45 protein-coding genes and 11 pseudogenes (1 of these 56 running past the window's edge) are annotated in these 57,671 nt (G+C 47.6%); 16 read left to right on the forward strand and 40 right to left on the reverse strand.

Features of this window, described 5'->3' with window-relative positions; all coding sequences use genetic code 11:
• Positions 1 to 142: 142 nt before the first annotated feature.
• The 3 genes from ACFQ03_RS22970 to ACFQ03_RS22980 all read right to left on the reverse strand — a co-directional run bounded on the left by ACFQ03_RS22970 (position 143) and on the right by ACFQ03_RS22980 (position 2,146).
• The gene (locus ACFQ03_RS22970) at positions 143 to 787 is read right to left on the reverse strand and encodes a DUF2306 domain-containing protein (protein ID WP_036623456.1); all 645 of its coding nucleotides are present in this window, start codon (positions 785 to 787) and stop codon (positions 143 to 145) included.
• A 43-nt stretch (positions 788 to 830) separates the two neighbouring features.
• A complete protein-coding gene (locus ACFQ03_RS22975) occupies positions 831 to 1,862 on the reverse strand; it encodes a DJ-1/PfpI family protein (protein ID WP_036623458.1) in 1,032 nt (343 codons plus the stop codon).
• Between the two features lie 68 nt (positions 1,863 to 1,930).
• The gene (locus ACFQ03_RS22980; RefSeq protein ID WP_379291258.1) at positions 1,931 to 2,146 is read right to left on the reverse strand and encodes a hypothetical protein; all 216 of its coding nucleotides are present in this window, start codon (positions 2,144 to 2,146) and stop codon (positions 1,931 to 1,933) included.
• 211 nt (positions 2,147 to 2,357) lie between these two features.
• On the opposite strand from ACFQ03_RS22980, the gene ACFQ03_RS22985 reads away from it, so the two are divergent.
• The 4 genes from ACFQ03_RS22985 to ACFQ03_RS23000 all read left to right on the forward strand — a co-directional run bounded on the left by ACFQ03_RS22985 (position 2,358) and on the right by ACFQ03_RS23000 (position 6,632).
• Positions 2,358 to 3,044, forward strand: a complete 687-nt coding sequence (locus tag ACFQ03_RS22985; protein WP_036628261.1) for a response regulator transcription factor — start codon at positions 2,358 to 2,360, stop codon at positions 3,042 to 3,044.
• A gap of 1 nt (position 3,045) precedes the next feature.
• A complete protein-coding gene (locus ACFQ03_RS22990; RefSeq protein ID WP_036623462.1) occupies positions 3,046 to 4,380 on the forward strand; it encodes a sensor histidine kinase in 1,335 nt (444 codons plus the stop codon).
• A gap of 330 nt (positions 4,381 to 4,710) precedes the next feature.
• Entirely contained in the window at positions 4,711 to 5,523 is an 813-nt protein-coding gene (locus tag ACFQ03_RS22995) for a CPBP family intramembrane glutamic endopeptidase (protein ID WP_036623465.1), read from the forward strand.
• Between the two features lie 707 nt (positions 5,524 to 6,230).
• Complete coding sequence (locus ACFQ03_RS23000) at positions 6,231 to 6,632, forward strand: hypothetical protein (protein WP_036623467.1); 402 nt, start codon at positions 6,231 to 6,233, stop codon at positions 6,630 to 6,632.
• Positions 6,633 to 6,696: 64 nt separating this feature from the next.
• On the opposite strand, the gene ACFQ03_RS23005 is transcribed toward ACFQ03_RS23000, so the two are convergent.
• From ACFQ03_RS23005 to ACFQ03_RS23030, 6 genes and pseudogenes are all read right to left on the reverse strand, one after another.
• A complete protein-coding gene (locus ACFQ03_RS23005; protein ID WP_240534143.1) occupies positions 6,697 to 6,873 on the reverse strand; it encodes a WYL domain-containing protein in 177 nt (58 codons plus the stop codon).
• Positions 6,874 to 6,925: 52 nt separating this feature from the next.
• Complete coding sequence (gene map / locus ACFQ03_RS23010) at positions 6,926 to 7,672, reverse strand: type I methionyl aminopeptidase (RefSeq protein WP_036623469.1); 747 nt, start codon at positions 7,670 to 7,672, stop codon at positions 6,926 to 6,928.
• A 7-nt stretch (positions 7,673 to 7,679) separates the two neighbouring features.
• Positions 7,680 to 8,264, reverse strand: a complete 585-nt coding sequence (locus ACFQ03_RS23015) for a TetR/AcrR family transcriptional regulator (RefSeq protein ID WP_036623471.1) — start codon at positions 8,262 to 8,264, stop codon at positions 7,680 to 7,682.
• Positions 8,265 to 8,512: 248 nt separating this feature from the next.
• Positions 8,513 to 8,635: pseudogene (locus ACFQ03_RS23020) on the reverse strand (DJ-1/PfpI family protein); the annotation flags it as partial.
• A gap of 17 nt (positions 8,636 to 8,652) precedes the next feature.
• Positions 8,653 to 8,821, reverse strand: a pseudogene (locus ACFQ03_RS23025) (IS5/IS1182 family transposase); the annotation flags it as partial.
• A gap of 27 nt (positions 8,822 to 8,848) precedes the next feature.
• A pseudogene (locus ACFQ03_RS23030) lies at positions 8,849 to 9,279 on the reverse strand (transposase); the annotation flags it as partial.
• A 394-nt stretch (positions 9,280 to 9,673) separates the two neighbouring features.
• Between ACFQ03_RS23030 and ACFQ03_RS23035 the strand changes: the two are divergent.
• A pseudogene (locus ACFQ03_RS23035) lies at positions 9,674 to 11,031 on the forward strand (IS4 family transposase).
• Between the two features lie 459 nt (positions 11,032 to 11,490).
• On the opposite strand, the gene ACFQ03_RS23040 reads toward ACFQ03_RS23035, so the two are convergent.
• Entirely contained in the window at positions 11,491 to 13,671 is a 2,181-nt protein-coding gene (locus ACFQ03_RS23040) for a C40 family peptidase (RefSeq protein ID WP_213509926.1), read from the reverse strand.
• A gap of 25 nt (positions 13,672 to 13,696) precedes the next feature.
• Positions 13,697 to 14,011, reverse strand: a pseudogene (locus ACFQ03_RS23045) (DUF6075 family protein).
• 2 nt (positions 14,012 to 14,013) lie between these two features.
• Between ACFQ03_RS23045 and ACFQ03_RS23050 the strand changes: the two are divergent.
• A pseudogene (locus ACFQ03_RS23050) lies at positions 14,014 to 14,295 on the forward strand (IS3 family transposase); the annotation flags it as partial.
• Between the two features lie 269 nt (positions 14,296 to 14,564).
• On the opposite strand, the pseudogene ACFQ03_RS23055 reads toward ACFQ03_RS23050, so the two are convergent.
• From ACFQ03_RS23055 to ACFQ03_RS23110, 12 genes and pseudogenes are all read right to left on the reverse strand, one after another.
• Positions 14,565 to 14,922 (reverse strand): annotated as a pseudogene (locus tag ACFQ03_RS23055) (IS4 family transposase); the annotation flags it as partial.
• Positions 14,923 to 15,062: 140 nt separating this feature from the next.
• Entirely contained in the window at positions 15,063 to 16,355 is a 1,293-nt protein-coding gene (ltrA, locus tag ACFQ03_RS23060; RefSeq protein WP_379291319.1) for a group II intron reverse transcriptase/maturase, read from the reverse strand.
• A 48-nt stretch (positions 16,356 to 16,403) separates the two neighbouring features.
• A complete protein-coding gene (locus tag ACFQ03_RS23065) occupies positions 16,404 to 16,547 on the reverse strand; it encodes a hypothetical protein (protein WP_187386581.1) in 144 nt (47 codons plus the stop codon).
• 339 nt (positions 16,548 to 16,886) lie between these two features.
• Positions 16,887 to 17,875, reverse strand: a pseudogene (locus tag ACFQ03_RS23070) (IS4 family transposase); the annotation flags it as partial.
• Positions 17,876 to 18,112: 237 nt separating this feature from the next.
• Positions 18,113 to 19,399 (reverse strand): ABC transporter substrate-binding protein, encoded by a 1,287-nt coding sequence (locus ACFQ03_RS23075; protein ID WP_055109536.1) that lies wholly within the window; start codon positions 19,397 to 19,399, stop codon positions 18,113 to 18,115.
• A 28-nt stretch (positions 19,400 to 19,427) separates the two neighbouring features.
• Positions 19,428 to 20,582 carry an efflux RND transporter periplasmic adaptor subunit gene (locus ACFQ03_RS23080; RefSeq protein ID WP_055109539.1) on the reverse strand — a complete coding sequence of 385 codons (1,155 nt, stop codon included), beginning with the start codon at positions 20,580 to 20,582 and terminating at the stop codon, positions 19,428 to 19,430.
• A 48-nt stretch (positions 20,583 to 20,630) separates the two neighbouring features.
• Positions 20,631 to 21,443, reverse strand: coding sequence for a carbohydrate ABC transporter permease (locus ACFQ03_RS23085; RefSeq protein WP_083485226.1), 813 nt, complete (start codon positions 21,441 to 21,443; stop codon positions 20,631 to 20,633).
• Between the two features lie 78 nt (positions 21,444 to 21,521).
• A complete protein-coding gene (locus ACFQ03_RS23090; protein ID WP_187386582.1) occupies positions 21,522 to 22,427 on the reverse strand; it encodes a carbohydrate ABC transporter permease in 906 nt (301 codons plus the stop codon).
• Positions 22,428 to 22,693: 266 nt separating this feature from the next.
• Positions 22,694 to 23,803, reverse strand: a complete 1,110-nt coding sequence (locus ACFQ03_RS23095) for a sensor histidine kinase (RefSeq protein ID WP_213595464.1) — start codon at positions 23,801 to 23,803, stop codon at positions 22,694 to 22,696.
• Positions 23,796 to 24,491: a response regulator transcription factor gene (locus tag ACFQ03_RS23100; protein WP_213595462.1), complete on the reverse strand. Its 696-nt coding sequence runs from the start codon at positions 24,489 to 24,491 to the stop codon at positions 23,796 to 23,798. Before ACFQ03_RS23100 ends, ACFQ03_RS23095 begins: the two co-directional genes overlap by 8 nt.
• A 40-nt stretch (positions 24,492 to 24,531) precedes the next feature.
• On the reverse strand, positions 24,532 to 25,071 hold the full coding sequence (locus tag ACFQ03_RS23105) for a VanZ family protein (protein ID WP_213595460.1): 540 nt from the start codon (positions 25,069 to 25,071) through the stop codon (positions 24,532 to 24,534).
• 284 nt (positions 25,072 to 25,355) lie between these two features.
• Positions 25,356 to 26,258 (reverse strand): annotated as a pseudogene (locus ACFQ03_RS23110) (M15 family metallopeptidase); the annotation flags it as partial.
• 367 nt (positions 26,259 to 26,625) lie between these two features.
• Between ACFQ03_RS23110 and ACFQ03_RS23115 the strand changes: the two are divergent.
• Positions 26,626 to 28,252, forward strand: a pseudogene (locus tag ACFQ03_RS23115) (IS5 family transposase).
• Between the two features lie 309 nt (positions 28,253 to 28,561).
• Here the strand turns inward: ACFQ03_RS23115 and ACFQ03_RS23120 are convergent.
• Entirely contained in the window at positions 28,562 to 28,684 is a 123-nt protein-coding gene (locus tag ACFQ03_RS23120) for a DUF4367 domain-containing protein (protein ID WP_366925988.1), read from the reverse strand.
• Between the two features lie 367 nt (positions 28,685 to 29,051).
• Here ACFQ03_RS23120 and ACFQ03_RS23125 point away from each other — a divergent pair, with 367 nt between their 5' ends.
• Positions 29,052 to 29,912: an AraC family transcriptional regulator gene (locus tag ACFQ03_RS23125; RefSeq protein WP_055109548.1), complete on the forward strand. Its 861-nt coding sequence runs from the start codon at positions 29,052 to 29,054 to the stop codon at positions 29,910 to 29,912.
• A gap of 103 nt (positions 29,913 to 30,015) precedes the next feature.
• Complete coding sequence (locus ACFQ03_RS23130; RefSeq protein ID WP_055109550.1) at positions 30,016 to 30,417, forward strand: nuclear transport factor 2 family protein; 402 nt, start codon at positions 30,016 to 30,018, stop codon at positions 30,415 to 30,417.
• A gap of 220 nt (positions 30,418 to 30,637) precedes the next feature.
• On the opposite strand, the gene ACFQ03_RS23135 is transcribed toward ACFQ03_RS23130, so the two are convergent.
• Positions 30,638 to 31,231 carry a TetR/AcrR family transcriptional regulator gene (locus ACFQ03_RS23135; protein WP_379291267.1) on the reverse strand — a complete coding sequence of 198 codons (594 nt, stop codon included), beginning with the start codon at positions 31,229 to 31,231 and terminating at the stop codon, positions 30,638 to 30,640.
• A gap of 88 nt (positions 31,232 to 31,319) precedes the next feature.
• Here ACFQ03_RS23135 and ACFQ03_RS23140 point away from each other — a divergent pair, with 88 nt between their 5' ends.
• Both ACFQ03_RS23140 and ACFQ03_RS23145 read left to right on the forward strand, forming a co-directional pair.
• A complete protein-coding gene (locus ACFQ03_RS23140) occupies positions 31,320 to 32,030 on the forward strand; it encodes a GAP family protein (protein WP_330163269.1) in 711 nt (236 codons plus the stop codon).
• 31 nt (positions 32,031 to 32,061) lie between these two features.
• Positions 32,062 to 32,274: a hypothetical protein gene (locus tag ACFQ03_RS23145; protein ID WP_054819294.1), complete on the forward strand. Its 213-nt coding sequence runs from the start codon at positions 32,062 to 32,064 to the stop codon at positions 32,272 to 32,274.
• 106 nt (positions 32,275 to 32,380) lie between these two features.
• Here ACFQ03_RS23145 and ACFQ03_RS23150 read toward each other — a convergent pair whose 3' ends face one another.
• From ACFQ03_RS23150 to ACFQ03_RS23195, 10 genes are all read right to left on the reverse strand, one after another.
• Positions 32,381 to 33,295, reverse strand: coding sequence for an NAD(P)/FAD-dependent oxidoreductase (locus ACFQ03_RS23150; RefSeq protein ID WP_213595452.1), 915 nt, complete (start codon positions 33,293 to 33,295; stop codon positions 32,381 to 32,383).
• Positions 33,296 to 33,424: 129 nt separating this feature from the next.
• Positions 33,425 to 33,616 carry a metal ABC transporter permease gene (locus tag ACFQ03_RS23155; protein WP_306437000.1) on the reverse strand — a complete coding sequence of 64 codons (192 nt, stop codon included), beginning with the start codon at positions 33,614 to 33,616 and terminating at the stop codon, positions 33,425 to 33,427.
• 175 nt (positions 33,617 to 33,791) lie between these two features.
• On the reverse strand, positions 33,792 to 34,685 hold the full coding sequence (locus tag ACFQ03_RS23160; protein ID WP_379291271.1) for a class I SAM-dependent methyltransferase: 894 nt from the start codon (positions 34,683 to 34,685) through the stop codon (positions 33,792 to 33,794).
• Between the two features lie 59 nt (positions 34,686 to 34,744).
• Positions 34,745 to 38,443, reverse strand: coding sequence for a magnesium chelatase subunit H (bchH, locus tag ACFQ03_RS23165; protein WP_379291273.1), 3,699 nt, complete (start codon positions 38,441 to 38,443; stop codon positions 34,745 to 34,747).
• A 39-nt stretch (positions 38,444 to 38,482) separates the two neighbouring features.
• Positions 38,483 to 40,522 (reverse strand): VWA domain-containing protein, encoded by a 2,040-nt coding sequence (locus tag ACFQ03_RS23170; RefSeq protein ID WP_379291275.1) that lies wholly within the window; start codon positions 40,520 to 40,522, stop codon positions 38,483 to 38,485.
• Positions 40,458 to 41,396, reverse strand: a complete 939-nt coding sequence (locus ACFQ03_RS23175) for an ATP-binding protein (protein WP_213595444.1) — start codon at positions 41,394 to 41,396, stop codon at positions 40,458 to 40,460. The genes ACFQ03_RS23170 and ACFQ03_RS23175 overlap by 65 nt, the downstream gene beginning before the upstream one ends.
• Before the next feature lie 36 nt (positions 41,397 to 41,432).
• Positions 41,433 to 42,260: an ABC transporter ATP-binding protein gene (locus ACFQ03_RS23180; protein WP_213595442.1), complete on the reverse strand. Its 828-nt coding sequence runs from the start codon at positions 42,258 to 42,260 to the stop codon at positions 41,433 to 41,435.
• Positions 42,257 to 43,309, reverse strand: a complete 1,053-nt coding sequence (locus tag ACFQ03_RS23185) for a FecCD family ABC transporter permease (protein WP_379291278.1) — start codon at positions 43,307 to 43,309, stop codon at positions 42,257 to 42,259. The genes ACFQ03_RS23180 and ACFQ03_RS23185 overlap by 4 nt, the downstream gene beginning before the upstream one ends.
• Positions 43,248 to 44,366 carry an ABC transporter substrate-binding protein gene (locus tag ACFQ03_RS23190; protein WP_379291280.1) on the reverse strand — a complete coding sequence of 373 codons (1,119 nt, stop codon included), beginning with the start codon at positions 44,364 to 44,366 and terminating at the stop codon, positions 43,248 to 43,250. The genes ACFQ03_RS23185 and ACFQ03_RS23190 overlap by 62 nt, the downstream gene beginning before the upstream one ends.
• A 120-nt stretch (positions 44,367 to 44,486) precedes the next feature.
• A complete protein-coding gene (locus tag ACFQ03_RS23195; protein ID WP_074048690.1) occupies positions 44,487 to 44,939 on the reverse strand; it encodes a site-specific integrase in 453 nt (150 codons plus the stop codon).
• A 77-nt stretch (positions 44,940 to 45,016) separates the two neighbouring features.
• On the opposite strand from ACFQ03_RS23195, the gene ACFQ03_RS23200 reads away from it, so the two are divergent.
• A complete protein-coding gene (locus ACFQ03_RS23200; protein ID WP_055109574.1) occupies positions 45,017 to 45,382 on the forward strand; it encodes a helix-turn-helix domain-containing protein in 366 nt (121 codons plus the stop codon).
• Positions 45,383 to 45,514: 132 nt separating this feature from the next.
• Here ACFQ03_RS23200 and ACFQ03_RS23205 read toward each other — a convergent pair whose 3' ends face one another.
• The 5 genes and pseudogenes from ACFQ03_RS23205 to ACFQ03_RS23220 all read right to left on the reverse strand — a co-directional run bounded on the left by ACFQ03_RS23205 (position 45,515) and on the right by ACFQ03_RS23220 (position 52,153).
• On the reverse strand, positions 45,515 to 45,997 hold the full coding sequence (locus ACFQ03_RS23205; protein ID WP_095397593.1) for a hypothetical protein: 483 nt from the start codon (positions 45,995 to 45,997) through the stop codon (positions 45,515 to 45,517).
• A 131-nt stretch (positions 45,998 to 46,128) separates the two neighbouring features.
• Positions 46,129 to 47,067 (reverse strand): VanZ family protein, encoded by a 939-nt coding sequence (locus tag ACFQ03_RS23210; RefSeq protein WP_055109576.1) that lies wholly within the window; start codon positions 47,065 to 47,067, stop codon positions 46,129 to 46,131.
• Between the two features lie 534 nt (positions 47,068 to 47,601).
• Positions 47,602 to 47,890: pseudogene (locus tag ACFQ03_RS25915) on the reverse strand (transposase); the annotation flags it as partial.
• 314 nt (positions 47,891 to 48,204) lie between these two features.
• Positions 48,205 to 51,399 carry an FtsX-like permease family protein gene (locus tag ACFQ03_RS23215; protein ID WP_379291284.1) on the reverse strand — a complete coding sequence of 1,065 codons (3,195 nt, stop codon included), beginning with the start codon at positions 51,397 to 51,399 and terminating at the stop codon, positions 48,205 to 48,207.
• A complete protein-coding gene (locus ACFQ03_RS23220) occupies positions 51,386 to 52,153 on the reverse strand; it encodes an ABC transporter ATP-binding protein (RefSeq protein WP_007130972.1) in 768 nt (255 codons plus the stop codon). The genes ACFQ03_RS23215 and ACFQ03_RS23220 overlap by 14 nt, the downstream gene beginning before the upstream one ends.
• A 186-nt stretch (positions 52,154 to 52,339) precedes the next feature.
• Between ACFQ03_RS23220 and ACFQ03_RS23225 the strand changes: the two genes are divergently transcribed.
• The 4 genes from ACFQ03_RS23225 to ACFQ03_RS23240 form a co-directional block, all read left to right on the forward strand.
• Entirely contained in the window at positions 52,340 to 53,011 is a 672-nt protein-coding gene (locus tag ACFQ03_RS23225) for a response regulator transcription factor (protein WP_055110401.1), read from the forward strand.
• The gene (locus tag ACFQ03_RS23230) at positions 53,008 to 54,033 is read left to right on the forward strand and encodes a sensor histidine kinase (protein ID WP_213595435.1); all 1,026 of its coding nucleotides are present in this window, start codon (positions 53,008 to 53,010) and stop codon (positions 54,031 to 54,033) included. The genes ACFQ03_RS23225 and ACFQ03_RS23230 overlap by 4 nt, the downstream gene beginning before the upstream one ends.
• A 1,686-nt stretch (positions 54,034 to 55,719) precedes the next feature.
• The gene (locus ACFQ03_RS23235; RefSeq protein WP_379291287.1) at positions 55,720 to 57,306 is read left to right on the forward strand and encodes a restriction endonuclease subunit S; all 1,587 of its coding nucleotides are present in this window, start codon (positions 55,720 to 55,722) and stop codon (positions 57,304 to 57,306) included.
• A 16-nt stretch (positions 57,307 to 57,322) separates the two neighbouring features.
• A protein-coding gene (locus tag ACFQ03_RS23240; RefSeq protein WP_213595431.1) for a class I SAM-dependent DNA methyltransferase crosses the window boundary here: on the forward strand, positions 57,323 to 57,671 show its start. Its footprint extends 1,175 nt past the window's final position; 349 of the gene's 1,524 nt are visible here — the first part of the coding sequence; it begins with the start codon at positions 57,323 to 57,325; the stop codon falls past the right edge of the window.

The following is a 57,671-nucleotide window of genomic DNA, read 5'->3' on the forward strand; positions in this document are numbered from 1 at the left end:
TCCTGCAAAGTACCTCAAGGAAACAGAAAATAAGTATTGTATGTTAATTGGTCAGTCGTAGTTTTTTTTGAATTCGCACTTGCTGCAGAGGTAACTAGACATAGAACTAGTACAAACGACATGAGTACTCCTATAATTTTTTTCATCCTACCACTGCCTTTCTGGATCGATTGATATTTCTGATAATGATGTTAGGAATGATCAACAGCAGCACAATAGAGCCGTAAACCCCTATTGTATAGCTGGTAGCGTAGTTGAGACCAAATCCCTGATAAAAAAGGGAGGTGATGAGATGAATTGTCATGTTCGTAAAACAAAAGGCGTAACTTCGGATCATCCAGTTCCGGTGCCGAATGATGCGTTTCTTTTTGATTTGTACAAGCGCCGTAATGGTGATAAACAGCCATATTAGATTAAGAGCGTTGAACCCCATACTGCTTATTTTTCCTCCGGTAGCATAAGGAGCCATATATCCGGAAGTAATCACGACAAGAAGGACGGATACTAAATAAACGTAGCCGTTTATACGGTGGAACTTGCGGCTTTTTTCAAGGACGCGGTTGGAGAAGTTGAGCAACCCTGTCGCCATGGCGATGCAGGCAAACGCAACATGAACGTGCATAACGTTGATCCAGACCGGAAGATTAAGTTCGCGCTTCAGGCCGATTTTATGGCTTATAAACGCCTTTGCTTCGGGATCGATAATAAAATTGGCCACCAAAGCGTAAAGGATAAATAGAATACTGATGCAGGCCAATAAGCCGTATGATATTTTCCACTCCTTCATGCGATCCATCCCCTCATTTTAATTGCCAAATCGCATTTATGGGTTAGGTAACACGCTTGCCTGTTAATTTGGATGCAGGCAGTATGCCGGCCCTGGCGAATCCAATCATGTCATCTCCACGCACGGTAACTTCGAATTTTAGATTTAACCGCATAGGTTTCGTGACGCGCAGCGACCAGGTGAGCTTATTGTCCTGAAGTAAGGGATTTATAAACTCGACCGTCTCATCCCCTTGTGTAGCCTGGCCTTGGACCAACCCATTCCTTATGGAAATGGAGAGCTTGACCTCCAGTTTTCCAACAGGCGTAGCAATTGTTGTATCCCAATCCCCGTCGAAGTCAGATTCTCCGGGTAATTTTATATCCGGGGTATCATAAATCATCCCCATATTGTTCGTCGCGTTCGTTTCTTCGTCGGTCTCTGCCTTGTGAGAGCCAGGCGCCCTTCCTTCTTCCCGCCAGACCGTTCCTCTCCGTTCGTATTCGAACAGTTGCTCTACCGCGTGCGCGATGCGCGGTCCAAGCTCGCGTTCCACCAGATACAGCGCTACATCGAGTCCCGAAGTAACGCCGCCACCAGTGACCAGGTTGCCGCTATCCACTACGCGTGCAGGAACGGGAATGGCTCCGGTTGCTCCAAGTACATCCATGCCCAGATGATGCGTTACCGCTGGTCTGCCCTCCAAGAGCCCTCCCATGGCCAGTAACAGGGAACCGCCGCAAACCGTGGCAACGATGATGTCATTTTGCCCGAGTGCTTGCTCAATCATTTCAACCAATTCGGTATTCAGTGCCCGCGACAGAATGGCTGGGGGCGAATTCGGCCCATCTCCTTCGACGTCGCCCGACGCGCCAGGTACAAGAATGATGCCTGTTCGTTCCGGGTTCAGTCTGCCACTCGCTTCAATTTTTAACCCGTTGATGCCGCTGGTGACGGATCTCGGCCCTTCAGCGGTAACGAATTCTACGCTTAACGCGTGTTCAGCATACATTGCCGCGGCACAAAAAACTTCGTAAGGTGCAATGGCATCCAGAAGGTCAAAGCCATCAAAAAGCACGACTTGAACCGTTAACATCCATAAACCTCCTCATATTCAAAGTCAATAGATTGATCCTCGAACCTGCGGATCGTATCAGGGAAAAGTTATTTTGTCAGAAGATCCTTCAGCCTGTGATATTCCTTCTCGTCGATTTCACCACTCGCCATCCGACCTTTTAGAATCAATGCGATGTCACGGTCTTTTGGATTGGAATCTCTGTAGCGATGACAAATCAGATAAATTCGAATTGCGACAAAAGAAAAAAGCGTAAGACAAAATAGAGCACCGAATGGAAAAAATGAGAAACTTCCGTATTCCAAGTTTGTCAACCTCCTTCATCCGTTTTTGCGTAGAACGGGCCCTAACTCGCGATATTTGCTGTCCGACTCGGCAAGAAGTATCGTAACAAACGAGTATCTCAAATGAAGTTGTATAAAGGTCACAAAACAATAAACAAATCATCACAAATTAGGTGGTTCTGTTTGTTGCATGGGGTTAAATGATAAACTAGTTTTCAAAGGTGGGATATTCATGAGTGAAATCAGTACCATACTGGTTGTAGACGATGATCAAAGCATTGTTGAACTATTGAGCGACTTTTTAGAGTATGAAAATTATCGCGTTATAACCGCTTGCGATTCTGTTCAAGCTTGGACATTGTTTGAGCAGAATTCCATTCATTGTATTGTTCTTGACATCATGATGCCGGGTCAAAACGGGTTTGAGTTATGTCGCCGGATTCGGGAGAAGAGTAACGTTCCGATCCTTTTCTTGAGCGCACGCAGCGACGATGTGGACAAGATTCGCGGCCTGACGCTCGGCGGCGATGATTATATTGTCAAAACCGCTTCACCCGGTGAAATTGTAGCCAGGATAAAAGCTGTACTACGACGTTCTGTTTCCCAACTGCAAATGAGTGAGAGAATCTTGGATTTTGGCCGCATCAAGCTAAATCTATCCACAAGAGAAGTATTCGTGGATGGGAAGAGTGTAGTGCTCACCCCGAGGGAATATGAATTATTGCGATTATTTGCCGAACACCCCAGGCATGTTTTTTCATATGAACAGATACTTTCGAAATTTTGGAATGGGGTAGGTGACAGGCATACGATTCGGGTGCACATCGGTCGACTTCGCGAGAAAATTGAATCCGATCCGAACCATCCTCAATACCTAGTCAACGTATGGGGAATAGGGTATCGCTTCGAGGGAGGTTAAGATGAGAACACTTCGTATTCGTTCGTTTACTATACTGCTTTTCTTCTTCTTAATGTTAGTGCCGTGGATCTTTTATGTGACAACACACTTCATAGAGACAAAAACGCTCAGCTTCGCAAAAAACGGAGCTCAAGCCGAGATTCTGCAAGGACAATGGATCGAGAAGATCGTACAGCTGATCGAAACCAATTCGAACAAATGGAGGGATCCGAATTGGCAAAACCAATTGCATCATGAGTTGCAACAAGCGAAAATGGAAGCGGCTATTCTATCTGCATCAGATCAAGAAATTTACCGTTCTAATCCACAGAGCCATGGCATATTGCCTTCTACCGAACGGTTCTCCATTATAGAGGACGGGCATTTGCTCGGAAAGGTCATTATTTATCTTCCGAAGTCAAATGCGGCTAAGTTCATTTCGATATTTACCGGGCTATTGTTAGCTTTTTTTATTGTCGGTGTTGAAATGCGAAGGTTTCTTCTTAAGCCTCTCGAAAAGATGAGCTTTGCAGCCAGAAAAGTCGCTGCAGGAGATTGGGACGTAGAGTTGCCTGGATCCTATATCACCGAAATCTCTGAGGTACGCGATGCATTCGAAATGATGGTGAATGGAATGCAAAAAGCTTTTCAAAAACAAGCGGAATTGGAAGAAGAGCGCCGATTCGTCATTACAGCTGTCGCTCATGATTTGCGTACCCCATTGTTCGCTTTACGAGGTTACTTGGATGGTCTGGAACAAGGCATTGCCCAATCCCCGGATAAAATAACCAAATATTTGGCCGTTTGTAAGGAAAAATCGGCGCAATTGGACCGGTTGGTAGAGGACCTGTTCACATTTACAAAGATGGAGCATGTGCAGATGGATCTTCATCATCAGAAGATTGATATTAAATTCATCATCCTGAAATCGATTGACAGTTTAAGTCCGCTAGCTCGCCAAAAGAACCTCTCGATTTCGACCCATATTGAAGACGACTGCTTCATTAACGGTGATGTGCATTTATTGGAACGAGCGATGAACAATTTGTTGGATAATGCCGTCAGACACACACCCTCGTATGGTGAAATTGTTGTTCAATGTTATAAAGAAGGTAACAAAATAAAGTTTATGATCCGTGATACCGGCCCGGGCTTCTCCTCGGAAGAACTACATCGAGTTTTTGAACCTCTATATCGTGGTGAAGCATCTAGAAATCGTTCAACTGGAGGTAGCGGATTAGGGCTGACCATTTCACAACGAATTGTAAGGCTTCACGGAGGTGAGCTCTCCGCAGGCAACCATTCGGAAGGCGGAGCGCTGCTAACGGGTTGGATACCTGTAACTAACCCAGGCTAAAATCGAAGAACGAACGTTACTGGACAATTTTCCTGATCACAATAAGGAAACATCCCCTGAAGTTCTTTGCTTTGTGGGATAGCGCCAGCAGATAAAAGGCATACCTCAAATACCCTGATTGAAAAGCCATGATACCAAAAGAATTACAATTAGCCATGGAGCCTCCGTCTTGGACGCAGTTTCCGCTCATGTTATGATAACTTAATCAACACAAATCATTTCCGAAAGGTTGAGATTTTCCTGCCATCGGTAACGACCATTGCAATGAAGCTCTTGGGAAAAGATCCTGAGAGCTTTTCATTGTAGATGAACAGAAAAGGAGAAATAAACATGATTCGGAAATCAGCATTGATTGTGTATCTGATCATTTCTTTCGGTTGGACATGGGGGTGTTGGATTTCAGCTTATCGGTGGAGCAGATCGACAGACCATTTTTTACGAACGGATATGACGATTTTTCATCTTGCCGGAAATTTTTCCATTGTTCAACTGTTATTCGCACTAGGCGTGTTCGGTCCTTTGCTCGGATTCCTTGCGGTCCGTACCCGAGAGGGAGTTATACTGTTCAGACGTCCGGGTCGAGCTGATATCCGTTTCGCATTATCTATTCCGATCGTGATCGCAATTCCGATGTTCGTACTCAGCATCCTGCTCAGCAGTTTGGCGGATGCAACATGGCAAGCGGTTGCGTTATCCGTAATCGGATATTTCATTTCAAATGTGCTGACAAGCGGAACCGAGGAGTTTGGTTGGCGCGGATATCTGTATCCTTATTTGAAGACAAGGGAACAAGATTTCTGGCACGCTGCATGGAAGGGGGGCTTCATCTGGGCATTATGGCACTATCCGTTGCTCTTTATTTTGTATGTGGACGCGGGGCTGGCTGTTCTTGTGCCTTCTCTGATTGGATTTACAGCGTCCATCGTCGCCATGAACTATATCACCAATTTTATCTTTGAACGATCAGGCTCCATCCTGCTTGTGATGGTGTTGCATGCCTTGAACAATACGGTCAGTTTTACTTTGATCAGTCTGTACCCGGAAACACCGTTCACGATTGTGAGCAGTCTGATGGCGTGGGCGGTTGTCGGATACTTGGAGAAAACATGGACAACTGGCGGCTGGCCGAGGACGAGTGAATGAACAGATCAATGTAGTGGTAATCTGGCAAGATAACTACTGCATGATATCCCGTTTCAGTCATTCGGCGTCCATTTAGCCGTACAGTGGTGAGAGCCACTACCCGCTGCTCGTGTCTGCGATCAGCCAGTTCGCTATCGACTGACGCGACAGTTTCACCCCTGACCGCATAAACAGTTGTTCCTGACGATAACGGTGCAGCACCCCACGTATTTCTGATTCACCACAATCGATGGCGAGGTCGAGTGCCCAGACACCATGGGCACAGGTATGAGACAGGTGAGGATTGGCGCGTATCGTTTAAGCAGGGCATGCTGAACATTTCGCTTTTTAGCCGTGCACGACGGGTCTAGCGTGCAGCAGCGCGATGATGACGATAAAGCTCCTGGATGACCAGCAGTTCTTTGACAGACCTCGTGTCAGCCGAGTTGTCGCCGCTCGCTTTCGTTGACGAGAGCTGGGCGGCGATTTCTTACGCTTGGATAATTTCGCAGAGCTCATTTTTTCTTGAGCAGTGTGTGAACGAATACTGGTAAGCAGTTTTAATTAGTCGAATATAAAAATAAAACCCGGATAAATCTTTGATCGTCTCGATCTGTCCCATCTTGAGCATCTCCCCGTCCCCATAACCTTTCGCTTCTCTCTATGAATAGGATACAGGAGTCTTCTGTTGCGGTCTATTCCCCCACGATTTATTGGGGGATTTCTGCTTGTTTTTTCCGGGGATTTCACTTTGCTCTTTCGGGGTACTTTTAGTCTACATTACACACTCGATTAGCCGGCTGCCCGAAGCGTTGGATCTTCCTGTCGAACCGCGCTTGCACACGAGTTATCTGCCGCAGGAGATGATTCGTTTTATTGGTCGTACATGGGAGGGGGCGCCTCTTGAGGAGCATCATCTTATTGAATTTTCCCGTTTTTACTACAAAGAGTGGCTTGAGCGGTTGAATCGGCAAAAACCGCGAATTGAACAAACGAAAAAGGCCTTTCGTGACTCCTCCCTTCAGATGGATGAGATCGACCAAGAGGTAAAACGTTTGGATAACAAGTGGGAGCACCTTCATTCGTCTGTTGAAGAAAAAAGGGAAACCTTTAAAAAGGTTATGAAATGAAGCAAATTGAACTGCAGATGATCGGAGAAGCCGGATCTTGACGGGAGATCAGCTGGGGTTCCAATCACGTGCACGATTCATCGTATAACGGGCACATGGTTTGCGCTTCCGCCCGGACCGCGTCCCTCATCTCGGCGGGCATGAGCGCTTTCGCTTGTCTTCCATAACCGAGCACAATGGAGCAAGCGGAGTCGAGCGTATGGAACTCGACCTCCTCCTCGACCCATCCATTGGCAGGCAAAGCTGTGGCAGCCTCCGCAGCCGACCATCCCGTTGGTCGACTACTAATCATTCTATTGCGCCGTCAGGATTTGTGGACCTTCAGCCGTGATGGCGATCGTATGCTCGTATTGGGCGGCAAGCTTACGGTCCAGCGTCCGCGCGGTCCAGCCGTCCGGATCGATTGTCATGTAATAGGTGCCTTCGGTGATCATGGGCTCGATCGTGAACACCATGCCTTCCTTGATGCGGGGGCCTTTGCCGGGATTGCCGATATGCACATAAGTCGGCTCCTCGTGCAGGTCACGACCGATGCCATGGGCGAGAAGGTCGCGCACGACGCCGAAGCCGTGCGACTCCGCATGCCGCTGGATCGCGCTTGTCACGTCACCGAGCCGATTGCCGGGCTGCGCCTGCGCGATGCCGAGGTCAAGGCATTCCTTCGTGACGCGCATCAGCTTCTCGGCCGTAGGCGAGATCTTCCCGACCGCATAGCTCCAGGCCGAATCGCCGAGCCAGCCGTCGAGCTCCGCAACCGTGTCGATCGTCACGATATCGCCTTCCTCAAGTGGCTTATCGCTAGGAAATCCATGCGCGATCACGTCGTTGACGGAGGCGCACGTCGCATATGGATAGCCCTTGTAGCCCTTCTCGTATGGCTTGGCGCCATGCTTCAAAATAATGTCCTCGAATATGCGATCAATCTCGTTCGTCGTGATGCCCGGTTTGATGAGCGGGGCGATCGTGCGATGGCATTCGGCCACCACTTGGCATGCCTTGCGGATGGCCTCAATTTCATGCTTGCTTTTTAGGATAATCATGTTCGTATCAGGACTCCTTCGTAATAGCTTGCATTGCGAGCTGGGCGATTCGATCGACGTCCAACTCGGAAGCGCCCGTATAGTAGCGTAGCCCGCTGCAGCCGACCAGCACGACAAGCATATGGTCGACGCTGTCGTCTTCGCGCCGGGCGATCGATTGAAGCGGGACGTACAAGCGTTCCATGAATCGTCTCTTGACGGGGTGCCGATCCTTCTCAGGCAAGCCTGCATAATGTTCCGCCGCCATTTTGTAGACGAGATATGCGCGGGCATCCGACTGCCACAGCCGGAGCAACGCCTTGCAATACGTCAACAGTTGACTATCATTCGGGCTTCCGCCTCTGATATTCGCCCATTCTGCCAGGGCTTGCTCGCATCGCTCGAAGCCGCTATCCAGCACATCTTCGATTAATAAATGTCGGTTGGGGTAATAATGGTATACCGTGCCGTAACCGAGTTTGGCCTCGCGGGCGACGTCGCGAATATCAAAGCTGCCTCCCGTGCGGAAGTAGGCGTGCGCGGCGGCGTCCAGGATCTGTTCTCTGCGCTGCATGCGGATCAGCTCATTTTGTTCTTTGGTACGGGGGCACATGGACGAATGAACCTCCTTGTTTAGACCTGCAAATTTGTCGATGAAAATATAATAAAGCATGGGGCGAGGAGATGCAAATATTCAGGCGACAGTAGCAGCATTAAGTTCCTCACGGATAACGATCGTTGAACTTTGCTCAGCTGCGAATCTCGAAAAGCGAGCCCCATGTAGAGAAAGGGAGCTCGCTTTTTTAAACGATGATTTTGTCTTTCGTTGTGTCATAAAAGCGAGGCAGCAAGTTGTACAGATTAGGGCGATTTTGGACTCATATTAAAGTCGACCGGCGCAATGCCTTCCGCTCGCCACACCGTGCCTCTTTTCTCGTACTCGAATAACTGTTCTACAGCATTCGCGATTTGGGGCCCTGATTCGGGTTTGCTGAACGATTTTTATCCCGCGCTTCATTCAGCAAATTCAGATCGGTCGGATACGCCACATCCGCCGGGGCGCAGGTGGCGTCCACCAACAGTGTCCCTTGATTCGGTTGTTCTGGCGTTTCCGACGCCGCGGTGGAATCGATGGCCTCATCGGTCTCAAGTTCGGACGCTTCCGGTGGCGCCGCCGATCACGTTGCTTGGATCGTTGTCATCGTCTCTCATTTCCTTCGCGCCCTCGGTGGCGATGATCTCGTTCAGCTCGGCCAGCACGTCCGTCAGACGTTTGCGGAAATGCGTCATCATGGAATGGTGGAACGGCGGCTTCATGACAAATCCGGGCAAACCGATGAAGTATTGCATATAGGGATTCTCGCTGATCGACGCCAGGGTTTCTCTATCGGTCAACTGCATGCGCTCCTGAATGATCAGCGCGCCGAGCCCATCCGCAGGCTGATCGTTTGCTGACCGCGGAAGGTGTCTTTGAAGAAACGACCGTATTTCTGTTCAGCCGCCGCCCACGACACCAACTGAGCCAACTGAACCCAGCGATTCCCTTCATCCAGTTTTCCGCCGAAGGGAAGAAAGAAATCGCCAGGCAGGATCAATTGATTGTCGAGGTGTGCTGTCGTCTTGAACATTTTCATCGCTCCTTCTGCAAGGATTTTGGGCTGTTTTCCGAAGATTCCTTTGCATATGATTTCGACATACAAATCCCGAATCCCTTGTGCTTACTCGACCGAACCCCATAATACTGGAGGTACTCTTCTTTTTCAAAGTTCAATATAATTCATTACAGGAATAGCTCCTAACATTTTTTGTTTTGACAAAAGAGTAAGCGATTACAGTAGGCAACGGAGTTCCTTGATTTTCTTTTATGTTACATAACTCAACTTTTGCACCTAGAAAATCAATGTAAAACCAGTTGTAGAACGGTCTTACGGTCTGTTGAATAGCCAGCTTGCCAAAATAGAAAAACACCACTTCGTTTGGTAAAGTGAGAGTGTCAAGCCATCACTACCAGACAGAACCATCATGATAGACCATCAGCCCGATCTGAATCAACTGCCAAACGAATTAAAGCCTGCTTTTCAAGAACTGAAAGTGATGAAACATCTTCAACAAGCCGGATTCCGTAAGCGATTTGGCTTTAGCTGTGCTCGGCTATTCCAACTCGTCTTTGTCCTTCTGTTTCACCAGAAGAATTGGTTTCGACTGCTCGAGAGCAGCAAGGGCGACTCCTTTCCCGGCAAGGATGCCGTCTATCGTTTCCTCAACCATGCAGGCTTTGCCTGGCGTCGTTTTCTGACGTCGCTCAGCGTCGCGACGGTGCAGAAGGTCAGCGTGCTTACGTCGGCAGATCGGACACCGTCTTCATCGTCGACGATTCCATGTTCGAACGCAACCGCAGCAAAGCCGTTGAGTTGCTGGCCAGGTTCAAAGATCATGCCACCGGCGCTTATTACAAGGGATTTCGTATGCTCACCCTGGGATGGTCCGACGGCCATACCTTCCTGCCGCTGGACTTCGCGCTGCTCAGTTCCGGCAAATCTGCCATTAACGGCATGAACGAGAAGATCGACAAACGGACGAACGGGTATAAGCGACGTCAAGAAGCACTCCTGTCGGCTCCGCAGGTGATTGTATCGATGTTGGATCGCGCGCTTGCCGCCGGAGCCACGGCCTCCTATGTCTTGATGGACAGTTGGTTCACGCACGCGCCCCTCATTGGCGAGATCGCCTCCCGCGGGCTCGACGTGATCGGCATGGTCAAGAACGACAATAAGCGTTTCCTTGTTCAAGGCCGGAAGCTGTCGCTCAAAGAACTATACACCGCAGCGTCTCCGGTGCAAAGCAAGAAACGAGGCATCCTTCGTTCGATTCGAACCGAGCTTGCCTCCGGCATACCGGTTCACGTGGTATTCGTCCGTCATCGCACGAAGAAGAACGAATGGCTCGCGGTGCTGACGACGGATCTTTCCCTCTCCGTGGAGGACGTGATCCGTATTTACGGGATCCGCTGGGGCATCGAGGTCTTCTTCAAGTGCACCAAGTCGCTGCTTCGTTTGCAGAAGGAGTTTCAAGGCCGCTCCTATGATTTACTGATCAGCCATACGACGATTGTATTCTCCCGCTATATTTTGCTGGCCTGGCAGCATCGGCAAAGTACGGATGCTCGCTCGTTCGGCGGTCTGTTTTATGTGTTGTGCGACGAAGTTGGCACATTGGACTGGGCCATCGCCTTGCAGCAACTGCTCGATCTGATCAACGAAATCACTACGAAAGCAGGAAAAAAGCTTTCGGCTCTGATTCAACGTCAACTCCAGCAATGGATTGCAACTTTACCCAGCTACATCAAGGCCTGTTTGCCCATTTCATGCTGCGAAAGTTGAGTTACATAACCCTTCCCTCCCATTAAATTTCATAGCTATCAGAAAAAGATACTGAAGCAATATCATGTTGTCTACTATATGATGACGATTGAAATCAGAATATGTAACAGAAGAGATCAAAATTATTATGTTACTATCTTTTCTGATTCTTATGAAGTCGCTTTTTGCGGATTGGATGCCCGTTACAGAACAAACATTGTCATTAGTTTTGAAAAAGAATATTACGTTACCTCGGGCAACACCTACAGAGTGGTGACAACAGCCACTATCAAAGAGAGGAACAGAATTTTAGAAACCGCAACTAGCACCTCGGCCCAAGTAAAATACTAACTATTTATTTGAACCATTAGAAATAGACAATAGTAGCGGTAGAGACAATAATCGTTTATAATGAAATTATAATCCGAAAGCATCGGTCAAAGTAACCTCGGGAGAGTTTTCCCCGGGGTTACTTTGTTTTTAGCTATAAACATTTTGTACGTTCATTTGAAACGGCCGCCCATACAGCACCTGTTGATCGGCGTCAAACAAATTCCGGTAAACCACTTGTCCGCGAGTGGATGAAGCATCGACGACCTTGCCGTTTCCGGCATAGATGCCAACATGGGTAATGTCCATAAACCGACCATTGCTGGCATAGCTCCAAAAGACCAAATCGCCCGGAGCCAAATCTTCAAAACGGATTGTCCACCCGTTATCGACACAATGTCTGGCTTGTTCAGCCGCCGTCCGCGGCAACTGAATGCTCAACTGCCGGTACACCCATTGAACAAGATAACTGCAATCTGTATAGCGGTCTTGCCCGGCCAAAACTTGACTGTATGGATCGCCCAAGCGAGTCAATGCCAAGCGGACAGCTTCACCGCCCCATTCCCCTTTCGGCAGATCGTGATAAACGATTTCAAGCTGCTCAGTCGTTAACCCAACATCCATATCTTTACCGAGAAGCGCGAACATGAGCGGGCGGAACTCCGCCGACAACATTTCATGCATGATCTCTCTTTGTTCGATTGTAAAGTCGTAGATGTCGGCCTGCTGCCCAGCAGTATGACTGGCAACTGTAATGTGCAATACCGATTCATACCAGGTTATCGTTTCCTTACTCGTGCTCCCATCTTCATGTTCCACCGTAATCGTTTCCCTGTGTTCAATCGTTTCCACGTAAGAGTCCAGTTGATTCATGTCCCAAAAGACGGAGCGAATCACATCCACCCGAGTGGCGTCCAGTGTGGCTACGTCCATGCCGTTTTCGCTGTCCATTACGGTACGAACCGCAAAGACCGCGATGACGTCCATCCAGTTATCGATGCGAGTATTATCAGCGCTTCCGAGATAATGGATTTCTACACGATCCACTGAGCCTGCATCCCGACGTATGTCCTCCAGTCGGACAGCAAATTCGTTGTCGATGTCTTGTACGATGTCAGAAAGCGGCAATACATCGCTATCCGTATTATCACTGGAGACAAAGATGCCAAAAGGAGATGATACAACCGCAGCAACAGCCATCATGATGCATAGCAAGATGATCACCGTACCGCTAACACCTAAAAGAGCGATCATGCCTTTGGCGAGTACCGCAGTCATTTTCTCCGCTACACGAATCATGCGAATGTTCCATCTGGCAACAGCTTGCAGCCGCTGCTTTGAACGGTGCATGGTCATCAATCGAAAGGCTGCTTTTTGCGCTTCCCTGGCTTTATGTTTCATCCTATCTGTTGGATTATGGACCTGTCCTTTTTCTTGGCTAGACTGATGAATCGGTTTTACTGAATGGGAAAGCACCTTGATGACTTTGCCGCCCGTTTTGACACGCCCGGATACACCTGCATGCGGCTTCACCAGCTTATGAGCGGAAGAACGAACGGGGGCGGGATTTCGTTTCCTCCCGATTGTCATTTCGCCGGGTTGTAGACTCGAACGTTTGTCACGAGAACGCACGGTAGTCTTGAATAGGGTGTTCGTGGTCGTGACACGCTTCTCGACAGGTTTTGACATCGGGTTTGACTGGGTTTCACTTTTAGCTTGAGCTTGGGGTTGTTGAGCTTGTTTCCGACTGACAATCCTGGCCCGCACCATTCGATGAATATAGCGTTGCTTCCCTATCACTGTTTCGGAAAACAAAGGATATTTCCCGCCAACAGGCTTCCGCAAACGCAATGGACGCTTGGTTTGGGAAAATGAATGTACAGCCTGACGATTATCTCTTCCTTGTATGGCACCTGTTGAATGGGCGGACAGCGCTTGTTGTTTATCAGAAACAACCGAACGTTTGCTCACTTGAATGCCGCTTCGCTTACGTGAACGCCGACCGCTCGCCGTTTCCCCCGATTGCTGAGGCATGGTTTCTTTCTCCTTCGCCGTCCCTATCAAGCGCTCCCGTTTTTTCCGAAGAAGACGAATTGCTCCTTTGCTCACACCTGGAATGATGCGCATCCCCTTGCGCAGCGTGGTTTTTGCCGCCCTCACGGATTGATTTTGCGCGTACACCACAGAGGAACCTGTAGATTCCGAATCATGGCGATTAGATGACTTATGTTTGGAACGTACATCGACAGACTTTGCTTTTGCCATCAAGTTGGAGAAGCGATCCAGCTTCTTAATGTTCTTCACCCGTGTCCTTGTCTTTATATCCTTCATCAAAGTTGCCCTCCTGGCATATCCATTAACGGGTTGGACCGTTCATACGTTGGGGAACCCGGTCATGGCTCCTGCAATATTCCGGATAACGCAAGCGAATCGCCTCAAAGAAATAAGGCGCATAACGACAATCAAACAACTCGTGCGGCGTGGAATCCCGTTCCTGCTGTTCTTCTGCCCATCCGTTCCACAGATTAAAGGCCAAGCGGCTTGCTCGAAGGGAAGTACCTGTTTGCTAGGAAGCCTTTAAACCTTTCGGTCGGATGCTGTCGTTTGAAAAGTCAAACAAGTCCTGAACATGCGTCCTCGTTTCTCGCGTCAAGCCTAACGTGTAAAACAACGCACGATGATAGACACCATGAGTACCAACAACGGCTCCTAAAATACGGGATGAAGGGCAGCATGAGCCGCAAGGGCAACTGCTACGACAACGCCTGCATCGAATCGTTCCACAGCATACTCAAAAAGGAACTCGTTTATCTGGAAAAGTTCAAGACCCGCAAGGAAGCGCAAAGCAAGATTTTTGAATATATCGAGTTTTTCTACAATCGCAAACGAGTCCATTCGGCGATCGGGTATCTCACACCCATTCAATGCGAACAAATGTACGATTATGTTGCGTAATTTTCTCGATTCCATGTGTCCAATCTATTGACAGAGGTCCAGTATCTGTTGCCGAAAAAGAATTAAAAATGGCCACTTAATGCTGTCGCGATTACATCTTGGTCTGTAACCAGCTTTACATGTACGGAAAACTGAACAAGGTGAAGAAAATCCCGTTGAAGGTGGAAGCTAGTGAACTGGTGGTGCCCGAAGAATTAATCAAGAGAGTTCAGAAGAAGCAGGAAGCTTTTTAAGAACGGCTCTGTTAAAGTTAGTTGTTGTTAATTGACTCAACTTTCGCAGCTTAATTTTCCGAACAAAGCCTTGATATAATTAGGCAAACTCGCAATCCATTGCTGGAGTTGACATACTACGGCAGACTGATCCCGCTTGGATTTCACTTCCGTAAATGCCATGAAAAATGCGATCAGATGTTGCAAAGCCGTTTTGAGATCCAGGTCTCGAACTTCGTCGGAAAACAGGAAAAACAGACCACCCAACGACAGCGCGTCGTTGTTGTGACGGCGTTCCCATTCCATCACGAGATAACGTGTAAACACGATCGTGGTGTGGCTGATGAGCATATCAACGACCTTGAAACTCCGTTCCCAGCTTCAGGTACGATTTGGCAAATTTGAAGAACATCTGTCGGGTAAAGGACTGGCGCGGTGCTCATAGCCCGTTCCCAGCCCCTCCCCATAAGAACTGCTCGTGAGGTTTTCCCTCAAGCAGCTCACCCCGTAAACTTCGTCGAAAGGGTTATGAGACCTATCACATAGCGGACACTTTCATCGGAACCCATCTGCGTTTTTCAAGGGATGGACTTTCCAGTCCCAGTATAGCCCCAACACGCCATAGAGGTATTCGTTACTCCATCTCCGCCATCCAATGCTACTTTTTCGTCTCCGTTTCCTTCTGGTCAGCAATGTCCGGATTTTCATTTCTGTGTAATCGCGCACTTCACTGAATGCATCACTGGAATTTCCCACCCGAAAATAGTTCACCCATCTAGCCAATATCGCATTGATTTGTTTCACGATCTCTTTGGCCGGTTTCGCACCTCCGTTTCGAATCACTTCACGGATTCGCGCTTTCACCGCTATACGGGCTTTCTTTTTCGGTGTCATGAGGATGAAATGGCCGGTTTTGCTTCGGTTCTGTATTCGCCTTAGATCGAATCCCAGGAATGCAAAAGCGTCGCCTTTCAAAGCATTGACCATACGGGTTTTCTCCAAGTTGAGTTCCACACCAAGCGGTTCCAATTGTTCGCGTAGTCGTTGCAGAGCAAGCTCGGCCCAACCGCGTTTGCTGGAATGCCCACTCACGGTAATCAACATGTCATCGGCAAAGCGATGGTAGTTGACGGCTTCGAAGTCTCCTTCCGCCGTTTTCCGTCGGATCGCATCAAACATCCAGTCCACTTCATTTAGGTAGATATTGGAAGCCAGTGGTGAAAACGGGCCCCCTTGAGGTACGCCGATCTTCCCTGCTGCCTTTATCACCTGTCTGACGAGCTGCATCACTTGAGGGTCTTGGATGCGTTTTGCGATTTTATCCAGCAATATGGTGTGTCTTATGGTGTCAAAGTAGCGCGACAGATCGACGTCGATGACCATCGTCATTCGACGCAGTACGCTGCGCCGCACTTCTGACAGTGCTTGATGGGGAGAGCGTTTCGGTCGAAAACCATAGGAGTTCGGGCAGAAGTCTGCCTCGAAGATCGCCTCCAGTATCAGTTTCAGCGCACCTTGCACCACGCGATCTCGAATACTTGGAATTTGCAACGTTCGCATTTTTCCGTTTGCCTTCGGGATCTCTACTTTACGGTTGGCTTGTGGGCGATACGTTCCCGCTTGAAGCTCCTCTTGGATGTTTTCCAGAAACGGGATGACCCCTTCGCATTCCACATCTGCAAAGCTTTTTCCGTCAGTACCGGGGGCACCGCCGTTTTTCTTCGCTTGTTGGTACGCTTCCTGAAGGGTAGTCATCTTGGTGACATGTGTAAATAGTCCCCAAAATCGATGTGTAGGTTCGGCCTTCGCCTTTCGATATATCCGCCGCCTTAGCTCCTGCAAATTGATGGTGTTTTTGTCATGGCACCCTTGCCTCCTTTGGTCGTACGGACTTGCTTACAGGTCCGGGTCCTTCCCTCCCCGCGCGTTTTGCTGCACGCGAATCATCAGTACTACAACCCGATCCGCCACCCTGGCACCTGCCTGTCCCATTTCCCGATCACGGTTATAGGAACGGCCTCCTCGATGAGATTTCTTCACCGGGTGCCGAGGGCTTCTCCAGTTTCCACAACCTCTTTCCCTCCATGTCGCCGCTGATACCCCGCCGGTGAGAACTGCCGTTTCAGACTCTTTCGGTCAGTTCTTACTGCTTTCGCGCGTTATCGACCGTCTCAGCCACCGGATTTGCGTGTTACGAGGCTACGTCTGCGTTCACTGCACGTTACAACCTGGAATTTTGCCGCATTCCTAATGAATGTTTGTCAGAGGGCTCCATCGGTTCACTTTCGTTCCGCGATGCCTCTCAGGCTACGGGAGTGTAGTCTTTTCCCCCGGTCGGACTTTCACCGACTAGAAGTTGTGTCCTTAACTGGACACGCCAATGCTCCAACGCATGCCGTAGATGCGAACGATTTCAGCATCTTCCAACGCCAAATCGGTGCTGAGCAGAACCAGCCAATCCCGCCGCCGATGGCGGTTTTGCACAAAGACCAGTTTGATCGGTAAACCGCAGGCAGTTTGAACGATGACCGAGCCAAGGATTTCTTTGTTTTTCTGCTTTGGCAACAGGGCATACAGTTCATGGAGCGTCAGGCTTTTTCCGTTGAACCGGTATCGTTGTTTCATCGCCTTGACCATCCCAATGACATGTAGACCTTTCGCCATCAATTCACGCAACAGAGGCGCTTGGGTAAACCAACTGTCCATCAGGACAAAGTCAGCGCTGAATCCCGCCTGGATCGCTCGATCAAGCAGAGCCGCCACGGCATCCGGTTTGCGTGAAAGTGCCTCGATGCGGCGTTTGTAGCCTTGGGTACGCTTGGACGTTCCTTCATCACGCAAAAGCGATTCGTCAGCTTGGCCGAGCTGAGCATGACAAAATCGATGGGCGCAAAGCTGAAGCCATCCGACCATCCGAGCGTGAGCATGTTGTAGCCGCGAGCATATCTCCTCGTCGTATGATCGAAGACGCGAGCCAGCAACTCGGCTTTCTTGCTGCGATCCCTGCGAAGAACCGAATCATCAATGATGAACGTTCGAACGCGGGACGAAGAGGTTAAGGAATCAAAATGCTGAACGACCTTCAGACTCAAGGCATGCAAAAATCTTCGCCAGGCAAAGCGTGGATGGTTTATGAATCGATAGACTACATCTTTGCCAGGCAACGACTGGCGGTCGCTATGCAGATGACGAAACCAATTGCGCCCTTCGAACACGAGCGTAAAGATCAGCTTAAAAATGACCAGACTGGACAATCCGAACGACTTCGAAATACCGGCTTTACGCAACAGTTGTCCGATTTGCAAAGCGGAAAATAAAGCAGAGATTCGTTCTTGCCCCTTTTCAGACAGGAAGTTGTGTTGTACCATAGAGTTACGCTCCTTTCTGTTTGGGATGGGAATACTATCCACTTCCATTTAACCAAACGGAAAGGTGTTTTTCTGTCAAGAACGAGATTTTTCAATAAGAAATCCTGGTAATATCAAGGCTTAACACTAATTTTCAAGCTGCGAAAGTTGAGTAAATAATAGCACTCGGCTAAAATCGGTTTGTTGCTATTTTGAAAAGTAGCGCCCAAAGATACGCTACTTCAATTTAAATGCTTTCTACTCGTTCAAATAGGTTGTCACTCTGTTCTGGATCAGCTCGGCAACTTCTTCAGCAGTTTTTTGCTCACTAAAGAAGGCCATAGATTCTTCTCCTACAATTGAAATTACCTTGCCATCCGCTGCCGAATGGTTATTTGCAGTATGAATGAACTTTTTGAACTTGGCAAATTCATCATTCGTCACTTTCGGCGCTTTCCCGTCTGGCGTCTTATACGTTCCGTTTTCCACTTGTTCCTGCATCTCGTTCAATTGCTTCTCATTCACAGATTTCAGCAGCGAAAATCCTTGTCTTTCTTGCAACGATTGCCCTTCTTCCGATAGCATGAAGGCAATAAACTTCCAGGCCTCCTCTTTCACCGCGGATTGGGCTTGAATGGCGAACTGGGAGGCGAGAACAATTCTCGTTCCTCCTTTTTGTTCCGGTTTTTGCAGCAGCTTCGGATTGGAGAAATAAAAATGCAAATCATTGATAAAATCTGCCGGCGATCTCAGAACGGTCGAATAAAACATTTGCTTGCCTATATCCGCCGGTTCTGAAGTCATGACCTGATTATCGTACATATCTTTTATTTGCTGCATTGCTTCTACGAACGATGGAGAGTCAAACAATGCCTTTTTCGCCGCGGTATCAACAAACTCGGAATACCTGTCCACAACCATTTCTTGCATGCGGAAATCAGGTGTTTCCCCCGCCATGGCATAACGACGTTCCGCACCGCTCTCGCCTAACGTCTTCGCAATATCTTCAAACTCCTTCCAAGTCCAATTCTGGTCGTCAATACTCGTGTTCCCGAGAAGATCCCCATCACCTACAAACGCTCGCAGGCTGAATCCGAAAGGCATGGCATACAGACCATCATTTGATTTTATCGCATCCAAAATATTTATTTGCAAATCGCCATGATTTAGTGTATCGTCTTGCTTCATGAGCTCCTCCATATCCAGGAGAAGGTCCTTGTTCACATAATCTTTGGTTGGCAGACCGCTGACTTCAAAGATATCCGGACCTTTGCCCGATAGTATTGCTGTATTTGTCGTTGTTTGGTATTGTTCATAATCTTCTATAACCTGAATTTGCAAATCGATATCCGGGTACTTTTCCTCAAACTTTTTTTCTGCGATTTCATAAAATGAGCTCGCTTGTTGGACAGACAACGTAACGATAGTTTTCCCCTCTTTATTTACCGGTTTCTGGCTTCCCGATTGATCACTTCCCTCAGAAGCGCATGCACTCACCAACAGAAATAAAATGCCTATAAACACCATAAATGACCACTTTTTCATCGAATAAATTCCTCCTGTTAAAATTAGCTTATTGCAGACGAACACGGTTTCCGTCTTGTAAAGGCTCGCTGCTTTCCAGAATTAACAGATCGCCCTCATAGAGACTGTCGGCCAGAAGCAAGGCTTCATGATCATTCCTTTCACTGACCTGAATGCGCACTTTACGAGCAACGAAAACATTGCCCAATGCTCCTCTCTGCTCGTCAATTTTATAAACAAACATTCCGTCACGCTCATAATGAATGGCCTCACTCCAAACAACCAGTCCTTGCTGGCGGGAGCGTTTCTCAATATTGACCCATGCTCGCTCACCCCCTTTTAGCTCGGCATTGAAGACGTTGATACGTATCAGCTTCCGTGGAATCGTACGGTTCAGACCAGTCAAATCAACGGATTCGATTCTCGGCTCTGCATCCACCATTTCGATAATCGTTCCTTCAAGGATACGGGTCTGTTGTGCCTGAACGCTTTGTACCTCGACCTCTACCTTCGTCCCAACTGATATATCCAAGTGGGTCAACAGCGTAGAATCGGCGGGAATATCCAACTTGTAGCCCAAGCTATCATTTGAGATTCGAACATCCGGTTCTCCCATAAATGCCATTCCTTCGACTGCACTCAATTGGGTTACAATCCCGTCGAACGGAGCGATCAACTCCTGTCCGCTTGCCAAACGGTCTCTCAACTCGTTAATGTTTCGTTCCTGCGTGTCTAGGTCAAGTTTTAGCGATTCAATCGCGCGGCTAGCGATTCGTGTATCAAGTTCATCCCCACCCTGTGCTGCCTCAATGAACTGATCCTGAAGATTTTCCAGTTCAATATTCATTTTCTTCAAGTTGGCCATTTCATTTTCTAATTCTCGTTGTGCCGCTGTACTGTCATATTCTATTAGCTTTTGCCCCGCTTTCACACGGTCTCCTTCCTTTACGAAGATCTTTCGGACCTTCCAACCGGCAGGGTTCGTTAACCTCGCTTCTTTGAGCGGTTCCAATATGCCGCTTCCCTCAATCGTAAATGTCAAGTTTCCTGTAGTCAGCGGTTCCGTTCTTACTTTCGGCAAGGTTAATGATTGAATGGTATTTCCGAAAAAAGTAAGCAGCAACAACAATCCTAGAAAAACAATAAAGGCAATTTGAATCATTCGTTTGCGTCTGCGATCAACTTGTTCGTTTGCTAACCCCATATTCAGTCTTCTTCCTCCTAAAACATTCCGTTGGAAAGATTGCTCCTATTACCCCTTGATGCCGGATAATTGAATGCCTTTAATGAAATAAGTTTCCGCATAAAGAAATAACAGCACCATGGGGGTCATATACAGCACGGATGCCGCAAAAGCGATCCCAGGTTCATCATTGATCCTGGACAAGTACACAGATAACGGATGCCTGAACGGATCGTTCAGAAAAATTAGCGGCTGCTCTACCATGTTCCAATAATCAACAAATAAGAGAACGACGAGCGCAGCAACACCTGGTTTCACCATAGGAACAATCATCGTGAAGAAAATCCGCAAATGGCCGGCCCCGTCCAACTTCGCCGCTTCAATATAGGCATACGGAATATGTAGCATGAACTGTCGAAGCATAAAAACACCGAAAGCTGCGAAAATGCCAGGCCATATAATGGCATTCGGGCTATTCAGCAGCCCCAATTTATCCGCCATAATATAATTCGGCACTAGTGTCACCTGAAACGGCATGAGCATCGTCATGACATAGACGATAAACAGACGATCTCGGTAACGAAACTGCAACTTGGAGAAGGCATACGCAGCAAACGCCGAGACCAAGATTTGCCCAACGATGATCGGCACTACCAACAACACCGAATTCCAAAACAACATTAAATATCGGGGACTTGCCACCAACACTTCGCCATACTGCTTCACAGATACATGATCCGGCAGCAATTTTAAATTTCCATAACGGTTTTTCCCCCCTTTCATCGCTTCATTCATCTGTCCGATAGATCCATAATTGATATCGATTTCCTGGGCTGTCATGAATGAATTAGTGAACGTGACCACAATTGGAAATAAAAACATAAGCGCAATTGTGCCCAACACGACTGTGAGGCCAATTTTTCGAATGATTTTGTGAAAATTATCCAAAGACTCTCACCTCTATTCCATGAACTGCCGATATCGGCGTTCAAGCGCAAACAAACCGATGACGATCAAAAGAATACAACCGAACATCATGGTCGCCGCGGCTGTCAATTTCTGAATATCCAACGACGTGAACATGTTGTTCATATAATGTTGCATCATATAGATACTGTCATGCGGATAGTCTCCTGCGATTAAATACGTTTCCCGAAATACTTTAAACGAGTTCATAATCGACAAAATGACGACAAAGAACATCGTGGGAGTTAGATAGACAAGAGTGATGCTGCCAAACTGCCGTAAGCGCCCAGCTCCTTCCACATGCGCGGTTTCATAATAATCCTTCGGGATTTGCTGCAAACCCGCCAAAAATAAAACGACGTTATAGCCAATGTTCTTCCATAAATAGACGACAATAATGACATATCGGGCAGCATCGGTCTTCATCCAGTCCACGCGTTCAGTTCCGAAGCTGCTCAGCCAGGCGTTTACGGATCCGTTCCAATCGAACAACAATTGCCAGACGAACACAATTGAGGCAACGGGAACGACAAGCGGCAGCACATAGGCGGTCCGCAACCATTTTTGCAAATATAAATTTGCATTCAGCAGTACCGCAAGACCTAGCGACAGTGTGAGATTAAGCGGAACGCTAACCGCGCTAAAATAAAATGTATTGGTCACTGCCTTGCGGAAGGACTCGCTCATAAGCAACTCGCGGTAATTATCCAAACCCGCAAAATGACGATCTACCGGGCTGTCTACAAATGAATAAAATACTCCCATGATAAATGGAACAAGGTAAAACAGTGCGAATCCAACAGCGCTCGGTGCGAGAAATAGCCAGGCTACCACCGCATCCTTGCGCATCCATTTCATGATCTTCCTATCGTCATCTTGTCTAAAAAACCGTTGCTTCATTTACGCTTCCTCCAACCAGTCTTACCAGTACTATAAAAAGAACAGTTTAAAGAATAAGTAGGGTAAAAATAAAATTTTTATTAAATACCGTCCAACATTGAACGGACGATCCTCTTTGTTTGCAGTCTCAGTGATAACACGCTTAGAACATAAAAAAACACTTATTCATTCTCAGTTTCCTCCCATTGATGCTTTCATTTGGGAAAACTGATTGAAGAATAAGTGGAGAAAAAACAGAAATCACGCAGTGTCCAGACACATCCTAGTTACTGATGCGCTGTAGGTGCGTTGCTTTGCGGGAGACGAACTTCAAATAACGTGCGAACGGGATCGCTTTGCGCTGAGATCGTGCCCCGATGCTGTTCCACGATATTTTTCGCAATAAACAGACCGATACCGGAGCTTCCTTCCCGCTCAGTACGCGCTTTATCGACCGTGTAAAACATATCGAAAATATACGGCAGCTCCTCGGGGGGAATGCTATGACCATAATTAATCACTTGAACTGCTGCATTCTCCGCTTCTACTGTGCAATGAATATCTATATACTGGCCATCCTTGCCATAACGGATAGCGTTCGTAAGGAGATTCTCAAATACGCGCGCCAATAATTCACCGTCGCCCCAAATCGTCACATGCGGAGTTACATGCAAACGGGTTGTCAGGTTACTTCTTTCTAAAGCAGGGTATAATTCCTCGTTTAATTGGATGAGAAGCTCGCTAAGATCGATCGGTTGTTTGTTCATCTTTAGCTGGCCGTAATTCATGCGGGCGATTTCGAAAAGCTCGTCAATCAGCTTCTCCAGCCGTTGCGACTTGGAAAAAGCAATGCCTGTATAGTGCTTGATCTGGTCATTCGTCAAATTATCGTCCTGAAGAATAAAGTCCAGGTAGCCCAATACGGAAGTGAGCGGCGTTCGCAAATCGTGAGCCAGATTCAACACCAATTGTTCTTTACTGTTCTCTGCAAAGTCTCCCCTCTCCAGCGCTTGCTTCAATTTTTCACTAGCCAGATTGATATCCCGCGCAATATTTTCGAACTCATCATTAGACCGGATGTTTATTTTGCTGTTGAAGTCGCCGTTTGCCAGTTGATTGATTCCACGCGATATTTCGTGAAAATAAAGGGAATACCGTTTCGTGAGGAGAAAGAAAAAATAAAAGGAGAGAGGAATAAAAATAATCAAGAAAAAATTGAGGTCCCCGATTTCTCTCATGAAATAACGGATTTTAGTCGTCGGGTCTTCATACTTCGTCGTATGATAATAGAGCTGAAACACTTTAAAGATCAGAAAGGTGATCGCACCAGAACAAAGTGTGCTTAAAGCAAACAGCTGAATCATTTTAAACCGGAAACTTCGGATCTTATTAGCCATTGAACGTATATCCCACTCCCCAGACGGTCTTGATCCATTTGTTCTTATGCTTGTCTTCTTCGAGCTTCTTCCGCAATGTTCGTATATGCACCATAACTGTATTGCTGCCTTCGTAGTAGGCCTCCCCCCATACATGTTCGAAAATATTTTCTGTGCTGAAGACTTTCTTCGGATGGCTGGCCAACAGGTACAAGATGTCAAATTCCTTCGGGGTTAGCTCAATCGGGTTGTTATACAAAAAAACGGTTCGTTGTTCAGGATGGATGACCAGACCGCGCGCCTGCAGAACGGCTGTGTTCGAAGCTGCCGATGGATTGAATTGCAGCGCACGGCGCAAATGCGCATTTACCCGAGCGACCAGCTCCATCGGGTTGAACGGTTTGGTCACATAATCGTCCGCTCCTCTGACCAGTCCTGTAATTTTATCAAGATCAGTTGCTTTGGCGCTTAAAAAAATAATGGGCAGATGGTGACTTTCCCGGATTAGCTGCGTCGCTTCGTAGCCGTTCAGATTCGGCATCATGATATCGAGAATCGCCAAATCGACAGACTGCGTCCGAATGATCTGTACGGCTGCCAGCCCGTCAGAAACTTTAATACAGCGATAGCCCTCTTTGACCAGATGCAGTTCTATCAAATCGGCAATTTCCGGTTCGTCATCCGCAATTAATATAGTGATCGATTTCATAATCCACCTCAAGTAAATATGTTGATTGAACTACATCGTATCAGAACTTCTTCGCCAGAACAACGGCGCGCGGAGCGCCCGGAACGGCGGATGCCGGCGTCGTCAGCCAGGATCCCAGTCTGTAGGCGACGAAGCCGAGCATGCCTCCAACGGAATTTAAAATAAGGTCGTCCACGTCGAACGTACCGAGCGAAAATAACACTTGGGCGCTTTCCAGCCCGAAACTTACCGCCAAGGAGCGCCATAGCGTCCCCGCCAATGTCAGCTTTCCGGCCTTCGCAAGGACATTAAGGAACATGCCGAACGGGACAAAGATCGCAATATTCCCGAACAGGTTCGTCAGGCTGTGTACGGTCAACGCATCAAGCGCTCTGGCAATTTCCTTCAAGGGAACCAGATTCCCAGCTTGCAGTCTGGCAACGATATATTCCGGATAAGTCACGGTTCGCAGAAGCTGCTCCCATAGAAACGCAACATCCACCCGGCCGAACTTGAATAAAATTATTTTGAGCAGCGCGTACATGTAGAAAGCAAACAATAGCCGAACGCTCCAATGTTTCAACCGGTTTCCTGCTCTCATCTGTTCTCCTCCTTTGGTATCGAAACCTCCGGCTTCTTAACTTCCTGCATCCCGTCCTCCGGAACCGCACCCGCCGGCTTCTCAAGCGCCGGATCGGTGTCCGCTGGCGTATCGCTAGTCGGCGCATGGGTCGTCGGCGTATCAATCTGCGGTTTATCGTTCGGACGATTGCCGGTTGGAGCCCCCTCGTTTGTCGGCGTATCGCTTGTCGAGGAGTCGTTTTCCGGTCTATTGTTTGTTGGAGTATCGCCGCTCAGAACACCGTTCGCTGGCGCATCGCCCTGCCCGGAATATACTGTCACAATAACACCATCCATATTGTTGCCCGAAATTTCATAGCGGCTATCCGCCGGCACATGAATCGTGGTATCTTCGAGAACAGAATAGTAATAAATGGAATACTCTTCGTGGTTTATCGTGGTCTTTATCGATTTCTGTTCCTTCAAAAAGTCCAAATATTCCTCCAGAACAAAATTGTTCTCATACATAATAGCGCTATGCGGCAAACCGACATAACGATAATGCCATGGTTCATACGGGGTCCCTGTAATATTTGTTTTGTCCTCCGGATAGCGCAAGATAAAGCCGTATTTCCAGGCGTTCTCTTTCAGCCATTGTCCTTCAGTAGCAGACTCCATCTTCCCTTGCGTTGATCCGATATCCACCGCCAAACCGAGATTATGCTCACTAAAGCCTGCCGGCAGCGCGTATCCAGGCTCTTTTTCCTCGTATAGCTTGCTCTGTTCCTCTTCGTCCCGATAGCCGCTGGTGAGCATAAAGTGGTTAATGCCATCCTGATGTGCCGCTGCAATCATCGCAGATAATTTTTGTGCCAAAAAAGGCGTCAATCGGATCGAGTTATCCAAGAGTCCGTATCCGTTGATCAGCTCCGGATTTTTCGCCAAATTGACCGCATCGGATACGTTAGTCCCCGGAGGTACAGGATGATCTTCATTGATCAGCAGCAAATGGCCTTTGTAAACCTGATCCTTTGTTATCCGAACCGGCATCCCGTCCCCTTTAAGATCCTCATCCAAATCCTCATCCAGATCCTCATCCAGTTTTTCATCCTCTACTTGGTGGTTTTCTTTCGGCACATTTTCATTATTATCGGGTTCCGGTTTATCCTGGATAACGGCATAGCCAATAATTAAAAGGATGACAATCCCCAATAGCCATTTCTTCATTCGTAGTTTCCTCCTTATCTTTCGTCTACTATAGAGTAGGGGAAACTATTTAAAAAGAAATGGGGCTAAAATTAAAATTTTTATTAAATCGTTATCGAAAACTAACAAACGGGTTAGTGTAAAATCTTCGTGGGATTAAGATCTGGAAAAGCGAACATCGGAAAAGAGCTTCATCCTGGATACAGTGATGTTTACCAATAACACACCGTAAGGAGGAAGCTCTTATTCATTACTTAGGGCTTGCTGAATGGTGAAAAAAAGGCTGAAAACCGCATAACAATAAGGATTTTAGGCTCTTGATGTCGAATTCATATGTAAAGGAAAGCATGGAGAACGGGCCCAAATCCTTGCAGATGGAGTGACAAATGTGTTCAAGCCGACCGCGCATCTCGACAATCAATTGATCCTGCCAGGCGATTTCTTTTTGCCCTTTGGCGGAAAGCTGGACGAAGAGAATCGTTGGGTTCAGTTGGCGCGGTTAGTGCCATGGGCAGAGGCCGAGAAAAAATACGGACCGTTTTTCAAAGACACCTTCCGCGGCCAGCAAACGATCAGTTTGCGGATGGGGCTCGGGGCGCTCATCATTCAAGAGAGAATGCAGTTGACCGACAGAGAAACCCTAGAGTCGATCAACGAAAATCCATACATGCAATACTTCATCGGTCTGCCCGGATTCGTCATGAAGCAACCGTTCCATCACTCGATGATGACGCATTTTCGGAAGCGTCTGACGGATGTGCTGGCTGAGCTGAATGAGGTCGTCGCCACGGCAGGCGCGAAGGAAACGAAGGACCATGACGACAACAACGTTAGCGGCGGCGGAGGGAAAGTAAAGCGGTCGAAGAAGCGCGCCTCTGTTATTGAAGCCGAACAGCAAACACTGTTCGCGGAACCACAAGTCGAACCGTCAGCAGCAACATCTCCCGTGGAGCAGACGGCCGCGGTGCCCGAGCCTCTTGAAGCGACCGCGCCTCCTTCCGAAGGGCATCCGGTATCGGCCATGGAATCGGAAGCACCTGCGCTACCCAATCAAGGGACGGTGCTCATGGACGCTACCTGCGCGCCAGCGGATGTGGCGTATCCGACCGATCTGAATCTGCTGAATGAAGCGCGGGAGAAGCTCGAATCGATCATCGATACCCTGCATGTGCCGGCCGTCAGCAAAGCGACGAAACCGCGCACGTACCGCGAAAAAGCGCGCAAGCAGTTTGGCGGTGTCCAAGCAACGCAGGCCGGGACCCAAAGTGATCCGCAAAGCAATCAGGCGGCAGCTCGGTTACGTTGGACGGAACCTCTCCATCATCGCCGAGCAAGCCAAGGTGCAACCGCTCACGCTGCTTAGCCGGAAAACCTATCGCGACCTGCTGGTGATTCATGAACTGTACCATCAGCAACTTCAAATGTGGAGCGAGCGTTCTCACCAGATGGAAGACCGGATCGTCAGCATTCATCAGCCGCATATCAGGCCAATCGTGCGCGGGAAAGCCAAGGCACGCGTTGAGTTCGGAGCCAAGATTGCGGTAAGCATGACAAATGGCTATGCGTTCCTTGATCGTCTGTCTTGGGATAACTTCAACGAGAGCACGACGCTAATTGGCGTGATCGAGAAGTACCGTGAGCGCATGGGGACCTATCCGGCTGTCGTCCAAGTGGATCAGATCTACCGCACGCGCGAAAACCGGAGCTTCTGCAAACAGCATGGGATTTGGCTCAGTGGGCCGGCATTGGGACGAAAGCCTAAAAACGGTCCGTCAAGTGAAGATAAGCAAGACGTCAAACAGGATACCGGGGAACGAAACGCAATTGAAGGCAAGTTTGGAGAAGGCAAGCGCAAGTATGGGCTTGGCTGTATTCGCGCACACCTCGCCAAGACAAGCGAATCGGTGATTACGCTGCAACTTCTCGTGATGAACCTGGAGCGCAGGCTCCGCGTTCTTTTTTGCCTTATTTTCGCGATGCTGTCTCGCCGGCGCCTAGCTCTGAAATTCGGATAAAAATCGTTCAGCAAGCCCCCTACTTAACCACAAGAATCCCAACATTGAAAAAGCTGGAGCAATGGCTTTCGGAAAATGCAAGAAGAGTTTGCCCGTATCATGAAAATGATACTGGAGATGCTGGATGAGCAGATATTGACTACACTTCACGTCCTATTACCCTTTCAGACATTGGTGGAAAAGCTATATGGAAAAAAGGTCGTCTACACAATTTCACCATATATTATCACTTTGATTGTTTTTAGCTGCTCACAAAACTTCCCTATATCCAGGTCTCCTTCTACCGTAATCCAATGATTATAATCCAAGTCATTTCTCAATTTCAAAAGAATCGATGATTTTTTTCATCTCGGTGGATGGAACGTTTCCGGATATTGTGTAAAACAGATTGTCATGTACAAAGACTGCAATCTTTTCTGTAGTACTTTCCACAGAATATACCAATAGTCTCTCCTCCTTCGTATGCTTTAATAAAAGTAAAGTGATGGAATGACATTCTATATAATCATTAGTTTGTTCAAATAATCGCTGCAAATACTGGTCGGTGCCAGATGTACCCCTCCCCCATTCGCACCATTTGTATGATGAATCATCTTTACCTATGCTATAATCTTACTACAAGAATACATAAAAAGTGGGACTATGAAAGCATACTTATTGGATTGTTTAAGATCGGCGGCAGACACGATGATTCGATGTAACGTATGGACGTATTCGTTGAGAATCTGTCCCTACTGCGCATAAGATGACAGGATACTCAGATGACTTTACGTTAACTTTTAATCAAGGAGGGAGTCATATGGCATGGGTAGAATCGCTGCAGAAGGCAATTGACTATATGGAAGCGCATCTGTTGGAACCCATCACAATAGAAGACATTGCGAAGCAGGCACATGTCTCCGCCTTTCATTTTCAACGGCTTTTTATAATCTTGACTGATGTTTCGGTCAAAGAATATGTGCGAAGGCGGAGAATGACATTGGCTGCTCAGGAATTAGCCAGCAGCGATTGCAAGATTATCGACCTTGCCTATAAATATGGCTACGATACTCCTGAAGCTTTCGCAAAGGCTTTTCGCAAACAGCATGGTGTGACACCGAGTGAAGCACGAAAAGGATTGGGGAAGCTGCAATCTTATAATCGCTTGACCATCCAGGTGAATCTAAAAGGAGCTGAACCTATGAATTATCAATTGGTAGAACGCAAAGGATTCCAAATTGTGGGAGTGAAAGAACGGTTTAATTGTGACGGAGATCTCGGTCTGTCTCTGGATATCGGTCATTTTTGGACCAAGGTCGGAAAAAATGGTACCATTAACCGATTACTAGGTTTGAATAACGGCCAAATATCAGGTTTGATTGGAGCATCAGTAGATTACAGCAAAGAGGACAATGAGATTGAGTATTGGGTGGGCACTGAATACAAAGGAAACATACCTGATGGATTATCTAGTTATCAAATATCTGCCGAAAAATGGGCGATATTTGAAGCCGTGGGGCCCGTAGCCGATGTGGTACCGAAGACATGGAAAAAAATATATTCAGAGTGGTTTCCGTCTAATTCATATGAACATGGTGACGCACCGTCTTTGGAAGTATATAAAAGCCCTGACCCAACGAGCCCCGTAGCCAAAACCGAAATTTGGGTTCCGGTTAAATAGACAAAAATAGACCATTATCATTGATTTCACAACGAATATTCCAATAGATGCGCGACAATGACCCCGGTCATCTGTCGGGGTCATTTGAAAAAAGGAGGTAACGATGAATACTCATTCTGAGAACTTAACGGTAGAATGCGCCGAAAATTGTGGAAACTCACCTAAAAAAGAGTTGCTTAGAGATCTTAGTATCGCTTTTGTCAAAAATGAAATAAGCTTCTGTATGGATTGGATGACAGATGATGTGGTTTGGGAAATTGTTGGTGATAAATTAATTCAGGGAAAAGATGATTTTGAGAAAGCGTTACATCAAATGAAAAATTGTAAAGTTCAACAGTTTCGTATACAGAACATTATCACACATGGCAACACAGGATCTCTAAATGGAACTTTAATACTACACGATAAGCACAGAGTTGCTTTTTGCGATGTATATAACTTTCGAGGGTTTGGTAAAAATTCAAAAATTAAAGCAATCACCTCATATGTTATTAAAACATCTTGATTGTTAATAAGTTCGTACTAGAAGTCTTTATTTGGGACTCTATCGCTTTTCTATAAAGGAGCGATTGTGCAATAACAAGTTACATGGAGTGCGATATAAAATATATTAACAAGAGTGGATCATTATGGAACCTGTTTTATGGATAAGTGTATTTAGTTGTTTTGCGGCTGTCTTTGCTTTGTTTATTATCAAATTCATGTTTTAATAAATGAGAGCAATATTATTTATTGCAAAGTTCATTTAAGTGGTGAGTAATAATTTGTTCCGTTTTTTCAATGGTGAATATATCCGGTCTTAATAGAGCATGTATGGATAAACCTTCAATGACTGCAGAAAGCCTTAATTTTTCGATTTCAATATCTATGTCTTTTTTTACATAGCCTGCCTTTATCAAGATTTCAAGCAGTGCCTCCATTAAAATGTATTCTCCTTCGATGAGTTCATCTTTTTTCGTGTTCAAAACTGCACTTGTAAGTGAACGAATGACGAAAACCAGCCATACGCCAGCTTCAGCTTGTTTATCCCGATCGACAGGAACCAATTCTAACAACGTTTCCTGTACCGCAATGAAAGGGTCTTGTGACCATGATTTATTCTTCGACCGTTCTTTCCCGCGAGCAAGAAAATAATCCATGATAAATAATAGTAACTCATCCTGGTTTGAGAAATAATGTCTCAATGCTCCGGCAGACATTCCAGCCTCAGATGCGATTCTGCGGATAGATGCTTTTTCAATACCTTCGGTTTCAATAATTTTCCAAGCCGTTTCAGCGATGAGCTTTCTTTTGTGATCATGATCAACAATTTTCGGCACTTCAAATCACCTCTTGTTTTATTTAACACACTGTGTTATTATTATTTTATCACAGTGCGCGAAATAAATAAATAAGGAGGATGTTTAGGTGATTGAAATCATTGAATCATTAATTCCTGCCAACATAGATTTCACAACAGCACTCCTCATTATTGTGCTCTGTGCTGTCATTGATATTTTAAGCCCCGGGGTATTGGCGATTACAGCTTATATCCTTCTCATACAAAAAGAAAAAACAGCATCGCGATTGATCGTTTTTTTATTTTCGACACAATTTTGCTATTTTATAATGGGTATCTTGGTTTATCTCGGAGTTGGGCCGATTCTTGGTATTATAGAAAGCATGGCGAACAATCAAATTTCAAGTTGGTTTTATACGATACTTGGAGTCGCCTTTGTACTCATTAGTTTTTATAATCCTAAAAAAGGGATGGAATCCCGATTTTTGGAATGGTTACCTACGCAAGTGTCTATAAGAGGGATGATCATACTCGGTATTATTGTCTTTGCGATTGAGTTTACCACAGCTTTACCGTATTTTTACTCGATATTACTAATGGATGGTTTAGCGTTTCATACGGGTTTGTCCATTGGCATTTTACTTGGCTATAACGCGATTATGGTACTTCCTTCAATCTTACTATTGATCGTGTTTATACTATGTAAAAACTGGATAATGAATCAGCTTGAACAACTGCGATCAAAATTAGTAAAAGCTCCGTTGTCTTCTGTATTAGTCGGAGTGGCAGTTATTGGGGCGATTTTATTCAATATTGGCATCAGGGGAGTTCTATCTTGATATTCGTTATGTAAAAAGGAGATGTAGCGTTATGAAAGAGATTGCAAGCGGTGCAAGTTTACTTCTATTGCTTCAGGGAGTTGGAGGTATCATAAATCGATTGGCAGGCGGGGGACCAAGTTGGTTTCTCGTCAATTACATCGATGCATTGCAAGGATATGAAATAATAGCCAGTATAATTTTAGTGATATTGGGAGCAATTATTGGTGTGGGTTCTCTTAAAATAAAGGATAAAGTTGACTAACCTATTATGTCTTGAAGACCTCATAGTTATTCCTCACCCTTGAAGTTTATTCTATGAGCATGATACTTGGGTGAGGAAGGCTCGTAAAGTGTTCATGGTTATTCAATCAAACGTTGCTCTTCCGCCATTCTTCTTGATTTAATTCCCCGTTTATTGCAGCTGCGGATACAGCACCTGAAGCAGCTGCAACAATAGATTGGTGTAAGTGTGTAGTTGCATCCCCTGCTGCATAAACACCAGGTACACTAGTTTTTCCAAACTCATCGACTTCAATGATTCCAGTATCCAACATCCGGCAACCAAGGGCAACTGGCAAATCCGATCCAAGTTCCAATTCCGGCTTGAAGAAAATCCCTGTGCACGAAATTTCCGTCCCATCCTCAAGCTTGATATGGCTTACCATGCCTTGATTTGATTGGATTAAATGTATTGGTGCATTAAATACCGGGATATTATGTGCGCGCAATTCTTCACGTTCTGCTTCACTCAATTCATCGGGACCATTTGTACAAACTACTAACTGCTTCGACCATCCAGAAAGCAATGGGACAAAATGCATTAATGTCGCTCCTCTGTTTATGACAACTAATTGCTGATCCCTTAGTTCCCAGCCATCACAATACGGGCATACAAACGCACTCTTACCATAGACCTCTGCCAACCCTGGTATGCCAAGATCACGATCCTTCATTCCGATAGCAAACAGCAGTTTACTAGCGGCTATCTTCACCCCCGAAACAGTTTCCAACAAAAATTGTCCATCTTCCCCTTCTATCAACCTGACGATATCTTCCAGATGTGAAACCGATGGATAAGTGCGAAGCTGTTCTTTCGCAATTTTTCGAAAGTCATGTGGGCTAACGCCATCACGTGTTAAAAAGCCATGAGCCTCTCTAGTCACTGCATTACGCGGTTGGCCCTCATCAATAATCAATGTCTTCTTTCTAGCACGTCCTAGTACAAGTCCAGCACTTAAACCTGCAGGACCTCCTCCAATAATAACAACATCAACTTCCTTCATGATTAACTCCCTCCCACTTCGTTTAACTTTCCATACGAGATGTGATTACTCAGTATAATGCATGGGCTTATTTTCAAAATGGCAAATCTACGGCGTAAACTCGATTTGTCATTTTCTGCATATTTCATTCTAGACTTGACTTTTATTAAATAGTCTATCCAATTTCAAGTAATCTAACATGTACTTTGCAAGTGTTATGACTGAAAAAATCAACATTAAAATTAATGTGATGGAAGCGCCGGGTGGTGTACCCAATTCATAAGAAGCGACTAAACCACTTAACATGCCAACAAGCGCAATGACCATTCCATTTAATATGATAAGTGTTGTTTTTCAAAGGCAAATACAATCAAAGTACACGCCTCTTTCTTCATCCGCCTGAATATCATGCCCATCTGGATCAAAAATTCCCGCACTTCCGGAACCGCCATTGTTTCGTACAACGCGTCCCTTATGCGGGAACTCATCTGATGTAGGCGCTTTGGTTGATTCATCCTCATGAATAAGTAAACATGCTTTGCTCTTCTAACTGAATGAGCACTTTGCCGAAGCGCCCTCCTTGTTTGATTGGGATCGTTTTTCCAGGATAAGTTTGATCCAGATAATCTTCAATGATGGCCTGCGTATTCTCATCTACTGGATAATTGTAAAAGTTAAGCCAATGTAAAACCTCTTGAATGGCTTCCGCACGAGACACAACCCTGGCTTTCATTTCTCGTGTGACGAGTGAATGAAAGGCGTACCCTTTTAGATAAAGCAGCTGCAGCAAATACATCATCTCGGAGTTTTGATGCTTGTTGTATGAATGGTTTAACAGCGGTAATATTTCAAGGGTGAGGCTGTGTTCTTTAGGACCTGCCGCTAGGCTGATATAACAAAATTTTCGAGCGCAGCTGATCACTTTCTCCACCATCTCCCAGTCTGTGATCGCCGGGCACATTGACACAAAGACAAAATCAAAAGCTTGGTTCCAGCCTAATGTCTTCGTATCCATATCTTCAAAGGCTGCGCGCACGATCTTTACCTTACCGTCGGCCCATTTTTGATTGTTGTGCTCCAATAGTTCTGTGAACGGAAGCGACGGCTCAACGGCGGTCACATCTGCTCCTCTTTGTGATAAGGGAATCGAAAATATTCCAGAGGCCGCTCCGATGTCGAGGACGGAGGCGCCATTAAAATTTACGCCTTGATTTTCCAACCAGCCGATAATACGTGCTGACCGTCTTCTTCCTTCATCGTTGAATGATTGCTCGTTGTAGTTTTTGGCCGCGATGGCGCCAAAAGTGAATCTCGGCTCGATCCCTGCTGATTTCATCAAGTTTACACCTGTCGTTTGGTCGTCCTTCCAAGCTTGTTCCCAAGCAGCTTCGTTGCGTAAGATTTCGATCATCTAGGTAAACACCTCATTTCTTAATTTAAATGGATTTCAGCTTATGCCTCAAGCTGTTCTCATTCCCCTTCCAACTCTCCTTCAAGCTCTAGGTATTTCTGCCGCAGCTGATGCAGAACTTGTTCATCCGGTGTCCAGTATCCTCGCTGCTCGCTTTCCAGCAATGTTTCGATCATCGCATGGTAAGCCCAACGGTTGTTGTCCTGCAGCTTCCGGCTAAGTGCTTCATCAGCCATATAGACGTCATGCAGACGATCGAATACCCAAGGTTCTACTTTTCCAGTCGTGGCTGCAAGTCCCAGTACATACTCGAATCGGCTGGCCATTTCCTTTGCGCCATGATAAGGATGCTTCAAGAGATCGTTGATCCATTTCGGGTTCGTTAAGCGAGTCCTTACTCCGCGTGCAATCGCATGTTCGGCAGATTCTGTCTTGATTTGCTCCCCTGTCGTATCCGTAATATGAATGTCAGCTTTCCGACCTTTCATCACTTCCACAGACTTTGCCAAACCGCCAAAATACTCATAATAGTGGTCCGAATCCGTTACTTCCCATTCATGACTGCTGCGTATTTGCGACACGATATCCACCGCCAGCATATGAGAACTGTACAATTCTGGCTCCGCCTGTCCTCGTGCCAGTGCGCTGTATACATGCTGCTGGCTGTCCGTGTATGCCGCGCCAAGTTCAGACTCCTCGTTCCATTGCTTCTTCTCGATCATCTGCGTCACCGTCGTGCCATACTCGCCTTCTGCCGGGCCGAAGATGCGGGCGCAAGCTAAGTCATGCGCTTGACTTGCCTCATATCCGGCAGCAAGCAGCTCCTCCTCCATGCTTCGTGTATGAGCCTTGAACCAATTGAGTTCATCAGGTTCATCCAGCTCCGAAACCTTGCGGAATAGGTCATGTAATTCTTCCAGCAAATTCGGAAACAAATCGCGAAAAACCCCAGTAATATGCACCATGACGTTCAAGCGCGGTCGGCCTAATTCCGTAAGCGGGATCACTTCATATTCTGTACGGAACGTTCCGACTCCCCCGCCAATGCGAACCCCCATATAATGCAGGATTTGCCCGATGGTTTCCCCTTGTGTGCGCGACGTCTCAATCCCCCAGAGGATGACCGCCGTCGTGTGCGGGTAGTCCCCGTGCTGCTCGCGATATTGCTGTATGGAGTTTTCGGCGACAATCGCCCCCCGTTCAGCAGCTGTACGGCTGGGCACTAAGCGGGGATCGAATTGGTACAGATTGCGTCCGGTCGGCAATATTTCAGGTGTTCGCAGCACGTCACCAGCGAGCTTAGCTGGAACGTACCGGCCTTCCAACGCCCGCATCAGCCCTTCTGCTTCCTCATTTTGCAATGATCTTAGGTAAGCTTCGTAACCGTACTCGAGCGAAGCTTCCAACTGCTTAAGCCAATCTGGATGTTCACTCTTATACATGTCCGGGATTGCCTTGTTTGACACATAAGCGGTCACTAACGCATTCGCTTCCTCATCGAGCTGGCGCAGCAAGCTCACATGCTTGCCCGAAGTTAGCGCATCCGCCCGAACGCCTTGACGTTCAGCGAGCAGTCCGCGAATTGAGCGAATATTTCCCCGCTCGTGGCGAAGCACGAATTGCATATGGTTCAAAGCGACTTCAGGAGAATAGCTGTCGCCAAGCACATGCAGTCCACTAGGGATGAGCGAACGCTGCATGCGATAGAGCTCCTCCTCCATGTGTTCTACGGTCTCTGCGGAGAAGTCAAGCGACTTCGCTACCGCCTGCAGCTCTTGTAGAATCGCCTCACATCGTTCCGGCGCGAGCTGCTTCGCTTCACGATATTCGTGCAGCAAGGCTTCAAGCTCACGCCATTCGCCATACAGCTCAGCTTCAGTAAAAGCCGGCGCCTGATAGCCGATCAATACGGCATGGCTGCGCCGCTTGGCGATCATCGCTTCGGACGGATTCCCTACGTAATAGTAGTACAAATTTGGCAAATCCCCGAGTAAGTCATCCGGTACACAGTCCCCAGACAGAGCGGCCTCTTTCCCCCGCTGAAACTCTAAGGTGCCGTGTGTCCCGATATGGACGATGGCATCCGCTTGAAACTGTTCACGAATCCATTGATAAAACGCAGTATATTGATGCGTAGGTAGTAACGAACGATCGTGCAGTGACTTCTCTGGATCCTCATGGATACCGCGTGAAGGTTGCAGGCCGATAAACACTTGGCCGATCATTAAGCCGGGTATGAGAAAGGAGCCGTTGTCCGTCATGATGTCACCAGGCGGCTGACCCCAGCGGCTTATCGCTTCTTCTCCCCATGAACGACCGGATAGCTTCTGTGTGAAATGGGGATCCGCATAACGGATCAACTGACTCGAAGCTTGAGGATCAGACCATTTTGCGGAATTGACCAGACCGCCCTCTATAAATCTGGCACGCAGCTCCGCCGCTGACAGTTCCTCGGTATGATATCCTTGCTGCTTCAGCCAGCTCAATAAACGTGCTATCGATTCGAATGTATCCAAGAAGGAACCGCCGAACACCGTTCCTTCGCCTGGCGGATAATTGTAGCCAATGAGCGCCAGCTTCTTCTCTGCATTGGGCTTGCTCCGCAGGGCAAGCCAGCGGCGGATGCGATCTGTCAAGCGTTTTGTCCGTTCAGGGATAAGTGCAAGTCGCTTTAGCGGAACGTTTAGCTCGGCGTCTTCTCCTTCTTCCTGCAGTGCCGCTATCGGAAACATCTCCACGCTCCCGTCAAGCTCCGGAAGCATGACCTGAACGAGTAGCAACGAAGGCTCAAGTCCACTCGCAGACTGTCTCCATTCTTGTTCCGTTCTACTGTTCAACAATAGCGGATGCAGCATCGGCACATCGAGCTGTTCCAGCATCTGCACAGCCCCGTCCTGATTTCCTCCGCCGGGACCAATCCCAAGTCGGAAAGGCAGCAGGTTCACGATAAGGTCGACTTGGTGACCGTCGCCAAGTAGCAACTCGCGCAGACGGTCGAGCGGAATGTTCATCACTGAAGGAAACGCGATCGGCATGACGTTCACGAAAGCCTCCAATTGTTCCTTAAGCTGCGCAATACATTCTGCGGTATCGAGCGGATTGCTATTCCCAAGATATAAAATCGCGACATTCGGCCGACCTTCGTCGTAGCGATTGCTTTGCCGGTAGCTGGCTGCAGACGAGTAAACCGTGCGACTGCTCGGCTCCATAATCGTTAACTCCCGAACATATACCGGCTCCTTAGGCTCCGGCAACAGATGGCAGCCGCCGTATTCACGGCCTGCCAGACAAAGCAGACCGAGCAAATTGTCAGTACCTCCGCCCCGCCAATATTCGGTAAATCGAACGTAGTGTTCATAATCCGCATTACCCTCATCCATTCCTTCTAGCGGCAAGGACGTTGCCGCATGTGTATGCCCTTCTTGTCTAGGCAAATTTGCAAAGGTCAGACTGCCTAGCCTGAGCAGCGAAGCGATCTCAGCGGAGTTGCCGCCAAGCGGAACGATATGAGCCGTCCCTTTGCTTAGCAGGCTACTCAACCATTCGACAACGTCCTGGCGGACGCCATGTGCATCGAAGATGACAAGGTCAGCTCCAACAAGCGTGGCTTCCACGTCCTCAAGCTCGTCGATCTTCCGATTCCCTAAATCGATGATGGTCAGATGCAGCTGATTTTTCTGATTTTGATCAAGCAATTGATATGCTTCAGACAAATGCGACAACGTCGTTTCCCCGTTTGTGAGTATGGATAGCTTCAACGCGCCATCCTCCTTTCCGTAATCCATAAATCATTATTTTTAGATCAACGTCCGTACAGCTCGTTCGATACTCCCAGCCTCCAATTGTTCTAACCGGTAATACCGCGCTTGCATCGCTTCCGCCAGCTTGCGGGCATAGCCGAATCGTACTACACCATCCTCCGTATCGATCACAAGTGTGCGTATGCCAGCCGCTGCGATGCGTTGTGCAGCTTGCAGGCTTTCCTGCCATGGATCACCTGCCGCTTCTGCGCTGACGTTCGCCTTTCCATCGGTCATGACGATCATCGCGGGGATGAGTCCACTTCTTCTATTTAACAAAGGGCGGATCGCCATAAGTCCCTTTTCCAGTCCAATACCTAGCGGAGTTTTCCCGCCAGCTGGCAGCGTCCTCAATTTGCGTTCCGCGAGCTCTACACTGCGTGTCAACCCGAGCAGCAATTCAGCTTGTTGATCGCGAAAGGCAATCAAGCCCACATGGTCACGCTGCCGGTACGCATCACGAAGTAAAGACAATACCGCACCTTTGACAGCCTTCATTCTCTTATTTGCATTCATCGAACCGCTGGCATCGACGACGAATAGCAAAGCAGTTCCTGTCTTGTTTTCCCTAACCTTCACACGCACATCACTCGGCTCAATCCATAGCTTTAAGTTCGTGTTATATGAACTTGATTGTTGCTTACGTATCCGCTGAAAGGGAGCCGCCATACGAAGCGTGGCATCAAACGCAATGTCTCTTAGAGGGCCGCGTGGCATCGCAGCCCGCACATATCGACCGTTTACCGTTCCTACTGACGCTTGATTTCGTTTCCCAGTTTGCGCTTGTTTCATTGGATGCGGCGAGGTAAAGACGAATGGCTGCACAGCGATTTCCCGTCCAACGGCTTCCACTACAGCCCGCGCCTCTGAGGAAAGAGATTGTCTACTATCGGCTTCGCCGTTGTGGTCGCCCCCAAGTTGTGCAGGCGAAGCGAATTGTGACCGGTCAACTTGCTCGCCGTTTGTCGCATTATTCTCCTCTTCCGCTTGGCTTTCCGTATCGCGATGCGATCCTGATGATGGATGATCGCCATTCGAATCATGCTTCGTTTGCTCTTGATCCGGCAAGTCTCCAGGCGACTTCCCTCGCGACACTTCCGGTTGAGATGCTGCACGCATCCGGTGCGGCAGCACAAAGCCCGCCGCTTCTTGCAGATGTTCCTGTGTCGTCTCGCTAAGACCCTCCCAAGCTGTGATCGTACGGACCGCTTCGATCAGCAGGATGTCCGCGCGGTGTCCCAGACAGCCAGCTTCCTCAGCGATTTCGGCAGCCAAACGTAGCAGCTCTCCATCAATATGTACAGCAGGCAGCCGAGTCCTAGCCGCTGCGATACGTGCTCTCAATTCCTTCGTTTCCGATTCATAAGCTAGGCGAAACGACTCAGGATCTTGTTCGAAGGCGAGCAAGCGGCTTGCGATTTCCGTTCGCTCCGCAAGGTCCGCCGAGGTTTCCAGTCGCACATATAGCCCGCAGCGATCAAACATCGCCGGCAGCGGCTTCCTATCGTCCGGACTCATAGCTGCGAACAGGCGGAATGCTGCACTGTCAAGGCCACTTCTTCGCTCAGAGCTCTTGCGGACATGCCCATGCGCGGGCTCGCCCGCCACATTGTCGCCAGCAGTCAGGACCGCTTTCATTAACCTTTCGGGCATGATATGCGCATTGTCTACCGTGACGATGTGCCCGTCTGCAGCTGCAAGCAAGCCGGGTACAAACGTTCGTTTGCCGCTGCGGACAGCAGCTGCCATATCCCAGTCGCCCCAAAGCCGTTCCTCATCCACGTTCAAAGGAATGTTAATGACGTTAAGTTCCGGCAGAAGCTCTGTAACACCATGGATGAGCGTGGACTTCGCCGTTCCTGGTGGGCCTGCCAGCAGCACCCCCTTTAATCCCGGATTTACAGCATGAAGCAGCAGCGCCTTTTGCGCACGTTCTTGACCGACTACAGCACAGAACGGATACAAGTGAGGCTTAACTTGCATGGGTGACCTCGGACAGAAGGTCGCCGAGCAGCTCGCGTATCGTCTCGTGGTCATATGCTCCCTCTTCGAACGGCCGCTTGCGCATGCGATGCGGCATCACCATCATCGCCGCTTCTACCATATCGTCTGCCGCGATCTGCGTTCTTCCCTGGAATGCAGCCATCGCCATGGCGGTTTTCATTAACATGATATCCGCACGATGTCCGTCTACCTTCAGCCGAATGCCGACTGCGGCGGTCCATTTCAGTAACTCCTCGGACGGTTTGATCTGCTCGAGCAGCTGACGCGCTCGTTCTATCCGTTCCCGAAGCTCTAGTTGTTGCGGCTCATAACGTCTTCGGAATTCGTCTGGATCTGCTTCGAATGCTAGGCGCCGGCGAATGACCTCCATTCGGCTCTCCACATCTCGTTCCCCATTCACCTCTACTGAAAGCGCGAAGCGATCCAGCAGCTGCGGCCGCAGCTCCCCTTCCTCCGGGTTCATCGTACCGATCAAGATAAAGCGGCTCGGATGCGAGTAGGAGACGCCTTCTCGCTCAACGGTGTTCACCCCCATGGCTGCTGCGTCGAGCAGCGCATCGACGATCGCATCATCGAGTAGATTGATTTCATCCACGTACAAAATATGTCCATGCGCCTTCGCTAACAGTCCCGGCTCGAACTTTTTCTCTCCTTCTCGAATCGCATGCTCGATATCCAATGTGCCGACGACGCGATCCTCCGTAGCATGTACGGGCAAATTCACGACGCTCAGCTCCGGCATTAAGTCCGCGATTGCGCGTACGGCCGTCGATTTGGCTGTGCCTTTCTCCCCGCGGATCAAGATGCCGCCGAGCTTCCGATTGACAAGATTAAGCAGCAGCCCTTTGCGCATCAAGTTCTGTCCGACGATTGCCGCGAATGGATATACGTCTGCTTTCCCCTCCATGTTGATCCTCTCCTTTGTAAATGTTTTAGACATTCGTTATTTGACTGCTGCGATTGCGGGTTGAGCTGAGAAATCCACCGCTTCAAGCAGCCCTTCGATATGGCAATGCATGCGACCGCTTCGATCATCCCTTCCCACGCTCGCTCTTACACCAAATACATCGCGCAACATGCGATCGGTGATGACTTGCTCCGGCGACCCGCTGGCATACATTCCGCCTGCACGCATCACCAACAATTCATCGGAGCAAGCTGCAGCATGGTTGAGGTCATGCAGGACCATGACGATCGTGATGCCATATTTGCGATTTAAGTTATGGACTAGCTCCATAACCTCCCACTGGTGATTGACATCGAGATAGGTCGTCGGTTCATCTAATAAGATGAGCCCCGATTGCTGTGCCAAGGTCATGGCAATCCATACGCGTTGCCGTTCTCCGCCGGATAAGTTAGACAGCTTTCGCTCCGCAAAGGGAAGCGTTCCGGTCTGAGCCATGGCCCATTCGACAATCTCCTCGTCTTCCTTGCGCTTTGCGCCCCATACAGGCTGATGAGGAAAACGTCCGTAACTGACCAGCGAACGCACGGACACGTCCGGCAGAGATGCCTGACTTTGCTGAAGCATTGCCATATGTCGTGCTAACTGCCGACGGGGATAACTATCGAGCAGTCTGCCTTGCAGAAGCACCTTTCCTTGCGCAGGCTTTAATTGTCCGGCGCAAGTTTTGAGCAAAGTGCTTTTGCCGCTGCCATTCGGACCGATAATGCTGTAAATTTTTCCGGCCTCCACCTGCCAATTCAGCGAATCCAGCACCGTACGGTTGTGAAGCCTCACGGACACGTCTTCCAAGCGTAACAACGTCATCGCGCTTCCCTCCTTAGCAAATATAGAAAGAACGGCGCACCCAAAGCTCCCATCATAATGCCGACCGGCAGTTCTAAAGGAGCAAACATCAAGCGGGCGAGTGTATCGCAAAAGGTCACGACGGCCGCTCCAAGCAGCACGGATGCAGGAAGTAAGAACCGATAATCACTGCCGATCAGCAAGCGGGCTGAATGCGGAACGATCAGACCGACGAAGCCGAGCAGGCCGACGACGCTGACCGCGCTTGCGGCAAGCAAGGTAGCGAGCGCCGTCAGGAAGAAGCGAGCTGCTTCCACCGACAAGCCGAGGCCGCGTGCATTGGAATCGCCAAGGGCAAGTATATTCAAATGCGAGCTGCCAATGAACGCCAGGCTCATGCCAATGAGCGAATAAGGGAGAATGATTTCAAGCTCTGGCCAGCTTTTGGCGGACAAGCCGCCAACCATAAACACGAGGGCACCGTTCACCCGATCGCTGAAGAAAATTAACAATGCGGAGATGCCGGAGCCGAGAAAGGCGGACACGGCCACGCCTGCAAGTATGAGGCGCACCGGCTGTACACCGTCCTTCCAGGCAAGCAAATAAATGATGGCGGCAGCTCCGGAAGCGCCAAGAAAAGCGATAGGTGTCAGCATCGACCATAGATGTGGAAATAAAATGAGAACGATGATGCCGAATAATCCTGCTCCAGATGACACGCCGATGATGTGCGGATCTGCCAGCGAGTTCCGCATCACGCCTTGCAAGAGTGCACCGGACAGTGCCAGATTAGCGCCAACGAGCATGCCCACTAACGTGCGAGGCAGCCGAATGTTCCACACAATTTCCTTCATTGGACCGTCATAACCGTGAAAGACATATAACCAAATCTCTGACAACGAAATGCGGACTGCTCCGGTACCGATGCTGAATCCAGTAGCGAGGATTGCCGCAGCCGTCAAAGCGACAATGACTAGAACGCCTTTGGACATCGGAACACGGAAAGCATTAATGACCATTCTCATATGTATTCGGATAAACAAGTTTAGCCAAATATTCGACCGATTCACTTAATCGAAATCCCGGGTTTGAGAGAAACCGATCAGACGGCAAGATGATCATACGGTTTTCCTTCACAGCACGCAGCGATGTCCATGCAGGTTGGCTGGCCAGATCGGATTGAATTTTCTTCTCCCCATCTTCTCGCGCCCCGTGGATCAGAATAAAAACATAATCCGGATTTAGCTCGACGATTTTTTCCAGACTAAATGGTGCAGTCGACGGACTGTCGCTTGCTGCTTCCCATGTTTCCGCCAAATTGTTCATATGCAGCATAGTTGCGACCTCGATTCCGACGGTATCTTGCCGCTGCACAGAAAGGCTGTTAGGGGTCACGTTCAGCATGATGAAAGTTGGTGCATCACTGGCCGGTACCCGGGCAGTCCATTCACGAATTTCCTGATCCAAATCGGCAAGTGCTTCCCTAGCTTTGTTTTCCGTCCCGGAGAGCTGACCGAACAACACCGCTTTTTGCTTCAAGTCCGCATATGTACTCAGATTGAACAGGGCGAACGGCACGTTACTCGCATCCAAAATCGCCGTTAACTCACGGTGAAACACCACAGAGCCGATCACGAGATCAGGCTTTAAAGCAAGTAGCTTCTCCGTATTGACGGTCGTCATTCCCCCGACTTCTTCGATTCGCTCCGCCTCATCCGGCACCGTTCCACCCGGTGATGTGGCGTGGGCAATGGCGTGACCGTCAACCGAATAAAGCAAATCCAATAGCTGCGGCGATAGGACGATGATGCGCTGTGGTTGCTCAGGCAGCCGAATCTCCCTTCCAGTGTCGTCTTCGAACGTGAGAAACGACGCCTTTTCTTCCTCCCCATCATGAACAGATACAGGTCTAGACTCCGCTGACGGCGATAACTCCAATGCATCACGATTATTGTCGCTCGCAGGATTGGACGGCGCTGCACAACCGGATACGAACATAACTCCTGCTAGCAGTCCTCCGCTCCATTGGCGAAGTAAATTTTGCCGCTTGTATGCATGCATCACTTTGAACCTCCTGTCTTTTGATTCATACAACACTTCACTCAAAATGATGTTAATCGTAATCATTACGATTAACTCATGCATATTGTAACAGCGACTACTTTTATATGTCAACCACTTCGTAATGTTTACTATTAATTTTTTGAAAATCAAAAGGACTTGACGGTTACAAAGGTTCCACAAGGTTTAGGTGGGAGGATGGCAAATATGCTGTAACGCCACCTCTATCGATGCCCCACCCTTTAATGCGTAGCTTGCAAATACATGACGGAATGTATGGCTAGTAAAATCAATTAATTCGTTGTTCTTATCTCGGATATTATGCTGTTTAATCCATGGTCGCAAATGATTCTTATTCCAATTTGAATGCGAAGCCAATCCAACCGGGTAGCCTTTTTTGCTTCTATTTCTTGACAGGAACAAATATGGAAGCCCTGATTCCTTTTGTAACGGCACTGCATATTCTTTGATTTTATCCAATGCGTATACTACTAGTTGATTCGCTGGCTTTGAAACCTCTACTGGTTCGGGACTCAACTTTCCAGTTGAATAAATTAGCATCGTATCGCCGCCTACTTGCTTGATTGAGGCGCTATAAATAGTGATCAACTCACTAATACGCAGTCCCAATTGAGTCAATATATTTAACTTATAATGTTATGTATTTTTTCGATTGAAACACTTACCCTTAGGATAAGCAGGGAGGTTGTAAATCGATGTCTGATTTAAAAAAACTGATCGGTGAAAAAATTCGTAGCATACGTAATAAAAAAAATCTGACCTTACTTCAATTAAGCCAAATAACAGGGCAACAAACCTCATATTTAACCGAAGTTGAACTTGGAAAAAGAAATCTATCCATTGATTCATTGGAAAAAATCATGGACGCTCTTAACATAAAGCCAGGAAATCTTTTAGATTTTCGAGAAATCGATCCAGATTCTCAGGAATTTGAGACCAGAACTGTCCTTGAGGTCCACTATCAATTTCTATTAGGGAAGAAGAGCGAAGATGTAAAGATGATCCATAAGGTAACAACGGAGATTTTCAAATCAATAGATGCCGCAGCGAGGTCTGAATAGCCATTTTTTATCGCCATTAACACAAAAAGAGCGTTTTCTTTTTTACACGGGATTTCGCTCTTGTATTTTCTTTAACTGTACCTGCCAATAATCGCTTCAATAATTTGTAAGTTTTAAGAGCTGACAGTATCCCTATGCAACGCTTAGCCATGTTTTAATTTGGTCTAATGTTGCCTCACTTTTGGCTTGGTTGTAAATATATTCAATCATGTCGTGCTTTTTCTGGATACGGTAGTGATGTAACCCATCGTTTAAACTTCCTTGGCTGTCATACTGGTAATATAACGTAGAAAACATGAGCAGGGTCAAGTAACGATCAATCGCCTGAGTAGATCGAACCTGGTAACGATCCATGGCCGGTTGTACTTTCGCAGTTCGAAAATACGTTTCAATGTCCCAACGTTTGCTGTAATAGCATAGAATCTCTTCATTGCTCAGTGAAATATCCGTGCTCAGAAAGGCCTTCATCAGCTTAGATTCAAAGCCATCTCCCTCTTTCCAACATAGGAGCAGGGCGGCATTTTCCAAGAGATTGAGCTTCCCTTCATAGCGATATACTCGGTAAGCGGAGGAGCCGATCGTTCTCCAGACCTTCAGCTCCTTTAAAATACCCAATTGGACAACCAACCAGCCTAGGTTATAACCAGGTTTCTGAAAATCCCGATCTCAAAAGTAAAAAAAGCGCTTGAAAACCCAAACGCTAGGTGTTATTCATGATAAAATGGCGGCGAAATCCCTTTAAGCACTTAGTTCCAGAAATACTGCATCCGCGTATACCCGACATCCCATGCTTTCATGTCGCCCTTAATCGTGATCTTCAGCTCATCCCCCGGCTCAAGCGGAATCTTGAATAGCGAAGGGAACAGATCAGGATGAGTACGCTGAAGTTCTCCAGAATTGCTCATGATCTCCCTGTCATCCCGAGTAACACTGATACTACCGGAATAATCCGTTGGTTCGGGGCATCCGTAATCGAAGGAGAAAATCGTCTGTCCCTCAGACTTGTACGTGAACGTTCTGGAATCTCCGCCTTCAGCGCCATATAGGTTATAGCGGAGCGGTATCTTCTGTCCGTTGATTTGAATACTGTCCGGTTTGTCTCCGGTGGATGAATTGCCCGAGTTGTCCGTCCATTCAGTGATCGCCACAAACGGACCCTCTACTTTAGTTGTTATTTTGTCTACCGCCGCCCCTAATCCCCATAAAGCTATAAAAAGAACCATACCCGATATAGCCGTTGCCACCAGATTGCGCCCGAGGCTCCGGTAACGGAAACCAAGCTTGTACGCCCCAAAACCGAGGGCTGCTCCCATCGAATTCTGAAGAGCGTCGTTGATATCGAAGCTGCCCAGGAATGTAAGGGCCTGGATCGTTTCCAGCACAAGAATCGCGATGAAGAATAAGATGATGAACCGGACAAAGCTGACCCGGTATAGCCATGGAATCAATATACCGAAAGGAATAAACGCAATAGTGTTCCCGAAAGCCACCATACTCATTAGGTTGGGATGCAGGAGATCAGCTGGAGACGGCAAACTAATAAAGTTCTCCGGCATGAAAATAAAGGTGTAGCTGGAAATTTGCTCCGAAGCCTCTCCTCTGCCGAAAGCGAAGAACATAAAATAAAGTACAATAATGGTATAGACAATAGTTGCGGTTAGTAAAATTTTGCGTTGTTTGACCATGCTTAACTCCTCCACTCTATTTTTCCACTTGTCACTATAACCTACTTGCCTGTTTCATGAAACCCCCACCCCTTAGCTTGATTAACTTTACTTGCCCAAATTCAGTTCTATGAAATGTAAAAAGAGACACCCTTGACTCTCTGACCAACCACTCCACGCAGAGGAGAACATGATATGTCTCATACGTTTATCACAACAAAATCATTGGAACAATCGGTCGGAACAATGGAAACTTCCGCTCCCCTGCATGATACACGCCGCTCATGCTTACTTGATGCAGGGTTTGAACCGGTGATCCGACTTATAGACGTCCGCATTACACACAAGAGCTAAGCATCGCAAGGCATGTAGAATTCAAGGCAATATCTTCACCCAGCGATTGGTTTCTGAAGTATTTGGCGAGTCATGAATGTGATCGGTCGGTCTTCGCAAATCATGTTCCAGATTTATTGTGTTATTCGCTTTTGCTTCATCCAGCAGGGCGGCCATTAACTTCTAGTATTCTTGGTAAGTCTGATCCGACCTCTTGGCTTACTTCCGCAAATTTTGAAGCAAGAAACGCCGGAATCCCCGGTTGTTCTTCATTTCACCGAATTACACTTTCCACCTCGATCATGCGCCGGACGGAAAGTTCACGACCTTCCTCGCTCTGAAGTTCTTCACGTGCTTTTGCCTTTTAGCCAAGATAAGTCATTTCTCACTTTAATCTCGCGATTCCCTTGCGCTTTGCTGCAACGCTCCTTAAGTGGGCAACCTTCAAGTCTGCACATCGGTAGTAACGCATTTGTACTTCATACACGCTTTCATTTTTTTGTATGCTCTCGCGCAGAAGTGAAGCGCGCATGGGCTTAATGACTGCAGGCGGCTCATTCAGGTTACAAAAGGGCGAGGGAGTGGGTATGGGTGAAGGAGTTTACGTCCGCCCTTTGAACGTCGTGTTGTACTCTTCTAACCTTTTCCAAGAACACGACGTTCAAGAGCGACCAGAACTCGTTCCCCCTCCCGACAACTGCAAGATTATAAAAGAGGGATCTGTCCCTAGTCATTTATGACTTTGAGACAGCCCCTTAAAATTAGAGTAGTAACCCGTAGTGCTTGATTTTACAACTTTTCCTCTAGATGGTTCAGTTATGACCGTTATTCCAACACCTCCACATTCGCATAAGGAGATTTTGATGACTCTAACAGGGGCTGCGACACCCCTTTCAGATGCATGTCGAAAAACGCGGTAATGTAATCGCGTTGTGCCGCAAGCGCCTGTTCCGGCTCGACGATTCCAACACTCCCCTGGACGACTTGAGGAGAAAGGCTCAGCTTACTGCTTATTTGCGGCAGCAGATATTGTTGATCGGTGAACGTATAATGCGCCCCGTTCGGTATCGCTACATCTAGTTTCCACCCGCTCGACTCGTTCCAGAACGATGCCCTATCCTCCGCCGTGAGATGGGAATCCACCTCTCCCTCGTCGGTAAAACCAGCATTCATTAGTAAAAACGGGCGGTCAAGTCCATGCTGAGCAACCGGAAGCAGGTGGTTGGGTAAATAGCCCATCGAGCCATCCATATCGATACCGGCGCCGATTCGCTCATCTTCATACATCGCTTGGGCAGCCGTTGCGCCGCCAGCAGAATGACCAAAAATGCCGATTCTAGATAAGTCCAGTGCAAGGTCCAACCCTTCAGGCAGCTCACGTTTCGCATGATCCGGATTGTTCCCTTCCTTGAGCGCCTCCAGTCGATCCAGTACAAACCGGACATCATCAACCCTGACGCTCATCATTTTCAGTACCGTATCCGCCCCGAAATCAGGCAATTGCTCGGTCTCTATTCTCCCTTCGGGAAACTCGACGACCGTTGTCTCATATGTGTGGTCAATGGTCACAACGACATAGCCATTACTGGCCAATTCCTGAACGTTAATCGTACCTAGACTTCTCGGAACAGATCCGCCCGGAGAATATATGATGACAGGCCAGCCCTTCTCTCCGTGCTCTGCGGGTGCGTTCAGCGAAGCATGAACGCCGATGTTGGATAGATCGATTCGGCCGGGCTCTACTCCGATTGTCGGCATGACGGTTTCGTCGTAAAATGCAGCTGCGTTTGGCGGTATATATTTGGCTTTCTGGCCAACCTCCCGGGTGGCCGGGTACCAGATGCTGATCATAAGCTCCCGCTTTCGATCCTTTACCCAAGGATCGGCTCGGTCGATATCTGTCAAGTGGAGCTCCGTCACGCCCACTGGCATCTCGCCAGTCGGCTCAGGTAACGTGATGTGAATCCGTTCACCGGTATGCGGTTCGTCGTATTGTACTGGCGGTTCCGCCAAGATGAACAGGCTAACGGCCGCAACCATTACGGCTGCTGAGGCGAACATGGCGAACCTAACCTTACGAGCAGACTCCCCGTTGATAAACTTTATGATAGAATTTACTGTGATCATGTAATATGTTATATAGATCACCATAAACAATCCAACGCAAACCAATATTGGAAGCAGGAGATTTATACCACCCATTCCTCCGAAGAGCTTCCGCAGCCAGTTAAAGATAATCAAATAATGACCGAGGCCGACCAACAGCGGCAACAAGAAGATCAGTGCGTTCTGTTTCAGGATCGTAGCGGCGATTTCCTTGTGGCTCACGCCGATTTTTTTCAATATCTCATAGCGAGAACGATCGTTCGTCGCCTCTGTCAACTGTTTAAAGTATAGGATACTGCCCGTTGCGAGAAGGAACATCACACCCAAAAACCCTAGAATGAAAACATTAAAAGCTGCATTCTCGATGCCGAGGCGATACACGGAATAATAGGTCGATAGCTTCATTTCTGATGTCTGTATAGCTGCAAGCGCATCAGCGGTCGCCTTCGTATTCTTCTGGTCCTGAACGATGTAACCAACATATTGCTCGGTAGGAACTTGCGCTTCCAGCATGCGAAATGTATCGTCCGCAACGACGACCATAATATCCGGATAATGCCAATTGAGAACACGTTCAATCGTCATGCCTGCAAATGCTAAATTAACGTTCCCATTAGGCAAATCCAGGGTGATGGTTTCTCCTGCATAATCCGCCCATTCGTAATCGGTATACATGGGGCGAATCGCGATCACTTGATCTGATTCGTTCAGCGTTAACCGACCAAGACGCAGCACATCCGCTACACGATTATATGCGCTGACCGATATCACTTTCACCGGATGCTCGGCTGCCTTGCGCTCACGATCAGACAAGATTTCGTCACTTGACGCTTCGCCGCTCAGATGGATGACCGGAATCGACATCTTGGCTTTCACGGGATGTGCATTGTCGCCACGTATGATCTCCTCGATCTTTTGATCGACTTCGTCATCCTGCGCTATATGCATGTAACTGAAAGGTGCCGTTACACGTGCCGTGTGCTCGTAAGCGTAGTAAGTGCTGAAACCGAAACTGAAGGCGCATAATGCGATAGCGGACAAGATGGAAATGACGCTTAGCGTACGTGCATTCCCTTTCATTCGGTACACCAGGTTGGAAATCATGATTAGGTTCATGCCCTTGTAATAATGGGACTTCCGCCTCTTGGCGTATTTCAGCAGGTAAATAACGAGCGATGAAAAAAGCAAGAAAGTTCCTGCGATGATGCCGACGGTCATGACGCCCAGGTTCGTAAAGATCTGTTCATTATTTTCAAAATTCCGAAGTCCGAATCCGTAGCCGACGATGAGCAACGCGACCGCGGCGGCAGCGGGAACGATCGACGCCCTCGGTTCCTGCTCCCCTTCCTGCTCTGCGCGGAACAATTCGATAAGCTTGAATCGATAGACCAATCGATAAGCTTGTATAGAAGTTATTGTAATTAGTATAAGAAATATAACCACAGTGGTAAGCACCGCAGGAAGGGAGAACGTGATTCCGACATCGACAGCTACTCCCAATAAGCGCATTAAAATCATGGCAAACAGCTTCGACAATAGCGTACCGGCCACAATGCCGAGAACCAGGACGCCGGCTCCAATTATCATATTTTCATAGAACAGCATCCGGCCGATTGTTTTTTTTGGAAAACCTAATAAAGCATATAGCCCGACTTCTTTTTTTCGTTTGTGGGTAAAAAATTGGCCAGAGTACATCATAAAGACGGATACAAACAATACCAGGATGATTGATCCAACCATGAACACAGATTGCATGCTATCTGAAGATTCGACAGCCTCGACTACCTGCGTACTATATTGTAGTGAAGCAAAGACATAAAATATGGCGACGCTTGCGAACATGGAAAATAAATATATGAAATAGTTGCGAAGATTACCTTTTATATTTTTCTTGGCCAACTCAAATAACGTCATCCGTACGCCCTCCAAGCACCGTCAACACATCCAGTATCTTTTTAAAGAATGCTTGTCGCGGTGTCGTTCCTTTGACGATCTCGGCAAAAATGACACCGTCTTTTAGAAAGAGAACTCGACTGCAGTAGCTTGCCGCTAATGCATCATGAGTCACCATCAGAATGGTCGCATGCTCTTGTTCGTTCAGTTCATTTAGCGCCTCTAGCAGGCTGGCCGCAGCTTTAGAATCCAGCGCTCCCGTCGGTTCGTCGGCCAGAATCAGTCGCGGACGCGTCACAATGGCACGGCAGGCAGCAGTTCGCTGTTTCTGACCTCCGGAGATTTGGTAAGGGTATTTTTCTAGAATATGCTTGATGTTAAATCGTTCCGCAATGGCAGACACTCTGTTCTCCAATTCGTCGACCGATATACCGGACAACGCGAGGGGGAGCAGAATGTTTTCCTTGACCGTCAACGTATCCAGCAAATTATAGTCTTGAAAAATGAATCCTAGCTTGGATCGCCGAAAAGCCGATAACTGCGCCTCGTTCATTTGAAGAACGTTTTCCCCGTCGATCACGATGCTGCCGGAGGTCGGTTCATCGATGGTGGCGGCCATATGAAGCAGTGTTGTCTTCCCGGAGCCCGATGGCCCCATAATGCCGACAAATTCTCCTTCGCCTATGCACATATCGATCCCGTGAAGCACCGGCACGACGTTCCCTTTATTCCCATAACTTTTCGTTAACGCTTTTATTTCAATAACCGTTTCCACTGTATCTTTCCTCCCTGCTTTCCCTTTTTCAATTTCCATCGTACCATGCCGGTGACTAGTTATCCTTACGCTGAACTTACGTTTTTCTACTGGCGAGCTTACATTTTTGTCACGGTACTAGTTGCAGTAGTGTTAGCCGAATTAAGATATAATAGGATTAAGGATATGGAGGCGTATGGAATGAAGATGAAGATAATGATCGTAGAAGACGACCCGACTATTCGGGGGTTAATCGGCGAGACCGTCGGGAAGTGGGGATACGAATCCGTATTGTGTGACGAGTTCAACAGGATTCAAGACATGTTCCTTCAGACCGAACCGCACCTCGTGTTAATGGATATTAATTTACCCATATTCGATGGATATTATTGGTGCAGCCGAATTCGGGAATTGTCTAACGTGCCGATTATTTTTCTCTCCTCACGGGATTCGCCGATGGATATGGTTATGGCGATGAATATGGGCGGTGACGATTATATCCAGAAGCCGTTCTACGACGAAGTACTTATCGCTAAGATTAAAGCATTGTTGCGTAGAACTTACTCTTATGCCGAAACGCCAGTCAACATAATCGAGCACGAAGGCGTCCTGCTGAACCTAGGTGATCGGAAGCTTACTTCCGGCGATCGATCGATTGAACTGACAAAGAACGAATTCGTCATCGTACGGCTATTGTTGCAGAATAAGGGCCATATCGTAAGCCGGGACAAAATCATGCGCTGCCTATGGGAGGACGAAAGTTTCGTCGACGACAATACGCTGACCGTGAACATGACCCGAATCCGAAAGAAATTGGATGAGATTGGACGTTATGGGTTCATTACGACGATCAAGGGAGAAGGTTATATAATCAAATGAGCTTTCTACATTATTTAGACGATAAACGTTATTTTCTGATCTTCTTTGCTGGAATGCTATCCTTCGTTGCTTTGATGATGTTCGTAAGCACCGAGGGAACGTATCGTGTTGGAGACATAATGTATACTCTATCCGGATGCGTGTTGTTGGCCGCGGTATACGTGGTCGGAGGCTATTTGCGCTGGAGAACCCGCAACAGGATATTACATGACCTGGTAAACAACAGATGGGACGAACTAACCGTAGCTTTGCCCGAACCTCTAACATATGAACAGCGTCAGTATACGGCACTGATCAAGAAGCTCTACAGCAATAAGCTTGAGGCCATCGGAAGGCTTCAAGACGAGAAAAAAGATTTTCATGATTTTATTGTTTCCTGGATTCATGAGGTCAAGCTGCCGATTACGGCATGTACCCTGCTGTTTAGAAATGCGTCAGGTAAGTCGGTAGAGGAGCTGATCCATGTATTCGAAGATGAATTGTTCAAAATCGACCATTATGTCGAGCAAGCCCTGTTTTACGCAAGAATTGATTCCTTTTCCAAGGATTACTTGATCGCGGAAGTCTCTCTAAACCGAATCGTGCGAAACAGTGTGAGAAAGTACGCAAAAATGTTTGTAGCCAAGCGAGTTCATTTTACAATGTGGGAAAAAGAGGAATGGGTGCATACCGATGCTAAGTGGCTCGGATATATCGTAGATCAGATCATGTCGAATGCCTTGAAATATGTCGGTGACAGCGGAAGCATCGTTTGCTCTTTCGAGGCAGATAACGAAGAGAAGAGGCTTTCCATAAGGGATACGGGTATTGGTATTAAAGCTGAAGATATTGGTCGTATTTTCGAGAAGGGGTTTACGGGCACTAACGGAAGGCAACTTGCAAAATCGACAGGATTGGGGTTATATCTCGCTAACCGCATGGCCGTCAAACTCGGACACCGATTGTCCGTCCAATCGGAAGAGGGAAGCTATACGACACTTACGCTTCACTTCCCTAACTCGAACCATTTATATGAAATGTGATTTATACTTTCAACTGCCGTCACGCCTTCAGCTCGGTTAAGTATCACCAGGGATGGGGATTACCTGCCTTGGCGATTGCTGTTAGGGGTGTATCAATTACCTTGTGAGACAGGGGTTGCCAAGGAGTTATTTCTTGACCAGTATGACAATCTATCTTTCCTATAACATCTCCTTCATTTTTTCTTGGTACCCTGTATTCCTGACGGACTATTTAATTCTTTCTTCCTAACAATGACTAATCCATGATTGCTCATCCCCAAGATACTCCGCTCTCTACATGTTCTCATATGATATTTCAGCCATATCTCCTACTCGTCATCGTTCAGTCTATGAATGACCCATTAAGAGGGCGATACCATCTGTAGCAACATGGTCAATGATTTCTATTTCTTGTTCACCTAGTAACTGTTCGCTGGGCTGCTGGGAAAATGGCCGGCGAATGCCCAAAAACGGTGGAAACTTGTGAAAAAAGCCTGACTGCGACCAGGATATGCCCAAGAGGTATCGGATGAAATCAATCGTTGTATTTGACAAGGGGCAGTAATAAACCGAATTGCATCTGCTGAGGTGACTCCATTATGGCTGCATTGACACTGCGTATCTAGCCGTTTCCCGAGAATCTGGAAGTTGAGTTATTTTGGTTCGGATCCCCTTTCGCGGACTACAAAGGGAATTGGAGAATTCGAGTCGCATTTCGGAGGTAACCGGGGACTTGAAAGTTATATCCTACCCTTGGGGAACAGTCCCCCATTTGCGCATGGGACAAATCTACACCAACGGGATTTGATCAAATCAAGCCATTTGAAAGTATTGTACATAGAATAACAATAGCAGAATGAATCAAGATCTGATGAGCAATGGATTTAAATTGCCCAAGAGCTTGATTGACTTCCATATAAAATCCGGAGCTTGGGCTTCAACAGTTTGACGAGATGATTTATTGCTTTCCAGTGTTTCGAATTCATTCGAGCCGCAAGTCAAGATGTATTGGAGCCCCTCCTACGTTTATGCGATTCTCCAATTTTCCGTGAGTTACTGCTCGTCGAGAGGATGTGCGGCATTCCCATACCGGCAATGACGTGATCGTCACCTCCGGGAGCCTGTATGTCCAAACGGCTCCAGGCGATCCTGTGCGATCGTACAGGCGAATCATGGTATCACGACTAAGTTTGTTATCGAAATTGCCCGGCCGGATGATTGGTCCATTTCGACATTGCTCCTCCACCCAACCCAGCAGACTTCACTAATGACGGTTAAGCGTGACATTAAGTTGCTTCTTGAGGGGCTTGTTCAAAAAGGCGGCCACTGGGATCAGAACATTTTAAACCAATGAAACGGCTTCACTATCGATATGGTTGAGCATTATCAACGCGATTCAATTAGGGGTTGGGCGTATCGGATAACGGGAAAATATCAGACTGTCGAGAAAGTCCTTTTCGAATAGGCACGAGGAAATCAAAAGTAAAAACAAGGTGATCAGATCGGTTTAAATCGATTTTTCTTATAAAAGTTGAGTCCACCCACATCAAAATGCGTTATATAGAAAGCCGGATTCACATTCTACCGATTTTTCGACAGTCTGAAAACATCCGGCTATACATGTTTGAATTTATTTTTGGTATTGTAATACTCAATTCATTGATGGTATAATTTAGTTGGCTTTTGGCAGCGAAAGAAGGTGATGAATTGATTGAGTCGTTTTGGAATATCTGTCTGCTTCACGATATATCAACCCGTGATCAGTTGCTTCGCGAGGCCATTAGAGTGAAGCGGACGCAACAACTTCTGGAACAGCAACAGTTGGCCGAAACGGAGCTAATGACAGAACCTGAGAAGCTGTTTCAGTGGATGAAGGAACGCGCCTTAGACAAAGAATTAGGCCATTTTCCCGGCGATCGGGATTTATTTTATAAATTATACCATGCAGGCAAGGATATGGACTTGTTGGAATACGCCTTGCTCACCATCCAACAAGATCGTGTTACAGGGAGCATTGTCGTCCATCCAGGAATCGTCGAGCGGTTTGTCGATCAGTGTGAGCGACATGGCTACAAGAACATTCTGTTTGCAGAAGCTGAGAAGTATATCAAAGGACTCATCGAAACGAAATGTTACCATCGACCATGGACAATCACATTGTTAACGGAAAACTACATCATAGGCAGATTATTCAAAACGTATTTCGAGCCCTATTCCAATATCCGCATCGTTCAAGGGTCCATCTATCAGCCGTTGCCTGCAGAACATCAACTCGACGCGATCCTGGCGATGCCGAATTTCGGTATGAAAATGAACGATGACGAGGTTGCGGTTCGGGAATCCGAAGGCGCAGCGGCCAGCTATCTCCTTCCACTCTTGCAAGACGGCGGGAGATTGAGCGTGACCTTTCCTGCACGGATGCTGTTTCAATCCGGCGCGATCGCCAGCTGGCGGAAGCAAATGAATGATCAGGCGCCGGTGCAAACGATCCATTCGCTTCCGGACGGCTTGTTTCGTCCCTACACTTCCATCAAGACCTATCAGGTTGACTTCGGCAAAGCGCCTGTGGAAGAAGTGATCCTCGGGCGGCTCCATTTGGAAAAGTCAAAGCTTGTGGCGGAACGGGAGATTACCATCCATCCAGATCGGTTCCGTCAACTAGATCATTGGCGAATTGAACTACTGTTGGATGAAGATCAGGATACACTTCGTTCCTTCCAACAGGCGGCAACTCCGAAGGTGAAGTTGCGCGATGTGGCAGAAATTTTTCGGGGAAAGTCGATTCTTAAGCAGGATCTAAAGCCCGGGAACATTAAGGTGCTGAATATATCCAATCTGGATGACGGCGAAGTGCTATTGGATCAGCTTGAAACGATTGACGAGGAAGAGAGGAAAGTGAAACGTTACGAGATTCTCCCGGGTGACCTGGTCATGACGTGCCGCGGCACCGTGAACAAGCTGGCTGTATATCCGGGGGCTCAAGGGATGGTCATCGCTTCCTCGAATATGATCGTGATCCGATTCAAGTCGGCCATCAAGAGTCATTTTGCCAAAATGTTTCTGGAAAGCCCTGTCGGAACAGCCCTTATTCAAAGCTTCCAGCGGGGAACAACCGTGATGAATTTGAATCCAGCGGATGTGGCGGAAATGGAATTGCCCTTGGTACCGGAAGATAAACAGCAAGAATTAATACAGCAATATATCCGGGAGAAAGAACGATATAAAGAGGTCGTTCGGGAAGCGGCTAACCGTTGGGAACAAGTGAAGAACCAGTTATATGAGCAACTCTACTGAGGAGGAATTCAGGATAATGGCAACAGCGAACATTGGATTCGAGGAAAAGTTATGGAGCATGGCCGATAAGTTGCGTGGCAGCATGGATGCAGCGGAGTATAAGCATGTAGCTCTCGGTCTTCTATTTCTGAAATATGTGTCGGATGCATTTGAAGAAAAATATGAAGCATTGAAAAATGAACCGTATGCCGATCCGGAGGACCGGGACGAATACGTGGCAGAAAATATATTCTGGGTACCGAAAGAAGCGCGCTGGAGCCATATCAAGGATAACGCGAAAAAGCCGGAAATCGGGCAGATCATTGATAATGCGATGATTGCCATCGAGAAGGAAAATCCGTCGCTGAAAGGCGTGCTGCCGAAAG

The organism is Paenibacillus residui, assembly GCF_042677205.1.
Classification (GTDB): Bacteria; Bacillota; Bacilli; order Paenibacillales; family NBRC-103111; genus Paenibacillus_L; species Paenibacillus_L residui.

Bases quoted from the DNA above. Each gene is read 5' to 3' on its own strand.
- ACFQ03_RS22975 (WP_036623458.1), bottom strand. From the start codon at position 1,862: ATGTTAACGGTTCAAGTCGTGCTTTTTGATGGCTTTGACCTTCTGGAT.
- ACFQ03_RS23225 (WP_055110401.1), top strand. From the start codon at position 52,340: ATGAAGATAATGATCGTAGAAGACGACCCGACTATTCGGGGGTTAATC.
- ACFQ03_RS23145 (WP_054819294.1), top strand. From the start codon at position 32,062: ATGAAAGAGATTGCAAGCGGTGCAAGTTTACTTCTATTGCTTCAGGGA.
- ACFQ03_RS23075 (WP_055109536.1), bottom strand. From the start codon at position 19,399: ATGAAAAAGTGGTCATTTATGGTGTTTATAGGCATTTTATTTCTGTTG.
- ACFQ03_RS23080 (WP_055109539.1), bottom strand. From the start codon at position 20,582: ATGGGGTTAGCAAACGAACAAGTTGATCGCAGACGCAAACGAATGATT.
- ACFQ03_RS23170 (WP_379291275.1), bottom strand. From the start codon at position 40,522: ATGACCACGAGACGATACGCGAGCTGCTCGGCGACCTTCTGTCCGAGG.
- ACFQ03_RS23130 (WP_055109550.1), top strand. From the start codon at position 30,016: ATGAATACTCATTCTGAGAACTTAACGGTAGAATGCGCCGAAAATTGT.
- ACFQ03_RS23175 (WP_213595444.1), bottom strand. From the start codon at position 41,396: ATGGAGGGGAAAGCAGACGTATATCCATTCGCGGCAATCGTCGGACAG.
- ACFQ03_RS22990 (WP_036623462.1), top strand. From the start codon at position 3,046: ATGAGAACACTTCGTATTCGTTCGTTTACTATACTGCTTTTCTTCTTC.
- ACFQ03_RS23100 (WP_213595462.1), bottom strand. From the start codon at position 24,491: ATGAAATCGATCACTATATTAATTGCGGATGACGAACCGGAAATTGCC.
- ACFQ03_RS23105 (WP_213595460.1), bottom strand. From the start codon at position 25,071: ATGAGAGCAGGAAACCGGTTGAAACATTGGAGCGTTCGGCTATTGTTT.
- ACFQ03_RS23125 (WP_055109548.1), top strand. From the start codon at position 29,052: ATGGCATGGGTAGAATCGCTGCAGAAGGCAATTGACTATATGGAAGCG.
- ACFQ03_RS22985 (WP_036628261.1), top strand. From the start codon at position 2,358: ATGAGTGAAATCAGTACCATACTGGTTGTAGACGATGATCAAAGCATT.
- ACFQ03_RS23085 (WP_083485226.1), bottom strand. From the start codon at position 21,443: ATGTTTTTATTTCCAATTGTGGTCACGTTCACTAATTCATTCATGACA.
- ACFQ03_RS23190 (WP_379291280.1), bottom strand. From the start codon at position 44,366: ATGATTACGATTAACATCATTTTGAGTGAAGTGTTGTATGAATCAAAA.
- ACFQ03_RS23200 (WP_055109574.1), top strand. From the start codon at position 45,017: ATGTCTGATTTAAAAAAACTGATCGGTGAAAAAATTCGTAGCATACGT.
- ACFQ03_RS23210 (WP_055109576.1), bottom strand. From the start codon at position 47,067: ATGGTCAAACAACGCAAAATTTTACTAACCGCAACTATTGTCTATACC.
- ACFQ03_RS23040 (WP_213509926.1), bottom strand. From the start codon at position 13,671: ATGAAGGATATAAAGACAAGGACACGGGTGAAGAACATTAAGAAGCTG.
- ACFQ03_RS23015 (WP_036623471.1), bottom strand. From the start codon at position 8,264: ATGTGCCCCCGTACCAAAGAACAAAATGAGCTGATCCGCATGCAGCGC.
- ACFQ03_RS23160 (WP_379291271.1), bottom strand. From the start codon at position 34,685: ATGATCGAAATCTTACGCAACGAAGCTGCTTGGGAACAAGCTTGGAAG.
- ACFQ03_RS23150 (WP_213595452.1), bottom strand. From the start codon at position 33,295: ATGAAGGAAGTTGATGTTGTTATTATTGGAGGAGGTCCTGCAGGTTTA.
- ACFQ03_RS23215 (WP_379291284.1), bottom strand. From the start codon at position 51,399: ATGACGTTATTTGAGTTGGCCAAGAAAAATATAAAAGGTAATCTTCGC.
- ACFQ03_RS23090 (WP_187386582.1), bottom strand. From the start codon at position 22,427: ATGAAGCAACGGTTTTTTAGACAAGATGACGATAGGAAGATCATGAAA.
- ACFQ03_RS23230 (WP_213595435.1), top strand. From the start codon at position 53,008: ATGAGCTTTCTACATTATTTAGACGATAAACGTTATTTTCTGATCTTC.
- map (WP_036623469.1), bottom strand. From the start codon at position 7,672: ATGATTATCCTAAAAAGCAAGCATGAAATTGAGGCCATCCGCAAGGCA.
- ACFQ03_RS22970 (WP_036623456.1), bottom strand. From the start codon at position 787: ATGAAGGAGTGGAAAATATCATACGGCTTATTGGCCTGCATCAGTATT.
- ACFQ03_RS22995 (WP_036623465.1), top strand. From the start codon at position 4,711: ATGATTCGGAAATCAGCATTGATTGTGTATCTGATCATTTCTTTCGGT.
- ACFQ03_RS23095 (WP_213595464.1), bottom strand. From the start codon at position 23,803: ATGGCTAATAAGATCCGAAGTTTCCGGTTTAAAATGATTCAGCTGTTT.
- ACFQ03_RS23180 (WP_213595442.1), bottom strand. From the start codon at position 42,260: ATGACGTTGTTACGCTTGGAAGACGTGTCCGTGAGGCTTCACAACCGT.